The organism is Rhodoferax sp. GW821-FHT02C08, from assembly GCF_059421805.1.
Genome location: NZ_JBWKVR010000018.1, coordinates 57,187 through 113,123, shown reverse-complemented (window position 1 = coordinate 113,123; position 55,937 = coordinate 57,187). Strand labels below are relative to the sequence as shown.

60 protein-coding genes and 2 tRNA genes (2 of these 62 only partly in view) are annotated in these 55,937 nt (G+C 59.8%); 22 read left to right on the top strand and 40 right to left on the bottom strand.

Annotation, left to right across the window (positions count from 1 at the left end):
* From hisG to AC07VY_RS19775, 14 genes are all read right to left on the bottom strand, one after another.
* Window positions 1–454: the 5' portion of an ATP phosphoribosyltransferase gene (hisG, locus tag AC07VY_RS19840; RefSeq protein WP_495098883.1), read on the bottom strand. 197 nt of this gene lie to the left of the window's left edge; the window shows 454 of its 651 coding nt (coding positions 1–454); it begins with the start codon at window positions 452–454; its stop codon lies beyond the left edge, outside the window.
* The gene (gene murA, locus AC07VY_RS19835) at window positions 451–1,731 is read right to left on the bottom strand and encodes a UDP-N-acetylglucosamine 1-carboxyvinyltransferase (protein WP_495098884.1); all 1,281 of its coding nucleotides are present in this window, start codon (window positions 1,729–1,731) and stop codon (window positions 451–453) included. The genes hisG and murA overlap by 4 nt, the downstream gene beginning before the upstream one ends.
* A gap of 19 nt (window positions 1,732–1,750) precedes the next feature.
* A complete protein-coding gene (locus tag AC07VY_RS19830) occupies window positions 1,751–1,993 on the bottom strand; it encodes a BolA family protein (protein WP_116605720.1) in 243 nt (80 codons plus the stop codon).
* 16 nt (window positions 1,994–2,009) lie between these two features.
* The gene (locus AC07VY_RS19825) at window positions 2,010–2,765 is read right to left on the bottom strand and encodes an ABC transporter permease (protein WP_116605719.1); all 756 of its coding nucleotides are present in this window, start codon (window positions 2,763–2,765) and stop codon (window positions 2,010–2,012) included.
* On the bottom strand, window positions 2,762–3,700 hold the full coding sequence (locus tag AC07VY_RS19820) for an ABC transporter ATP-binding protein (RefSeq protein WP_495098885.1): 939 nt from the start codon (window positions 3,698–3,700) through the stop codon (window positions 2,762–2,764). Before AC07VY_RS19820 ends, AC07VY_RS19825 begins: the two co-directional genes overlap by 4 nt.
* An 80-nt stretch (window positions 3,701–3,780) precedes the next feature.
* Window positions 3,781–4,047 (bottom strand): STAS domain-containing protein, encoded by a 267-nt coding sequence (locus AC07VY_RS19815; protein WP_495075180.1) that lies wholly within the window; start codon window positions 4,045–4,047, stop codon window positions 3,781–3,783.
* 2 nt (window positions 4,048–4,049) lie between these two features.
* The gene (locus AC07VY_RS19810) at window positions 4,050–4,691 is read right to left on the bottom strand and encodes an MlaC/ttg2D family ABC transporter substrate-binding protein (RefSeq protein ID WP_495098886.1); all 642 of its coding nucleotides are present in this window, start codon (window positions 4,689–4,691) and stop codon (window positions 4,050–4,052) included.
* A gap of 125 nt (window positions 4,692–4,816) precedes the next feature.
* The gene (locus tag AC07VY_RS19805; RefSeq protein ID WP_495098887.1) at window positions 4,817–5,539 is read right to left on the bottom strand and encodes an MlaA family lipoprotein; all 723 of its coding nucleotides are present in this window, start codon (window positions 5,537–5,539) and stop codon (window positions 4,817–4,819) included.
* Between the two features lie 25 nt (window positions 5,540–5,564).
* Window positions 5,565–6,065, bottom strand: coding sequence for an outer membrane lipid asymmetry maintenance protein MlaD (mlaD, locus tag AC07VY_RS19800; protein WP_495075177.1), 501 nt, complete (start codon window positions 6,063–6,065; stop codon window positions 5,565–5,567).
* A 9-nt stretch (window positions 6,066–6,074) separates the two neighbouring features.
* A complete protein-coding gene (mlaE, locus tag AC07VY_RS19795) occupies window positions 6,075–6,857 on the bottom strand; it encodes a lipid asymmetry maintenance ABC transporter permease subunit MlaE (protein ID WP_495075176.1) in 783 nt (260 codons plus the stop codon).
* Entirely contained in the window at window positions 6,854–7,696 is an 843-nt protein-coding gene (locus AC07VY_RS19790; protein WP_495098888.1) for an ABC transporter ATP-binding protein, read from the bottom strand. Before AC07VY_RS19790 ends, mlaE begins: the two co-directional genes overlap by 4 nt.
* Window positions 7,697–7,865: 169 nt before the next feature.
* Window positions 7,866–9,344, bottom strand: coding sequence for a glutamate synthase subunit beta (locus AC07VY_RS19785; protein WP_495075174.1), 1,479 nt, complete (start codon window positions 9,342–9,344; stop codon window positions 7,866–7,868).
* A 17-nt stretch (window positions 9,345–9,361) separates the two neighbouring features.
* Entirely contained in the window at window positions 9,362–14,092 is a 4,731-nt protein-coding gene (locus AC07VY_RS19780; protein WP_495098889.1) for a glutamate synthase-related protein, read from the bottom strand.
* 181 nt (window positions 14,093–14,273) lie between these two features.
* Entirely contained in the window at window positions 14,274–14,972 is a 699-nt protein-coding gene (locus AC07VY_RS19775; RefSeq protein ID WP_495098890.1) for an REP-associated tyrosine transposase, read from the bottom strand.
* Window positions 14,973–15,131: 159 nt separating this feature from the next.
* On the opposite strand from AC07VY_RS19775, the gene AC07VY_RS19770 reads away from it, so the two are divergent.
* The gene (locus AC07VY_RS19770) at window positions 15,132–15,488 is read left to right on the top strand and encodes a hypothetical protein (protein ID WP_495098891.1); all 357 of its coding nucleotides are present in this window, start codon (window positions 15,132–15,134) and stop codon (window positions 15,486–15,488) included.
* Window positions 15,489–15,491: 3 nt separating this feature from the next.
* Here AC07VY_RS19770 and AC07VY_RS19765 read toward each other — a convergent pair whose 3' ends face one another.
* From AC07VY_RS19765 to AC07VY_RS19710, 12 genes are all read right to left on the bottom strand, one after another.
* The gene (locus AC07VY_RS19765) at window positions 15,492–16,379 is read right to left on the bottom strand and encodes a class I SAM-dependent methyltransferase (protein ID WP_495098892.1); all 888 of its coding nucleotides are present in this window, start codon (window positions 16,377–16,379) and stop codon (window positions 15,492–15,494) included.
* On the bottom strand, window positions 16,360–16,944 hold the full coding sequence (locus AC07VY_RS19760; RefSeq protein ID WP_495098893.1) for a DUF1415 domain-containing protein: 585 nt from the start codon (window positions 16,942–16,944) through the stop codon (window positions 16,360–16,362). Before AC07VY_RS19760 ends, AC07VY_RS19765 begins: the two co-directional genes overlap by 20 nt.
* Window positions 16,941–17,588, bottom strand: a complete 648-nt coding sequence (locus AC07VY_RS19755; protein WP_495098894.1) for a hypothetical protein — start codon at window positions 17,586–17,588, stop codon at window positions 16,941–16,943. Before AC07VY_RS19755 ends, AC07VY_RS19760 begins: the two co-directional genes overlap by 4 nt.
* Window positions 17,589–17,619: 31 nt before the next feature.
* Complete coding sequence (locus AC07VY_RS19750; RefSeq protein ID WP_495098895.1) at window positions 17,620–18,774, bottom strand: deoxyguanosinetriphosphate triphosphohydrolase; 1,155 nt, start codon at window positions 18,772–18,774, stop codon at window positions 17,620–17,622.
* Between the two features lie 74 nt (window positions 18,775–18,848).
* Entirely contained in the window at window positions 18,849–19,973 is a 1,125-nt protein-coding gene (aroB, locus tag AC07VY_RS19745; protein ID WP_495098896.1) for a 3-dehydroquinate synthase, read from the bottom strand.
* A 46-nt stretch (window positions 19,974–20,019) separates the two neighbouring features.
* Window positions 20,020–20,544, bottom strand: a complete 525-nt coding sequence (locus tag AC07VY_RS19740; protein ID WP_495075165.1) for a shikimate kinase — start codon at window positions 20,542–20,544, stop codon at window positions 20,020–20,022.
* A gap of 1 nt (window position 20,545) precedes the next feature.
* Complete coding sequence (locus AC07VY_RS19735) at window positions 20,546–22,339, bottom strand: hypothetical protein (protein WP_495098897.1); 1,794 nt, start codon at window positions 22,337–22,339, stop codon at window positions 20,546–20,548.
* A gap of 161 nt (window positions 22,340–22,500) precedes the next feature.
* A complete protein-coding gene (locus AC07VY_RS19730) occupies window positions 22,501–24,639 on the bottom strand; it encodes a type IV pilus secretin PilQ (RefSeq protein ID WP_495098898.1) in 2,139 nt (712 codons plus the stop codon).
* Entirely contained in the window at window positions 24,636–25,178 is a 543-nt protein-coding gene (locus tag AC07VY_RS19725) for a pilus assembly protein PilP (RefSeq protein WP_495098899.1), read from the bottom strand. The genes AC07VY_RS19730 and AC07VY_RS19725 overlap by 4 nt, the downstream gene beginning before the upstream one ends.
* Window positions 25,175–25,834: a type IV pilus inner membrane component PilO gene (locus AC07VY_RS19720; RefSeq protein ID WP_495075161.1), complete on the bottom strand. Its 660-nt coding sequence runs from the start codon at window positions 25,832–25,834 to the stop codon at window positions 25,175–25,177. The genes AC07VY_RS19725 and AC07VY_RS19720 overlap by 4 nt, the downstream gene beginning before the upstream one ends.
* Window positions 25,835–25,844: 10 nt before the next feature.
* Window positions 25,845–26,468 (bottom strand): PilN domain-containing protein, encoded by a 624-nt coding sequence (locus AC07VY_RS19715; protein ID WP_495075160.1) that lies wholly within the window; start codon window positions 26,466–26,468, stop codon window positions 25,845–25,847.
* Window positions 26,465–27,544 (bottom strand): pilus assembly protein PilM, encoded by a 1,080-nt coding sequence (locus AC07VY_RS19710; RefSeq protein WP_495075159.1) that lies wholly within the window; start codon window positions 27,542–27,544, stop codon window positions 26,465–26,467. The genes AC07VY_RS19715 and AC07VY_RS19710 overlap by 4 nt, the downstream gene beginning before the upstream one ends.
* Window positions 27,545–27,798: 254 nt before the next feature.
* Here AC07VY_RS19710 and AC07VY_RS19705 point away from each other — a divergent pair, with 254 nt between their 5' ends.
* Complete coding sequence (locus AC07VY_RS19705; protein ID WP_495098900.1) at window positions 27,799–30,189, top strand: penicillin-binding protein 1A; 2,391 nt, start codon at window positions 27,799–27,801, stop codon at window positions 30,187–30,189.
* Here the strand turns inward: AC07VY_RS19705 and cyaY are convergent, their stop codons facing one another.
* On the bottom strand, window positions 30,190–30,519 hold the full coding sequence (cyaY, locus tag AC07VY_RS19700; protein ID WP_495075157.1) for an iron donor protein CyaY: 330 nt from the start codon (window positions 30,517–30,519) through the stop codon (window positions 30,190–30,192). It lies immediately after the preceding gene.
* A gap of 11 nt (window positions 30,520–30,530) precedes the next feature.
* On the opposite strand from cyaY, the gene lptM reads away from it, so the two are divergent.
* Window positions 30,531–30,722 carry an LPS translocon maturation chaperone LptM gene (gene lptM, locus AC07VY_RS19695; RefSeq protein WP_495098901.1) on the top strand — a complete coding sequence of 64 codons (192 nt, stop codon included), beginning with the start codon at window positions 30,531–30,533 and terminating at the stop codon, window positions 30,720–30,722.
* A gap of 133 nt (window positions 30,723–30,855) precedes the next feature.
* Window positions 30,856–32,133 (top strand): diaminopimelate decarboxylase, encoded by a 1,278-nt coding sequence (gene lysA / locus AC07VY_RS19690; RefSeq protein ID WP_495098902.1) that lies wholly within the window; start codon window positions 30,856–30,858, stop codon window positions 32,131–32,133.
* Window positions 32,134–32,151: 18 nt separating this feature from the next.
* Here the strand turns inward: lysA and msrQ are convergent, their stop codons facing one another.
* From msrQ to AC07VY_RS19665, 5 genes are all read right to left on the bottom strand, one after another.
* Window positions 32,152–32,781, bottom strand: a complete 630-nt coding sequence (gene msrQ, locus AC07VY_RS19685; protein WP_495098903.1) for a protein-methionine-sulfoxide reductase heme-binding subunit MsrQ — start codon at window positions 32,779–32,781, stop codon at window positions 32,152–32,154.
* An 11-nt stretch (window positions 32,782–32,792) separates the two neighbouring features.
* A complete protein-coding gene (gene msrP, locus AC07VY_RS19680; protein ID WP_495098904.1) occupies window positions 32,793–33,794 on the bottom strand; it encodes a protein-methionine-sulfoxide reductase catalytic subunit MsrP in 1,002 nt (333 codons plus the stop codon).
* A 48-nt stretch (window positions 33,795–33,842) separates the two neighbouring features.
* Window positions 33,843–35,186 carry a c-type cytochrome biogenesis protein CcsB gene (gene ccsB / locus AC07VY_RS19675; protein ID WP_495098905.1) on the bottom strand — a complete coding sequence of 448 codons (1,344 nt, stop codon included), beginning with the start codon at window positions 35,184–35,186 and terminating at the stop codon, window positions 33,843–33,845.
* Window positions 35,183–37,300: a cytochrome c biogenesis protein ResB gene (locus AC07VY_RS19670; RefSeq protein ID WP_495098906.1), complete on the bottom strand. Its 2,118-nt coding sequence runs from the start codon at window positions 37,298–37,300 to the stop codon at window positions 35,183–35,185. Before AC07VY_RS19670 ends, ccsB begins: the two co-directional genes overlap by 4 nt.
* Before the next feature lie 120 nt (window positions 37,301–37,420).
* The gene (locus tag AC07VY_RS19665) at window positions 37,421–38,059 is read right to left on the bottom strand and encodes a c-type cytochrome (protein WP_495098907.1); all 639 of its coding nucleotides are present in this window, start codon (window positions 38,057–38,059) and stop codon (window positions 37,421–37,423) included.
* A gap of 215 nt (window positions 38,060–38,274) precedes the next feature.
* Between AC07VY_RS19665 and yihA the strand changes: the two genes are divergently transcribed.
* Complete coding sequence (gene yihA / locus AC07VY_RS19660) at window positions 38,275–38,916, top strand: ribosome biogenesis GTP-binding protein YihA/YsxC (RefSeq protein ID WP_495075480.1); 642 nt, start codon at window positions 38,275–38,277, stop codon at window positions 38,914–38,916.
* A 61-nt stretch (window positions 38,917–38,977) separates the two neighbouring features.
* Here the strand turns inward: yihA and AC07VY_RS19655 are convergent, their stop codons facing one another.
* Together AC07VY_RS19655 and AC07VY_RS19650 are read right to left on the bottom strand one after the other, a co-directional pair.
* Window positions 38,978–39,844 (bottom strand): lysophospholipid acyltransferase family protein, encoded by an 867-nt coding sequence (locus tag AC07VY_RS19655; protein WP_495075149.1) that lies wholly within the window; start codon window positions 39,842–39,844, stop codon window positions 38,978–38,980.
* 13 nt (window positions 39,845–39,857) lie between these two features.
* Window positions 39,858–40,712, bottom strand: coding sequence for a lysophospholipid acyltransferase family protein (locus tag AC07VY_RS19650; protein ID WP_495098908.1), 855 nt, complete (start codon window positions 40,710–40,712; stop codon window positions 39,858–39,860).
* 151 nt (window positions 40,713–40,863) lie between these two features.
* On the opposite strand from AC07VY_RS19650, the gene metK reads away from it, so the two are divergent.
* The 3 genes from metK to AC07VY_RS19635 are packed head-to-tail and all read left to right on the top strand — an operon-like array spanning window position 40,864 to window position 44,430.
* Window positions 40,864–42,045, top strand: a complete 1,182-nt coding sequence (gene metK, locus AC07VY_RS19645; RefSeq protein ID WP_076201660.1) for a methionine adenosyltransferase — start codon at window positions 40,864–40,866, stop codon at window positions 42,043–42,045.
* 8 nt (window positions 42,046–42,053) lie between these two features.
* Window positions 42,054–43,217 (top strand): glycosyltransferase family 9 protein, encoded by a 1,164-nt coding sequence (locus AC07VY_RS19640; protein ID WP_495098909.1) that lies wholly within the window; start codon window positions 42,054–42,056, stop codon window positions 43,215–43,217.
* A complete protein-coding gene (locus AC07VY_RS19635; protein WP_495098910.1) occupies window positions 43,207–44,430 on the top strand; it encodes a multidrug effflux MFS transporter in 1,224 nt (407 codons plus the stop codon). The genes AC07VY_RS19640 and AC07VY_RS19635 overlap by 11 nt, the downstream gene beginning before the upstream one ends.
* A 15-nt stretch (window positions 44,431–44,445) precedes the next feature.
* Here the strand turns inward: AC07VY_RS19635 and galE are convergent, their stop codons facing one another.
* Window positions 44,446–45,456, bottom strand: a complete 1,011-nt coding sequence (gene galE / locus AC07VY_RS19630) for a UDP-glucose 4-epimerase GalE (RefSeq protein ID WP_495098911.1) — start codon at window positions 45,454–45,456, stop codon at window positions 44,446–44,448.
* Between the two features lie 27 nt (window positions 45,457–45,483).
* Window positions 45,484–45,589, bottom strand: a tRNA-Met gene (locus AC07VY_RS19625).
* Between the two features lie 167 nt (window positions 45,590–45,756).
* Between AC07VY_RS19625 and AC07VY_RS19620 the strand changes: the two genes are divergently transcribed.
* From AC07VY_RS19620 to AC07VY_RS19565, 12 genes are all read left to right on the top strand, one after another.
* Window positions 45,757–46,008 carry a hypothetical protein gene (locus AC07VY_RS19620; protein WP_495098912.1) on the top strand — a complete coding sequence of 84 codons (252 nt, stop codon included), beginning with the start codon at window positions 45,757–45,759 and terminating at the stop codon, window positions 46,006–46,008.
* Window positions 46,001–46,426: a type II toxin-antitoxin system VapC family toxin gene (locus AC07VY_RS19615; RefSeq protein ID WP_495098913.1), complete on the top strand. Its 426-nt coding sequence runs from the start codon at window positions 46,001–46,003 to the stop codon at window positions 46,424–46,426. Before AC07VY_RS19620 ends, AC07VY_RS19615 begins: the two co-directional genes overlap by 8 nt.
* Window positions 46,423–47,064, top strand: coding sequence for a helix-turn-helix domain-containing protein (locus AC07VY_RS19610; RefSeq protein ID WP_495098914.1), 642 nt, complete (start codon window positions 46,423–46,425; stop codon window positions 47,062–47,064). Before AC07VY_RS19615 ends, AC07VY_RS19610 begins: the two co-directional genes overlap by 4 nt.
* Window positions 47,065–47,174: 110 nt before the next feature.
* Window positions 47,175–47,819: a helix-turn-helix domain-containing protein gene (locus AC07VY_RS19605; protein ID WP_495098915.1), complete on the top strand. Its 645-nt coding sequence runs from the start codon at window positions 47,175–47,177 to the stop codon at window positions 47,817–47,819.
* A complete protein-coding gene (locus AC07VY_RS19600; protein WP_495098916.1) occupies window positions 47,816–47,956 on the top strand; it encodes a hypothetical protein in 141 nt (46 codons plus the stop codon). Before AC07VY_RS19605 ends, AC07VY_RS19600 begins: the two co-directional genes overlap by 4 nt.
* A gap of 143 nt (window positions 47,957–48,099) precedes the next feature.
* Entirely contained in the window at window positions 48,100–48,414 is a 315-nt protein-coding gene (locus AC07VY_RS19595) for a hypothetical protein (protein WP_495098917.1), read from the top strand.
* Between the two features lie 10 nt (window positions 48,415–48,424).
* Window positions 48,425–48,604, top strand: a complete 180-nt coding sequence (locus AC07VY_RS19590) for a hypothetical protein (RefSeq protein ID WP_495098918.1) — start codon at window positions 48,425–48,427, stop codon at window positions 48,602–48,604.
* 3 nt (window positions 48,605–48,607) lie between these two features.
* Window positions 48,608–48,763 carry a hypothetical protein gene (locus AC07VY_RS19585; protein ID WP_495098919.1) on the top strand — a complete coding sequence of 52 codons (156 nt, stop codon included), beginning with the start codon at window positions 48,608–48,610 and terminating at the stop codon, window positions 48,761–48,763.
* Window positions 48,764–48,956: 193 nt separating this feature from the next.
* The gene (locus AC07VY_RS19580) at window positions 48,957–49,157 is read left to right on the top strand and encodes a hypothetical protein (RefSeq protein ID WP_495098920.1); all 201 of its coding nucleotides are present in this window, start codon (window positions 48,957–48,959) and stop codon (window positions 49,155–49,157) included.
* Entirely contained in the window at window positions 49,154–51,190 is a 2,037-nt protein-coding gene (locus AC07VY_RS19575) for a replication endonuclease (RefSeq protein ID WP_495098921.1), read from the top strand. Before AC07VY_RS19580 ends, AC07VY_RS19575 begins: the two co-directional genes overlap by 4 nt.
* A gap of 17 nt (window positions 51,191–51,207) precedes the next feature.
* On the top strand, window positions 51,208–51,423 hold the full coding sequence (locus AC07VY_RS19570) for a DUF4224 domain-containing protein (protein WP_495111366.1): 216 nt from the start codon (window positions 51,208–51,210) through the stop codon (window positions 51,421–51,423).
* Between the two features lie 59 nt (window positions 51,424–51,482).
* Entirely contained in the window at window positions 51,483–52,400 is a 918-nt protein-coding gene (locus tag AC07VY_RS19565) for a tyrosine-type recombinase/integrase (protein WP_495098923.1), read from the top strand.
* 8 nt (window positions 52,401–52,408) lie between these two features.
* On the opposite strand, the gene AC07VY_RS19560 is transcribed toward AC07VY_RS19565, so the two are convergent.
* The 4 genes from AC07VY_RS19560 to hrcA all read right to left on the bottom strand — a co-directional run bounded on the left by AC07VY_RS19560 (window position 52,409) and on the right by hrcA (window position 54,567).
* On the bottom strand, window positions 52,409–52,774 hold the full coding sequence (locus AC07VY_RS19560; protein WP_495098924.1) for a hypothetical protein: 366 nt from the start codon (window positions 52,772–52,774) through the stop codon (window positions 52,409–52,411).
* Between the two features lies 1 nt (window position 52,775).
* Window positions 52,776–53,279 carry a Panacea domain-containing protein gene (locus tag AC07VY_RS19555; RefSeq protein ID WP_495098925.1) on the bottom strand — a complete coding sequence of 168 codons (504 nt, stop codon included), beginning with the start codon at window positions 53,277–53,279 and terminating at the stop codon, window positions 52,776–52,778.
* A 174-nt stretch (window positions 53,280–53,453) separates the two neighbouring features.
* A tRNA-Ile gene (locus AC07VY_RS19550) sits at window positions 53,454–53,530 on the bottom strand.
* A 32-nt stretch (window positions 53,531–53,562) separates the two neighbouring features.
* Window positions 53,563–54,567, bottom strand: a complete 1,005-nt coding sequence (gene hrcA, locus AC07VY_RS19545) for a heat-inducible transcriptional repressor HrcA (RefSeq protein WP_495075144.1) — start codon at window positions 54,565–54,567, stop codon at window positions 53,563–53,565.
* 28 nt (window positions 54,568–54,595) lie between these two features.
* Here hrcA and AC07VY_RS19540 point away from each other — a divergent pair, with 28 nt between their 5' ends.
* Both AC07VY_RS19540 and recN read left to right on the top strand, forming a co-directional pair.
* Complete coding sequence (locus AC07VY_RS19540) at window positions 54,596–55,489, top strand: NAD kinase (RefSeq protein WP_495098926.1); 894 nt, start codon at window positions 54,596–54,598, stop codon at window positions 55,487–55,489.
* A gap of 3 nt (window positions 55,490–55,492) precedes the next feature.
* Window positions 55,493–55,937, top strand: the 5' portion of a protein-coding gene (gene recN, locus AC07VY_RS19535; protein ID WP_495098927.1) for a DNA repair protein RecN. 1,205 nt of this gene lie beyond the right edge of the window; only the first 445 of its 1,650 coding nucleotides appear in the window; the start codon lies at window positions 55,493–55,495; its stop codon lies off the right edge, out of view.

The following is a 55,937-nucleotide window of genomic DNA, read 5'->3' as shown; positions in this document are numbered from 1 at the left end:
CGGTCAGCGGCGCCAGCTCCATGCTGCCGTAGAGCTTGATCAGGTCCACGTGCACGCCCTTGGCGGCGAAGAATTCGCGTGCAATTGCTACATATTTGGTAGCTACGCGCAGCCGCGAACCCTGCTTCACAGCCCGTTCGTAGTCAAAATCGGCGCGCACCGCCACGCTGATGCGGCACTTGGCGATCTGCAGGTCCAGCGGCTGGTAGAGCCCAGAGCCGCCGTGCTCGATCAAGGTGTCCTTGCCGGTGATACCCAGGTCGGCGCCGCCGTTTTCCACATAGGTGGGCACGTCGGAGGCGCGCACCAGCACCACGCGCATGCCGGGCTGGTTGGTGTCCAGAATCAGCTTGCGCGAGGTTTCGGGGTTGTCCAGCACCTCGATATTCGCTGCGCGCAGCAGCGGCAGCGTGTCGTCAAAAATGCGGCCTTTGGAGAGGGCGAGGGTGATCATGCTTTCACTCTTTCAATGTCCGCGCCAATGCCGCGCAATTTGGCTTCCATCTGGTCGTAGCCGCGGTCCAGGTGGTAGATGCGGTCCACCATGGTCTCGCCCTCGGCCACCAGGCCGGCGATCACCAGGCTGGCGGAGGCGCGCAGGTCGGTCGCCATCACGGTGGCGCCCGACAGCTTGGCCACGCCCTCAGTCACGGCCACCTTGCCGTCGATCTGGATGTGCGCGCCCAAGCGCACCAGCTCGTTGACGTGCATGAAGCGGTTTTCAAAAATCGTCTCGGTGACCTTGCTCGGACCCTGGGCCACGCAGTTCAGCACCATGAACTGGGCCTGCATGTCGGTGGGAAAACCCGGGTATTCGGTGGTGCGGAAGCTCTGCGCCTTCAGGTGCGTATGCGCCGGACCGGCAGACTGCACGCGGATACCGTCAGTCTCGGGGGTCACGGTCACGCCGGCCGTGCGCAGCTTGTCGATCACCGCGTCCAGATGGTCGGCACGGCCATGCTGCAGCAGCACGTCGCCACCGGTAACAGCCACGGCACAGAGGAAGGTGCCGGTCTCGATGCGGTCCGCCACCACCTGGTGGCTGCAGCCGTGCAGCTTTTCCACGCCCTGGATACGGATGCGGTGCGTGCCATGGCCTTCGATCTTCGCACCCATCTTGATCAACATCTCGGCCAGGTCGGTGATTTCAGGCTCCTGGGCTGCGTTTTCCAGAATAGTCTCGCCCTCGGCCAGGGCCGCAGCCATCAGGAAGTTCTCGGTACCGGTGACGGTCACCATGTCGGTGGTGATATGGCAGCCCTTGAGGCGGGTCCAGCCCTTGGGCAGCTTGGCGATCATGTAGCCGTGTTCGACCACGATCTCGGCGCCCATGGCCTGCAAGCCCTTGATGTGCTGGTCCACCGGACGCGAGCCGATCGCACAGCCGCCGGGCAAGGACACCGTGGCCTCGCCAAAGCGCGCCAGCAGCGGGCCCAGCGCCAGCACCGAGGCGCGCATCGTCTTCACCAGCTCGTAGGGGGCTTCGGGTGACGACAGGGCGCCGGCATTGATGCTCACCGTGCCGTCTTCAGAGCGCTCGGCCGTCACGCCCATGTTGCGGATCAGGGTCAGCATGGTGGCCACGTCCTGCAGGCGCGGCACATTGGTCAGTGTGACGGGCTCGGCTGTCAGCAGCCCGGCGCACAGTTCGGGCAGGGCGGCGTTCTTGGCGCCGGAGATGCGGACCTGGCCTTGCAGGCTGCGGCCACCGCGGATGAGTAATTTGTCCATGGAATGCGATCAGTAGGGTTTAGCGGGGCAAGGCGGCCCACTCGGCAGGCGTATAGGTCTTCATCGACAGCGCATGCACTTCGTCGGTATGCATTTTGGCGCCCAGCGTGGCATAGACCCGCTGGTGGCGCTGGATGGCGCGGCGGCCCTCGAACTCGGCCGAGACGATGGTGGCGTACCAGTGACGGCCATCGCCTTCGAGTTCGATGTGCTCGCAGGGCAGGTGCGCGGCGATGAGGTTTTGCAGTTCTTCAGCAGTCATGGGAGTATTTTTTTAATTAGCCGCGGATCTTGTAGCCTATGCGCAGCAGGTTCACGGTGATGGCGCTGACCACAACCAGCGCAGTGCCGACGATGCCCAGGCTGATCCAGGGCGATACGTCGCTGACGCCAAAGAAGCCGTAGCGGAAGCCGTCGATCATGTAGAAGAACGGGTTCAGGTGGCTGACGGTCTGCCAGAACGGCGGCAGCGAATGGATGGAATAGAACACGCCGCTCAGAAAGGTCATGGGCATGATGACGAAGTTCTGGAACGCCGCCATCTGGTCGAATTTCTCGGCCCACAGGCCGGCGATGATGCCTAACGTACCCAGCAGGGCCGCGCCCAGCACCGCGAACACGATGATCCACAGCGGGGCCACAAAGCTGGCACCGGTGAAGATCGCAGTCACCGCAAACACCCCGGCGCCGACCAGCAGGCCGCGCGCCACGGCCGAGCCGGTATAGGCCCAGAACCAGCCCCAATGCGACAGCGGGGTCAGCAGCACGAACACCAGGCTGCCCATGATCTTGCTCTGGATCAGCGAGGACGAACTGTTGGCAAAAGCGTTTTGCAGCACGCTCATCATCACCAGGCCGGGCACCAGAAAGGCCGTGTAGTTGATCGTGCCGTAGACCAGGGCCTTGCCTTCCAGCACATGGCCGAAGATCAGCAGGTACAGCACGGCGGTCAGCACCGGCGCGCCGACGGTCTGGAAGCCGACCTTCCAGAAGCGCAGCGATTCTTTGTAAAGCAGGGTTTGCCAGCCGGTCATACCGCCACTCCGTTGGCCACATAGCCGTTGGTCATCACGTCGAGGAATACGTCTTCCAGATCGGCCTTGCGAATTTCGACATCTTCTGCTGTCAAACCTGCCTCACGGACAGCCGCCAAGTAGCGTTCGATCTCGGCCGCGTTGTGCGCAGGGAACTGCACGATGCGGCCGGTAATCCGGGCCTGCAGCGCCAGAGCACTGGGGAGTTCGCTATCGACTTTGAAGCGCAACACATTGCTGGAGGCGTTTTTCAGCAGCTCGCTGGTGCGGTCCAGCGCCACCACCCTGCCCTGCTTGAGCATGGCGATGCGCGAGCACAGGGCCTCGGCTTCTTCCAGGTAATGGGTGGTCAGCAGCACCGTGTGGCCCTGCTTGTTGAGTTTGGCGATGAACTGCCACAGGGTCTGGCGCAGCTCCACGTCAACGCCAGCCGTGGGCTCATCGAGCACGATCACCGGCGGCTTGTGCACCAGGGCCTGGGCCACCAGCACGCGGCGCTTCATGCCGCCAGAGAGCTGGCGCATATTCGAATTTGCCTTGTCGGCCAGGCCCAGGCTTTCCAGCAATTCATCGATCCAGGCGTCGTTGTTCTTCACGCCGAAGTAGCCCGACTGGATGCGCAGGGCCTCGCGCACATTGAAGAACGGGTCGAACACCAGCTCCTGCGGCACTACGCCCAGTTGGCGGCGCGCGTTGGCGTAGTCGCTCACCACGTCGTGGCCGTGCACCAGCACCTTGCCTCCGGTGGCACGATTTAGTCCGGCCAGGATGCTGATCAGCGTGGTCTTGCCCGCGCCATTCGGCCCGAGCAGGCCAAAAAATTCCCCCTGGGCGATATCGAAGCTGACGCTGTCGAGGGCGGTGAGGGGGGGATTTTTAGCGCCGCGGGGGCTGGCGTAGGTCTTGGAGACCTGCTGGAAGGAGATGGCTGGCATGGGCCGGTGATTTTAACGGCTAGGCCCGGCCGCCGTCGGAGCAGGGCTTTCCGCCCGGCGGGGCAGTTTAGGACGTGTTCTTAGGCCGCCGGCAACAAGCCCGCTACGCCGTATAGTCCCGCCAAGTCCGCCAGGCGTTGGGGCAACCCACGCACGGCGAAAGAACGGCCCAGACTGAAGCTCTCGCGGCGGCATTCCAGCAGCACGGCCAGGGCGGACGAATCGAAGCTGGTCAGTGCCGTGGCGTCCACGACCACCGCACCGGGTTGCGAACGCAGGCCCTGCAGCAGCATGTGCAGGGATGCGGTCGCCTGTGCGTGGGTCAACTCAACGGGCAAGACCAACACACTCAGCCCTTTTTGGCGTTGGTCTGGTTGCGCGTGGTCAGCGTGGTGATCAGACCGTCAATACCCTTGGCGTTGATCTCGGACGCGAACTGACTGCGGTAGGTTTCCACCAACCAGACGCCCAGCACGTTCAAGTTGAATATCTTCCAGCCTGCGCCGTCGCCAGGGGTCTTTTCCAGACGGTAGTCCAATTGAATAGGATCACCATGGCCTTTGACCTCGGTGCGCACGACGACTTCCTTGTCGTCCGCAGCCGCGCGGAAGGGTTTCAGGCTGATTTCCTGGTCATTGGTGACCTGGGCCAGGGCGCCGGAATAGGTACGCACCAGCAGAGTCTTGAACTCATCCTGCAAGCGCTTTTGCTGCTCGGGCGTGGCTTGACGCCAGCCGGGGCCGACGGCGGAGGCCGTCATGCGCTGGAAGTTCACGTTGGGCATGATCTTGGTATCGACCAGGCCCATGATCTTGTTCACATTGCCCTGCTGCAGGCTTTTGTCCGCCTTGATGGTGTCCAGCACATCGGTGGAGATGCGCTTCACCAGGGCGTCTGGCGCCTCATCGGCGGCAAACACCTGCATAGACGTGGCAGACGCCACAGCGAACACTACACCAACGGCCCAGTGGCCCAAAGAACGACGTTTCATACACTCTTTCTCTCAGCGGGAAAAGCCCGCACCTCAATAATGGAACGGCCTACCGATGGGTTGACCCAGACGGCGGCAGTGGCGTGCAATTTGCACAAGGCTTACATAGCAAGCCTTAAAAATACCTATTTGGGCGCATCCGCCGACGCATCTGGCGGATTGCCGTCATACACCTCATTGGTGCGCAGCTGCAGGTAGAAATCGCGGGTGAACGTATATTTGTCCAGCGCGGCATCTTCCAGCGCAGCGGTGGCACGCAACAGATTGGCCCGTGTGTCGATCAGGCTCAGGCCATACAAGCGATCACGGTCACCCGAGTGCGGCACGGCGTTCAGCATATTGCCCTGGGCATCCACCGGCAAGGCAGCGGCATCACGTATCGTGGATGGGCCCAGCAGCGGGACCACCAGATACGGGCCGGACGGCACGCCCCAGCTGCCCAGGGTCTGGCCGAAGTCTTCCTTATGGCGCTCCAGGCCCATATCGGTCGCCAGGTCAAAAACACCGCCTATGCCGAACACGGTGTTGATGCTGAAGCGCATCCAGCTCTCCACCGCGTTCTGGCCCTTGCCCTGCAAGGCGTTGTTGGCCGTATTCCAGACTTCGCCCAGGTTGGAGAAGAAATTACTCACCCCGGTGCGCACCAGTGGAGGCGTCACCTTGGTATAGGCCGTAGCCACCGGTTTGAACACCGCGTTGTCCACGACTTCATTGAAGCCATAGATCTTGCGGTTCATCGGCTCCAGTGGATCGCGTGGATTGGCCTGCGGGCCTGTGGCGCATGCAGACACCAGAGCCAAAAAGCCTCCAGCACAGGTATATCGTGCGTATCTAGCTATATTTTTCATAGTAAACAACCAAGCTTGTGTATTTTTATTTTTTGGGTGCGGACGCCGGAGCGGCTGCCGGCGTGGACGGGCCATCGGCTGCTTTGCTGTACAGGAACTGGCTGATCAGGTTTTCCAGCACCACGGCGGATTGCGTCGTGGAAATCGTGTCACCAGCCGCCAGCGTCTTTTCTTCGGCACCGGCTTCTATGCCAATGTACTGCTCACCCAGCAAGCCACTGGTCAGAATTTTCAGCGAGCTGTCTTTGGGAAAAGCGTAACGCGTATCCATGGACAAAGTGACCTTGGCCTGGAAAGATTTGTCATCAAAAGTAATGCTCTCGACCCGACCCACCACCACGCCAGCACTCTTCACCGCTGCCTTGGGCTTGAGGCCGCCGATATTGTCGAACTTGGCACTCACGGTATAGCCGGTCTGGAAATTCAGCGACAGCAGATTGGCCGACTGCAGGGCCAGAAACAACAAGGCCACCGCACCCAGCAGCACAAAAAAACCTACCCACACATCGTTTTTCGAGCGTTGCATAAAACTGCCTTAAATAGAAAACATGGTGGCGGTGAGCAGGAAGTCCAACGCAAGCACCGCCAACGAAGCCACCACCACCGTGCGCGTGGTCGCACGCGACACCCCTTCGGGCGTGGGCTGGGCCTCATAACCTTGCAGCAGCGCGACAAAGCTTACGGTGAAGCCAAAAACCACACTTTTGATCACGCCATTGCCGACATCCTTGAAGACGTCTACGCCCCCCTGCATCTGGCTCCAGAAAGCCCCGGCGTCTACCCCAATCATCAGCACGCCCACAATCCAGCCGCCAATAATGCCTACCGCACTGAACAAAGCCGCCAGCAAAGGCAGGGTGATCACACCCGCCCAAAAGCGCGGCGCAAGAATACGCTGCACGGGGTCCACGGCCATCAGCTCCATGGCGCTCAGCTGCTCACCCGCCTTCATCAGGCCGATGCCGGCCGTCAGCGAGGTACCGGCACGCCCGGCAAATAGCAAAGCCGTGATGACCGGCCCCAACTCACGCACCAGGCTCAGGGCCACCAACAGGCCCAGGGCCTCCGAAGAACCGTAGCGCTGCAGCGTGTAATAGCCCTGCAAGCCCAGAACAAAGCCGACGAACAGACCGGACACACCGATCAGCGCCAGCGAATAATTGCCCAGAAAGTGGATCTGGTCACGCACCAGGCCAAAGCGCTTGAGCGAGCCCCCCAGCGACGCCAGCAGGCGCAGAAACAAACGCGTGCCGTGGCCGATGTCGGCCAGTTTGGAACGCACCGCGAAACCGACATCCGATGGCTTGTACCAAGTCATGGCCGGCCTCCTGCGCGCGGCACCGTACGCAAGCCGGCGCCGAAATCCTGGTCCACGGTCGGGCCAGGGTAATGAAAGCGCACCGGGCCATCGGGCAAGGCATTGATGAATTGGTGTACCAGAGGGTCGGTACTGGTACGCACCTCATCCGGCGTGCCCTGGGCCACGATTTTCCCGTTGGCCAGCACCACCACCTTGTCGGCAATATGGAAGGTTTCGTCCAGATCGTGCGAGACGATGACGCTGGTCAGTCCCATGGTGTCATTGAGTTCACGGATCAAACGGGCCGAGGTGCCCAGAGAGATCGGGTCCAGACCGGCAAAGGGTTCGTCATACATCACCAGATCCGGGTCCAGCGCAATCGCGCGGGCCAGGGCAACGCGGCGGGCCATGCCACCCGACACCTCGCTGGGCATCAGGTCGCGCGCACCGCGCAGGCCCACCGCGTTAAGCTTCATCAGCACGATGTCGCGCACCAGCGCGTCGGACAAATCAGTGTGCTCGCGCAATGGGAAGGCCACGTTGTCGAACACCGTCATGTCGGTAAACAGCGCGCCGAACTGGAACAGCACACCCATGCGGCGCCGCGCCGCGTACCAACCCGCCTGGTCAAATGTGGCAACGTTCTGGCCGTCCAGCAACAGCTCGCCCGACTGGGCCTGAATCTGGCCGCCGATCAGGCGCAACACGGTGGTTTTACCGCCGCCGGAGGCCCCCATGAGTGCCGTCACCTTGCCGCGCGGAATGCTCAGCGTGATGCCGTCCAGTACCGGGCGCTCCCCATACCCGAAGGTGAGCTGGCGTATTTCAACGAGGTTGTCTGGTGTGGCTGTGGTCATAGAAAGGCAAAAGCCGGAACGCTTCCGGCTTTTGCATGATAAGGGATAGTCCTAGGGCTTGGCCTGTAGCGCCTAGCAAATCCATACATACTTGTATGTATGTATGTAAAGCCCAACACCCCGACATCCATAATGGAGTGCAGCCAATGGCTGCACTCCATCTGATTTTTTAGCGAGGCAGATCGCTAAAACCCATCAGGAACTCGTCAACGGCACGAGCCGCCTGACGCCCCTCGCGAATCGCCCACACCACCAGGCTCTGGCCGCGGCGGATGTCGCCGGCAGCAAACACCTTGGGCACATTAGTGGCATAGCCGCCGGTAAAGTCGGTATGCGCCTTGGCATTGCCACGGGCATCTTTCTCAATGCCAAAAGCGTCCAGCACGCTGGCGACGGGGCTTACAAAGCCCATGGCCAGCAGCACCAGGTCGGCCTTCATGGTGACTTCGGTGCCGGGGATTTCGACCAGCTTGCCGTCCTTGAACTCGACGCGCACCGTCTTCAGGCCGGTGACCTTGCCTTTTTCGCCGATGAATTCCTTGGTGGAGATGGCGAATTCGCGCTCGCAGCCTTCTTCATGGCTGGAACTGGTGCGCAGCTTGATCGGCCAGTAGGGCCAGGTCATGGGGCGATTTTCTTCTTCGGGCGGCTGGGGCATGACCTCGAACTGGGTCACGCTGACCGCGCCATGGCGGTTGCTGGTGCCCACGCAGTCGGAGCCGGTGTCGCCGCCGCCGATGACGATGACCTTCTTGCCATCGGCACGCAGCTGGCCTTTGACCTTGTCGCCGGCGTTGACCTTGTTCTGCTGGGGCAGGAATTCCATCGCGAAATGGATGCCGTCCAGATCGCGGCCGGGCACGGGCAGGTCGCGCGATTGCTCGGCGCCACCGGTCAGCACCACGGCGTCGAAGTCTTTTTGCAGCTGCTCAGGGGTAACGGTGTCCTTGGCCCAGTTGGTGACCTTGGAGCCCTTGCCCAGCGGGTCTTTGGCGGCGCCAACCATCACGCCGGTGCGGAAGGTCACGCCCTCGGCGGTCATCTGCTCGACCCGGCGGTCGATGTGGCTCTTCTCCATCTTGAAGTCGGGGATGCCGTAGCGCAGCAGGCCGCCGACGCGGTCGTTCTTCTCGAACAGGGTCACGTCGTGGCCGGCGCGCGCCAACTGCTGGGCCGCGGCCAGGCCGGCGGGGCCGGAGCCGACCACCGCCACCTTCTTGCCGGTCTTGTGCTTGGCGACACGCGGTTTCACCCAGCCCTCGTCCCAGGCGCGGTCGATGATGGCGTGCTCGATGGACTTGATGCCCACCGGCAGGTCGCTGACGTTCAGCGTGCAAGCCGCCTCGCAGGGCGCGGGGCAGATGCGGCCGGTGAACTCGGGGAAGTTGTTGGTGCTGTGCAGCACCTCGATGGCGTTTTGCCAGTCGCCGCGGTACACCAGATCATTGAAGTCGGGAATGATGTTGTTGACCGGGCAGCCGTTGTTGCAGAACGGAATACCGCAGTCCATGCAGCGCGCGCCCTGGATCTTGGCCTGCGATTCGTCGAGCCCGACGACGAATTCCTTGTAGTGTTTCAAACGCTCGGCTGGTGGCTTGTAGCCCTCTTCCAGCCGGCCGTATTCCATGAAGCCTGTGACTTTTCCCATGATTGAATCCTTGTTCTTTACTTAGCCGGCACTGCTTCATTTTTAATAGCTGCTTGCGCAGATGCCGCCTGCGCTAGAGCCACTTTTTTTGCATGCAATTCACCCAGGGCGCGCTGGTACTCCAGCGGGAACACCTTGATGAACTTGCCGCGGGCTTCGGTCCAGTTGTCCAGCAGATCGCGGGCGCGCTTGCTGCCGGTCCAGCGGTTGTGGTCTTCCAGCAGCTTCTTCAGCTGGGCTTCGTCGGTCTGGCCGTTGTGCCATTGGTCGGCCACGCCCAGGCCCTGCTGTTCGCCCGATGGCAGCACTTTTTCAAGCGACACCATGGACATATTGCAGCGCTTGGCGAACTGGCCGTCTTCGTCGTAGACATAGGCGACGCCGCCGCTCATGCCGGCAGCAAAGTTGCGGCCGGTCTTGCCCAGGATCAGCGCGGTGCCGCCAGTCATGTATTCGCAACCGTGGTCGCCCGTGCCTTCGACCACCGTGGTGGCACCCGACAGACGTACCGCGAAGCGTTCACCGGCGACGCCGCTGAAGAAGGATTCGCCGCTGGTCGCGCCGTACATCACGGTGTTGCCAACGATGGTGTTCTGGGTGGCTACGCCGCGGAAGTCGATGCTGGGTCGCACCACGATACGGCCGCCGCTCAGGCCCTTGCCGGTGTAGTCATTCGCGTCGCCGATCAGGTACAGCGTGATGCCGTTGGCCAGGAAGGCGCCGAAGGACTGGCCGCCCGTGCCTTCCAGCTGGATGCGGATGGTGTCGTCGGGCAGGCCTTCAGGCCGCACCTTGGTCAGCGCGCCGGACAGCATGGCACCCAGCGAACGGTTGACGTTGCGCGCCACTTCCATGAACTTGACCTTCTCGCCGCGCAGGATGGCGGGCTGCGATTTCTCGATCAGCACGTTGTCCAGCGACTTCTCCAGGCCGTGTTCCTGGTCTTGCACGTGGTAGCGCGGCACATCGGCCGGCACATTCGGCTGGGCGAACAGGCGGTTGAAGTCCAGGCCGCTGGCCTTCCAGTGGGCAATGCCTTTGCGGGTGTCCAGCAGGTCGGCACGGCCAATCAGGTCGTCGAACTTGCGGATACCCAGCTGGGCCATGATCTGGCGCACTTCTTCGGCGATGAAGAAGAAGAAGTTCACCACGTGCTCAGGCCGGCCCTGGAATTTCTTGCGCAACACCGGGTCTTGCGTGGCCACGCCCACCGGGCAGGTGTTCAGATGGCATTTGCGCATCATGATGCAGCCCTCGACCACCAGCGGTGCGGTGGCGAAGCCGAATTCATCGGCGCCCAGCAGCGCGCCGATGGCGACGTCGCGGCCGGTCTTCATCTGGCCGTCGGCCTGTACGCGGACGCGGCCGCGCAGGCGGTTCAGCACCAGGGTCTGCTGGGTTTCGGCCAGGCCGATTTCCCACGGACCGCCTGCATGCTTGATCGACGACCAGGGCGATGCACCGGTGCCGCCGTCGTGGCCGGCGATCACGATGTGGTCGCTCTTGCACTTGGTCACGCCCGCGGCGATGGTGCCGACGCCGACTTCCGACACCAGCTTGGTGCTGATGCTGGCGTGCGGGGCCACGTTCTTCAGATCATGGATCAGCTGGGCCAGATCTTCGATCGAATAGATGTCGTGGTGCGGCGGTGGCGAGATCAGGCCCACGCCCGGCACCGAGTGGCGCAGCTTGCCGATGTACTCGGACACCTTGCCGCCGGGCAGCTGGCCGCCCTCGCCCGGCTTGGCGCCCTGGGCCATCTTGATCTGGATCTGGTCGCTGGAGACCAGGTATTCGGCGGTCACACCGAAGCGGCCCGAAGCCACCTGCTTGATGCGCGAGCGCAGCGAATCGCCGTCTTGCAGCGGATAGTTGGTGGCTTCCACCACCTCAGGGCCGATGATCTCGCGCAGGGTCTGGCCTTGCTTGATCGGGATGCCCTTCAGCTCTTGCCGGTAACGGGCCGGGTCTTCGCCGCCTTCGCCGGTGTTGCTCTTGCCGCCGATGCGGTTCATGGCCACGGCCAGGGTGGTGTGGGCTTCGGTGGAGATCGAGCCCATGGACATGGCGCCGGTGGCGAAGCGCTTGACGATTTCCTTCGCCGGTTCGACTTCTTCCACCGGAATCGCCTTGGCCGGGTCGATCTTGAACTCGAACAGGCCGCGCAAGGTCATGTGGCGGCGGCTCTGGTCGTTGATCAGCTGGGCGTATTCCTTGTAGGTGTTCCAGTTGTTCGAACGCGCGCTGTGCTGCAGCTTGGCGATGGCGTCGGGCGTCCACATATGCTCTTCGCCGCGGGCGCGCCAGGCGTATTCACCACCGGCGTCCAGCATGCTGGCCAGCACCGGATCGTCGCCAAACGCCGCCTTGTGCATGCGCAGGGCTTCTTCAGCGATCTCGAACACGCCAATGCCTTCGACGCGGCTGGAGGTGCCGGTGAAGTACTTGGACACGGTGTCCTGGTTCAGGCCGATCACCTCGAACAGCTGCGCACCGCAGTAGCTCATATAGGTGGACACGCCCATCTTCGACATGATCTTCGACAAGCCTTTGCCGATGGCCTTGACGTAGTTGTAGATGGCTTTCTCGGGCGACAGGTCGCCGGGCAGGTCCTTGTGCAGGTCGGCCAGGGTTTCCATCGCCAGGTAGGGGTGGATGGCTTCGGCGCCATAGCCGGCCAGCACGCCGAAGTGGTGGACTTCGCGGGCGGTACCGGTTTCGACCACCAGGCCGGTGGTGGTGCGCAGGCCATTGGTCACCAGGTGCTGGTGGATGGCGCTGCTGGCCAGCAGGGCGGGAATGGCGATTTGCGTAGCGCTGACGGCGCGGTCGCTGACGATCAGGATGTTCTTGCCACCCTTGATCGCGTCCACGGCTTCGGCGCACAACGAGGCCAGCTTGGCTTCCACGCCCTCACGGCCCCAGGCAGCGGGGTAGGTGATGTCCAGCGTGGCGCTCTTGAACTTGCCATGGGTGTGGCGCTCGATGTCGCGCAGCTTGGCCATGTCCTCGAAGTCGAGGATGGGCTGGGCCACTTCCAGGCGCATCGGCGGGTTCACCTGGTTGATGTCCAGCAGGTTGGGCTTGGGGCCGATGAAGGACACCAGCGACATGACGATGGCTTCGCGGATCGGGTCGATCGGCGGGTTCGTCACCTGGGCGAACATCTGGCGGAAGTAGTTGTACAGCGGTTTGTTCTTGTCGCTGAGCACGGCCAGCGGGCTGTCGTTGCCCATGGAGCCAATGCCTTCTTCCCCGGCCTGGGCCATGGGAGACAGCAGAAACTTGACGTCTTCCTGGGTATAGCCAAACGCCTGCTGGCGGTCCAACAGAGCCGTATCGCTGCCTGGCGCGGGAGCCGCATCAGCAGGCACGCTGTCCAGCTTGATACGCAGGTTGTCGATCCACTGCTTGTAGGGCTTGGTGTTGACGATGTTGGCTTTCAGCTCGTCGTCGTCGATCATGCGACCTTGTTCCAGGTCGATCAGGAACATCTTGCCGGGCTGGAGCCGCCATTTGCGGACGATCTTGTTCTCGGGCACGGGCAGCACACCGGATTCCGAGGCCATGATGACCAGGTCGTCGTCGGTCACGCAGTAGCGCGAGGGGCGCAGGCCGTTACGGTCCAGCGTGGCGCCGATCTGGCGGCCATCGGTGAAGACGATAGAAGCCGGGCCGTCCCAGGGCTCCATCATCGCCGCGTGGTATTCATAGAAGGCGCGGCGGCGCTCGTCCATATTGGTGTGCTGCTCCCAGGGCTCGGGGATCATCATCATCACGGCCTGGCTGATGGGGTAGCCAGCCATGGTCAGCAGTTCCAGGCAGTTGTCGAAGGTGGCGGTGTCCGACTGGTTGGCGAAGCTGATGGGGTACAGCTTGGCCAGGTCGGCGGCCAGCACCGGCGAGGCCATCACGCCTTCGCGGGCCTTCATCCAGTTGTAGTTGCCTTTAACGGTGTTGATCTCACCGTTGTGCGCCACATAGCGGTATGGGTGGGCCAGAGGCCATTCGGGGAAGGTGTTGGTGGAAAAGCGCTGGTGCACCAAGCCGATAGCCGAGATACAGCGCTCGTCGGACAAATCCTTGTAGTACACGCCAACCTGGTCGGCCAGCAGCAGACCCTTGTAGATCACCGTGCGGCTGGACATGCTGGGCACGTAATACTCTTTGCTGTGTTTGAGCTTCAGATTCTGGATGTTGGCACTGGCGGTCTTGCGGATCACATACAGCTTGCGCTCCAACGCGTCCTGCACGATCACGTCGTCGCCGCGGCCAATAAACACCTGTTTGAGCAGCGGCTCGGTCTTGCGCACCGTGGGAGACATGGGCATATCCTTGTCCACCGGCACATCGCGCCAGCCCAGGAACACCTGGCCTTCGGCCTTGATGGCGCGTTCCATTTCTTGTTCGCAAGCCTGGCGCGAAGCGTGCTCCTTGGGCAGAAAGATCATGCCCACGCCATATTCACCAGCGGCTGGCAGGGTCACGCCCTGCTTGGCCATTTCTTCGCGGTATAGCGCGTCGGGTATCTGGATCAAGATACCCGCGCCGTCGCCCATCAGCTTGTCGGCACCGACAGCACCACGGTGGTCGATGTTCTCCAGGATCTTCAGCGCCTGGGTGACGATATCGTGGCGCTTCTCGCCCTTGATATGCGCCACAAAACCCAGACCGCAAGCGTCATGCTCGTTGCCGGAAGAATACAAACCGTGGTCGTTGAGATACTGGATCTCGGCAGCCGTTGTCATGGGCGCTCTCCTAAATGTTTTCGCGGGGATGGCAAGCATAAAGGACTGCAACAACAATGCCAAGCGCAATAATCGGGGTCAGATTCTAATTAAATTCTAAGTAAATTCATCAACAAATATTTAGGGACGCATCAAAATACATAGCAAATAATGTAGATTAAATAAGCGCAGGAAGCATTTTTCAAGCTCCATTTTTTCGCGACACTGGACGACCAGCGGCAGACTGGGTCAGCCTGCGATCGGTTCTCTTTTGTAAATTTGCAACAAAATCAACATCCCCCAACGCCCATCCCCGGAGCGCTGATTCAGTCAATTCGCGCTGCTGGGCCGCTGTAATGCCGACCTGCACCAAATTGGCGTAGGCCGCTTCGCGGGCAAAAGGCGTGTTGCCCAAGTTCCACCACAAGGGGTGGGGCGTCACCAGCTTGTCAGCACGCAGGCCGATCGCATGGCCGTAGCTGGACCACGGATAGTCGCGCGGGTCCTGTACCAGGCCGGCACGCACGGGATTCAGGTCGATATAGACCATGCAGGCCAACAGATAGCGCTCGGTCTGTACCAGTGTGGACCGGTAGCGCCCTTCCCACAGCGTGCCGCTGCGGCCCTGCTTATCATTGAAGTAACGCACATAGCGCCGCCCTACCGCCTGCATCATCTGGGGCAAGCCCTGCTCTGTTTCCGGCGTGGCCAGCAAATGGAAATGGTTGCCCATCAGGACGTAGGCATGCACCTGCACTTCAAAACGCTTGGCGTTCTCGGCCAACAGGTCCATAAAGAAGTCGTAGTCCGCAGCGTCCGCAAAGATGGCCTGGCGGTTGTTGCCGCGCTGGATCACGTGGTGAGGAACACCGGGCAAGGTCAGTCGGGGAAGGCGGGCCATACGGGGAAGGAAAGTTGGAACCAAGTTACGCCGATGGTAATTGGAATCTGACCCCTATTTTTCTTTACAAAAGATTACGGCAAAGGTTGTAGATGCCTGACGGCCATCAATTGTTATAGAAGGGTCGGCAACATGTGGCTTGCCGTGGAGAAACACACAATGCGTATTCGACTAGCGGCTCCGGTTCTGGTGGGTTTATTGGGCGCAGTGGCGCTGTCTGGCTGCGTAGTGGCGCCACCCAGGCAACAGATCGTCTACACCACGCCGGCACAGCCCGCCGGCCCGGTGGTGTACACCGAAGTAGCGCCTCCACCACCCCAGACCGAGGTGATTGGCGTAGCACCTGCTCCTGGCTACTTCTGGCTGTCAGGCGTGTGGGTTTGGGAGGGCGGCCGCCATGTGTGGCACCCCGGTCATTGGGAGGCTCATCGCCCAGGCTATACCTGGACGCCACACCGCTGGGTGCAGACCGGCCACGGCTGGCAACTGCACGGTGGTTTCTGGGCGCGTGGCTAGAAGCTAAACACTGGTACTGGCTTCGGGCAGCTTGAAACGTGTGTCCGCCAGGCCAGCCAAGCCAAACTCAGCCAGCAGACTCGCCAAGCGCTCGGCAGCGGCACGCTTTTTCTGGCCGGTATATTTGGCGATGATGAGCTCGTTCTTCATGCTGTGCTCCCAGCCCACCAGCTCGGTCACGGTGACCTGATAGCCCCAGGCCTCCAGGTACAGGCAGCGCAACACATTGGTGATCTGGCTGCCCAGTTCCCTGGTGTGCAGCGGGTGGCGCCACAACTCCGCCAGCGGAGTTTTGGTGCCGTTCAAGGCCTTGTTCTGGCGCAGGCAGGCGGCCACCTCGGCCTGACAGCAGGGCACCAGCACCATGGCCCTCGCCTTCTTTTGCAGGCCGAAGGCGATGGCGTCATCGGTCGCCGTGTCGCAAGCATGCAGCGCGGTGACCACATCGATGCGCGATGGCAGCAGGTCTGAGTCGGTGGACTCGGCAACACTCAGGTTCAAAAACGACATGCGGCCGAAACCCAGGCGCGCCGCCAACTCCTGCGACTTCGCGACCAGCTCGGCACGTGTTTCTATGCCGTAGATATGGCCTGCACCCAGTGCCTTGAAGAACAGGTCGTAGACGATAAAACCCAGGTAAGACTTGCCCGCCCCGTGGTCGGCCAGGGTCAAGCCGCCCTCGCCCGCAGGCATCTCTTTCAGCAGCTTTTCGATGAACTGGAACAGGTGGTAGACCTGCTTGAGTTTGCGGCGCGAGTCCTGGTTGAGTTTGCCGTCGCGGGTAAGGATGTGCAGCTCTTTGAGCAGCTCAACGGACTGGGCAGGATCGATTTCAGGCGGCAGCGCCGGGACTTTGGGTTCAGCCGCCGGCCTATTTTTGGGGGTCTTCATGCGGGGATTTTCCCACGCCAAGCGCATCCCAGCCGGCTTGCCCCAATGCTTCAAGAGTTTCCATATTGCGCTCGAAGATGGCTTCGGCCTCGGGGAAGGCAGCTACGGCACGGTCGATGCTAGCCTCGCGCAGCAAATGCAGGCAGGGGTAAGGAGCCCGGTTGGTGCAGTTGGTGATGTCGCCAGGCTCGGTTCCGCCAAACTGGAAGTCGGGGTGGAAGCTGGCGATCTGTACTATCCCTTCGAGTCCCATGCGGCGTAGCACGCGGTCGGCCTCGCCCAGGAAAGCATTGAAGTCCAGAAAGTCGTGCAGCACCCTCGGCGCTATCAAAAGAGTAGTATCTCGTGCAGACGGCTCCTGCGCCAGCAGCCCATTAAGCTCTTCAATCAATTGCTCGCGCAAAGCCTCGGCGTCAAGCGCCGAACTGACGACATAGTGGATCTGTCCCTTGGTATGCACTGCCTTGGCGAAGGGGCACAGGTTCAGGCCAATCACGGCACGCACCAACCAGCGGCGCATGTCATCCACCACGGTGGCGTCGCTGGCGACCATGGCTGTAGTCATAGAAACCGGTTCGGCTGGGCCAGCAGCAGGCGCGCCAGCTCGTCCATCAGACCCTGGTTGATGTCTGCGGCGGGCCGCTCGGCGTTCAATACATCAAAGCAATTGGCGTTGCTGATGCGGAATGCCAGCAGGGCCTGATCATGGTCAGGCGTGATGCGCACGCTACCCATCAGCTCGGTCATATATTCAAAACGAATGGACAAAAGTTTGCGCGACTCGGGGTGGCGTATCTCTTGCCGGTCGTGCTTCAGCCGGCCCAAGGTCAAGCGTGACTCGACACGCTCCAGATCGGGTGGAAAGTTGACGCTGACAGCCCCCTTTACCGGAGGCCCCTCCAGCGGCACCACACGCCAGCCCATGCCGATGTAATCCACCACATCGACACCACGCAGCCGCTTCTGGCGTACATCGCATCGGAAATCCACCAGGCGCATGGCGGGCCAGGGGGTCTTGCCGTCAAGCGAGAACGCTGGCGCGGGGGGCGTGATCACATTCAGCTGCTGGGCCAAGTCCACCAAGTAGCTGGCAATCGTCTTGCAGGCTGCCTCGGTTTGGGCCACACGGGTCTCGGCCGTGTGCTGCTGCGCACTGTGCTGATCGCGCAACGCATGGGCCTGGTTTTTGAGTTGGTTCAGAAAACTCATCGTGGCTCCAAATCACATAGGCATGGGGTCATCATCCCCACAATTTCTGGCCCGTCAGGCGTTCGTGCTCGCGGGCAGCGTAGCGGTCCGTCATGCCAGCAATGTAGTCGGCCACGTTGCGCGGCACAGCTTCGGCCTGGCGCGTGGTAAAGCGCGCCGGCATCTCCTGTGGAGCCGCCAGATAGGCTTCAAACAGCTGGCGCACCATGGTCTTGGCCAACGCCATGGTGTCCACCACCTGGGGGTGGCGGTACAGGTTTTTCATCAAAAAGCGCTTCAGTTCCAACGATTGGACACGCATCTGCGGGCTGAACGACAACAGAGGTGGGCACAGCCGCGCGGCATCCGCATCGGCGGGAGCCGCCGCCTGCACAGCGACTTGGGTAGCAGCAATCACGTCATACACCTGGGCGCTGAGCATGCGGCGGATGGACTCGTACAGCAGGCGGCGGGCCGGCAGCTGTGGATATTCCGCCAAGGTTTGGTCATGAAAATGGGCTACCAGCGGCACCTCTTGCAGTTGCTCCAGCGTGATCAGGCCAGAACGCACGCCGTCATCAATGTCGTGTGCGTTGTAGGCGATTTCGTCCGCCAGATTGCACAGCTGCGCCTCCAGGCTGGGCTGGGTATGGGCCAGAAAGCGCTGGCCCACGTCCCCACGTCCGTCGGGGTGCGCGGGCGCCAAGGCCTCCAGCTTTTCAGCATTGCTGCGGGAGCAATGCTTCAAAATACCTTCACGGGTCTCAAAAGTGAGGTTCAAGCCGTCGAACTGGGGGTAGCGCTCTTCCAGTGCATCGACCACGCGCAAGCTTTGCAAGTTGTGCTCGAAGCCGCCGTAGTCGGCCATGCAGGCGTTCAACGCGTCCTGGCCCGCGTGACCAAACGGGGTGTGGCCCAGGTCGTGCGCCAGAGCAATTGCCTCCACCAGGTCTTCGTTCAGCGCCAGCGCCCTGGCGATGGAACGGCCCAGTTGCGCCACCTCGATGGAGTGGGTCAGACGGGTGCGGAACAGGTCACCTTCGTGGTTCAAAAACACCTGGGTTTTGTAAACCAGACGCCGGAAGGCTGTGGAATGAACGATGCGATCGCGATCGCGCTGGTATTCGGTGCGCGTGGGTGCCGCTACTTCCGGGAAGCGGCGGCCCCGCGTAAGGGCCGGGTTGCAGGCGTAAGGGGCTAATTGCATCTTTCCAATCCAACAGGCCGCCAGCGCTTATATTTCCTGCGCAAGCAGCTACCAATTAAATAGCAAGCAGACTCCTAGGCACAGCAGAAGTCCACCACTTCACGCACCAGCGCATCGGGTGCACCGCGCATCACAGCGTTGCCTGGCGGCTGTATGAGTACAAACTTGATTTCACCGGCTTCGGACTTTTTGTCCACCCGCATCAGCTGCAGGTAGCGGCCCGCGTTATCGGCAGCATCCAGCACGGCGCCGCGCGTGGGCAAACCCGCCTGCTGCACCAGGCGGGTCAGCCGCTCAACAAACGGCATGTCCACGCCACCCAGGCGCTGAGACAAATGCGCAGCCATCACCATGCCGCTACCCACGCCCTCGCCGTGCAGCCAGGCGCCGTAGCCCATGCCCGCCTCGATAGCGTGACCAAAGGTGTGGCCAAAATTCAGAATCGCCCGCAGACCGGACTCGCGTTCATCCTGGCCCACCACATGGGCCTTGATCTCACAACTGCGCTTGACGGCGTAGGCCAGAGCAGCTGGATCGCCCGCCCGCAAAGCATCGATATTCACCTCCAGCCAATCCAGCAGCGCCATGTCGGCAATGGGGCCGTATTTGATGACCTCAGCCAAGCCGGCACTTAGCTCACGCGCAGGCAAGGTCGCCAAGGTATCCAGATCGCACACCACTTTGCAGGGCTGGTAGAAAGCGCCCACCATGTTCTTGCCCAGCGGATGGTTAATGGCCGTTTTACCGCCTACCGAAGAGTCCACCTGGGCCAGCAGCGTAGTGGGTACTTGCACAAAAGGCACGCCGCGCATGTAGCTGGCGGCGGCAAATCCGGTCATATCCCCCACCACACCGCCACCCAGCGCAAACAACACCGTCTTGCGGTCACAACCGTGGCCCAGCAGGGCATCGAAAATCAGATTCAGGGTTTCCCAGGTCTTGTAAGCCTCGCCATCGGGCAGCACCACGGTATGGATAGCCGCGTAGCGCCCCTGCAATGCAGCCTGCAAACGCTGGGCGTACAACGGACCTACGGTGGTGTTCGTCACGATCAAGGCCGCAGCAGCGCGCGGCAGATCTGCCCAGGTAGCAGGGTTGTCCAGCAACTGGGTGCCGATCACGATGGGATAGCTGCGGTCACCCAGGCTGATGGAAACGGTTTGGGGGGTGATGGCGGAAGTAGCGGAAATGGCATGCATAGCCGCACAGTTTAAGGCGGAACGCCGGGCCTGCCTGCGGTACAACTCACTCAGTTGGAGGACGCGGCGTACCCAGCTCCAACTGCATCACGATCATGTTCACGAGACTGGCGACCGAGGGTCGACCGGTTTCAATCACGAAATGCGCCGTCTCCCGGTACAAGGGGTCGCGCACCGCAAACAGATCACGCAAACGGGTCAAAGGATCGTTCACCTGCAGCAAAGGGCGATTCACGTCATTGCGCACGCGGCGAAATACTTCTTCAGGCGTGGAACGTAGGTAGACCACCTGGCAACGCTCCTGCAAATGCAGGCGATTGGCCGGCCGCAAGGTTGCGCCACCACCAGTCGCCAGCACACCATGTGGCTGCAACGTCAACTCATCCAACACAGCCTCTTCCACATCGCGGAAACGCGCTTCCCCCTCACGTTCAAAAAACTCACGTATCGAGCAGCCTATGCGCTGTTCGATAACGTGGTCTGAGTCAGTGAAGGGGACTTGCAGCCGCCGGGCGAGTTGGCGGCCTACGGTGGATTTACCGGAGCCGGGGAGGCCGACGAGAGAGATCAAATTAGAATGTCGTCCTGGATACTGTGCCTTTAGGAGTCGTAACGGTCACCGTCACCGTCACCGTAGTGCAGTCTGCTGCGCTATCCAAAGCGATTACATGCGACGTCGTTCTTGTAGATCCTGCCGCTACCGTACTGGGGGTCACCGATTTAACTGTACAAGTCGGACTCGATGAAGTAATAGCGGCTGCCACCGTTGATCCACTAGGCATCGCATTGCCATTCCCACTGGAATCTTGAATGAGTACCGTAAACCCTGATGCAGCCCGAGCCCCACTGAGCGTCATTATCGCATTTGCACCGGCCGCCCAAGTGATAGTCGTTTGCTTACGCACCTTAATGGCACTGCTCCAAACACCGTCGCAAGTATCTATAACCGAAGGGTACGTAGTAGCATCATAGGCACAGGTAGACGTACCCGTGGCACCACCAGGAACTAACTCATCCCCGGTGGTAAATGTCAGACTACCATCCACGTCCTTGTAAACTTTCCCGGTGTCAGAAAAGGTTTCACCGGAGTCATACACGCCGTTACCGTTGGCATCCGAGAAGCTTTCTTCTCCATCCAGGTAAGCCAAAATGATATCTCGCCCATTGCTCGGCGCCGTTCCAGTAGCGGTATACGTCACGGTACAGGCAGAACTGGACAACGTGCAACTCCCAGTCACATTACCGGAAGCTGCCACAAAGGTGACGGCCGTACCATCCGGCACATCATTGCCAGAACGGTCACTGACAGAAAACGTCATCGTCGTAGTCAATCGGTCATATGTCAAAGCCTCAAGACTATGGACAGCCGGTTCAAACTTAGCCTTCACCTGAGACGGCGTACCGGATGTCACATTCAAACTATTGGAAGATGCAGTAATCGTACTATCCGAATCCAGCGTGGCCACCACCACTACCGGCACGGGAATGGTGCCCGACGCCACGGTGATGGACACATAACCGCTGCTGTCTGTTGTAACTCCAGTGGTTGTACTACTGGCAAAGGTGACCCCAGCCGCAGAAACGGTACTCGGTAGGGTAAAACTCACCGCTTGAGACGCCAAGCCTGTGGTACCACTACTGTCCACAACTCTAAATCTAATCGTTGCATTTTTCACCCCAGTCGCTGCGGATGACACATAAATTTTCCCTGTGGTTGGCGAAGTGACCGAATCAAAAAGAATATTTGTCGCCCTAGCTGCTGCAACCGCAATCGTCTTGGTCAGATCCGTTGCCCCGGATGCGGAAGCCGTGAGCGTTACCGTAGTACCGCCACATCCCGACAGAGACTGGTAGGTCGAACTCGCTACACCGCTGCTAGGCGTCGTCACACTACTGGGGCTGAAGCTACCACAACTGGCTGTAAAGCCCACCACTACGCCTGATGCGGCCACACCATCCACCATGCCCACCGCCGATACAGCAGAAGTACCTAGTGCCGCAATACTGGTGGGCGAAGTCGTCATACTTGCCAAAGTAACGTTCGCCGCCGTAGTACTGAAATTCAAACTCGACGCCACAGATGTGCTACTAATAGTGGTAGTAGCAGTTAAAGTCGCCGCTCCGGTAGTCGTCAAACTCAAGGGACTAATCAACACCTTGGCAACACCACTGCTATCTGTAAGCGCGGTGGCGTCTGCAGCGCTACCCGCCAAGGTCGCAATAGTGTAAGTCGTAGAAAAAGTCACCAACTGATTGGGCAACACTGTGCCACTAGAGTTCGTTACTACGGCCTTGGCATAGTAGTTCGCATTCTTGCTAATTGCGTTCGTCGTCAGGGTGGTCCCCGACGCATTTACCAGAGACAAGGAAATTACTGGCGAAGACGTTGTTGTTGTAGTAGTACTCGAAGAACTGCCGCCAACATCGCCACCTCCTCCACACGCAGCAAGCATGGCCGTTACCACCAACCATACCCAATACTTTAAATAACGCATAACTCTATTCCCTGCTTCTAATTAAATACTTATTAACGTGCGGCCGAGCGTTCAATAATCATCTTAGGCGTAATGAATACCAGCATTTCCTTCTTGGTACTCGCCTGGGTTTTAGTTTTGAACAAATTTCCCAAATAGGGTATATCACCCAAGACGGGCACCTTGGTAACGCTATCCGTCTCATCGAGAGTAAAGATACCGCCAATAACCACCGTACCGCCGTTTTCCACCAAAACCTGGGTTTTGATATGTTTAGTATCGATCGCGATACCCGCAGAGGTGGTTTCACCACGGCTATCTTTATTGATATCCAGGTCCAGAATGATATTGCCTTCAGGGGTGATCTGTGGAGTGACCTCAAGCTTCAGATTGGCCTTGCGGAAAGCAACAGATGTTGCGCCACTAGACGTTGCCTGTTGGTAAGGGAATTCGGTGCCTTGCTCGATCAGCGCCTTGGTCTGGTCGGCCGTCACAATGCGCGGGCTCGATACCAGCTTACCCTTCCCATCGTTTTCCAAAGCCGATATCTCCAAGTTCAAGAAGCGATTCGCTGCACTGCTAAAAATGGACAACGCAAAAGACGCTGCGTCATACCCCCCTTGCCCTACAGCCCCTAAATTCACAAAATTGCTACTGGTATCCACGGCCGCACCGCTTGAGCCGTTGCTGGCCGTCACATTGCTGTAACTTGTGCCAACCGTAAAACGGGTATTGCCAGAGAGCCCGTAGCTGCCAGCAGCCGTACCTGAAGTAGTTGAACTACCGGCGGTAGAACCCAACTTCACACCCAGAGATTTACCGAATGTATCCGAGGCCTCGACAATTCGCGCCTCAATCAAAACCTGACGCACCGCAATATCCAGCTTTTTGATAAGTTCCTGAACAGCCACCAAGCGGCTCGGGATATCCGTTACGAACAACTGGTTAGTGCGCGGCTCAGAAATCGCTGTACCACGCGCGCTGAGGAAGCGAGGGCCGGTACTGACCGCTCCATTTGCAGAACCGCCCAACTGCGTCACGATGTCCGACGCCTTGGCATAGTTCATCTGGAACGACTGGGTCTGCAAAGGCTCCAAAGCCTGCATCGACGCGATGGATTCCAAATCCTTCTTGGTACGCGCATCAATTTCATCCTTGGGTGCAATCCACAAGACAGAACCCGACTTGCGCATACCCAAGCCCTTGGAGTCCATGATGATTTGTAGCGCTTGATCCCACGGTACGTCTTTCAGGCGCAGGGTAACCGAACCCGTCACAGAGTCAGAGGTCACCACATTGAAGTTGGTGAAGTCGGCTATGACCTGTAACAGCGCCCGCACTTCAATGCTCTGGAAATTCAGCGACAGCTTTTCACCAGCGAACCCAGGTGTTTGAACGAGCTTGGTGGTGTCCACTTTTTGTTGACGAATCTCGACCACAAACTGACCATCGCTTTGGTAGGCGCTGTGATCCCAAGCCCCTTTAGGCTCAATAACCATGCGCACACGGTCCCCCTGTTGGGTGGTGGTAATAGTTTGAACAGGGGTACCAAAATCAGCAACATCCAAGCGACGGCGCAACCCCTCGGGCAAGGTGGAACTCAAGAACTCCACCACCAAACTCTGTCCTTGCTGGCGTACATCCACACCGACCTGGCTGTTTTGCAAAGACACGATCACACGCCCAGCATTGTCATCCGCGCGGCGGAAATCAATATCCTTCAGTGGAGCCTTATCTCGACTACCGTTATCCGCAAAAGTAGGCGCCGCAGCCATAACCGGAGCCGAAGCCACAGGGTCAAGCACTACCAGCAATGAGTTGCCCTTGATTTCCGCCTTGTAGGAAGTAGCCTGCTTCAGATTGAGCACCACGCGCGAACGCTCGCCCACTTGAACCACATTGACTGAACGCAAATTACCCTGGTTGACATCGATAGACGAACGGCCAATGCCGTTAGACACGCCAGGAAAATCCAATGCGATACGGGCAGGAGACTGAATAGACACTCCGGATGGCAAAGCTACCAGTGGTGCAGAAAGATCAATACGAATGACCTCTGAGCCCCCTTGCAGGGAACCAGTCACAGATTCGATCGCAGTTTGGGCATGGGCTGCGACCGAGGCCACAGCCACTACCAACGCGATTGCCAAACGGTCTAGCATGTGCCACCCCTTCAGATTTTGCTTTTTCATTTCGCTCCCTCTTGTAGCACCAAACTAGCCGGCCGCTCGACCCAATCACCTGTGGCGTCTTGCACGATTTCCCGCAAACTCATTTCAGATTCGTCAATCTTGGTTACCAAGCCGTAGTTCAAACCCAAGTGATTGCCTACACGAACCTGGTACAACAAGTTGTCGATGCGAACCAATGCCACAGGCTGTCCTGCTTTACGCAAGCTCCCCACCATGACCATGGCGTCCACAGGATAGGCCTCAAGCGGCTCCTTGCGTCGGGCCAATTCTGGTGCGATCAATGCTGTGTTGGCCACACCTTGGGTGGAGTCGCGCTTCAATGCCTGGGTCAACTTCTGCAAGTTGAAAGGATCTACAGCACCTTCTTGAGTATAGGCTTGGGGGATGAATTTTTTAGGCTCGACCAATGGTATGACCCGGGGATGAACGGTGCTGCGCTGCTCACTCATCCATTGACGCAACTCATCTTCGCCGGATACGCCACACCCAGCCAGCACCGCAATCGAACACCCAACAAACGCATATGAAAGGAGCCTCATTTTTTGGCTCCTGGTTTCTGCGCGGCAATTTCATCGGCATCGAGATAACGGAAAGTGCGCGCGGTCACATCCATCGCCAAATTGCCGTCAGCCAAAGGTTGAATGGAAAGATTATTTAACGTCACGATGCGCGAAAGATTTGCCACGTCGGAAGCGAAAGAGCCCATATCGTGATAGTGCCCTGTAACTTTCACGGCAATAGGAAGCTCGGCGTAATAGTCTTTGACAACCACCTGCCCGGGGCGAAAAACTTCAAACTGCAAACTACGCCCCAAGCCAGCCTGATTGATATCTGACAACAATGCCGCCATTTCTGCCTTGCTGGGCAATTGCTTTTCTAGCTGCGTCACGTACTGCTGCACCTGTTCACGCTGCTTCTTCAGTGCATCCAGGTTCACAGCCTTGGCAAATTTTTTCTGGTACGTATCGCGCAGCTCCACCTCTTTAGCACGCTCAGCATTGAGGTCATCCTCGTAACTGTTAAGCCAGGCAAACCAAAGCGCAAAGACTACTGCCAAAATCACCGCCAAAAACAATAGCGCACGAGGAACGACTGGCCATTGCGATGGATCACTTGGGTGCAAATTGCGGAACTGCTTTTGCACACTCTCCTGCACCGCAGGAAAGTCAATATTGAATGAAAGTTTTTTAGCCATGACAGTCTTGCTATGGGCGAGCGGGAGCAGAAGCGGGAGCTGCACCGGAACCATCCGCCGCCTTTTGCACTTCACTGGATCGCATCAAGCGCACGCGCAAATTGAATTTGGCAACACGCCGTTGATCTCGCGGCGTCAAAGCCACACTGCCGGCCACGATTTCCGTCAACTCGGGGCGGGACAACCAAGGGGTGTTGTTTGCCAGATTCCGCAATAGCTCGGAGATACGCTCGTTCGATTGCGCGACTCCTTGTATCGTGACGCTTTGATTCTCCTGTTTGAGGCTGGTGATATAGGTGCCGTCCGGCAGCTGTTTCACCAACTCATTCAGCAGGTACACTGGCAGATTTCTATCCGACTGCAAGTCTTCCACCGCCTTTTGACGTTCTGTCAAAGCCTTAATTTCCGCCTCGATATTGGCGATTTCCTTGATCTGCTCATCCAGCACGGCAACTTCTTTGGTCAAAAAAGCATTGCGTTCTTGCTGATCAGATATCTGGTTTTCATACCAGAGGAATCCCACGCCTATCAGCAAAGCGCCAAACACAGCGGACAGCGCCAAGGTAGCGTTAAAAGTCTCGCGCCGGCGCTTCCTGGCCGCCTCACGGTGCGGCAATAAATTGATAAGAATCACTGCAGAAACCTCCGCATGGCCAGACCACAAGAGGTCAGATACGAAGGCGCTTCGCGCATCACCTTATTCAGACGCACATCACTACCCATTTCCATACCATCGAATGGATTGACCAAAGTACAGGCAAAAGAAGAAACCTGGGTCACTGCCTCGACAAGGCCTGGCAAGGAGGCAGAGCCCCCAGCCAGAAACACCATGTCCACCGAGTTATACGGCGTACTGGTAAAGAAGAACTGCAGCGCCCGCCCTACTTCCTGGGCCAGGCTATCCACAAAGGGCTGCAGTACGACACTGGCGTAGTCCTCCGGCAGTTCACCACTGCGCTTTTTGGACTCCGCTTCCTCGGGGGAAAATCCATACTGCCGCACGATCAGCTGTGTCAGCTGAGCACCACCAAACGCCTGGTCACGCTCATACAAGACCTCATCGTTGCAGATAATCTGCATACTGGTGGTCAAAGCCCCAACCTCAAACAGCGCCACCTTGAGATTGACACCTTGGTTAGGCATGCGCTCAATCAGCCGCGAAGTAGCCAAGCGGGACGAGTACGACTCGATATCCAGAACCACTGGATTCAGGCCCGCGGCTTCCGCCAATCCTTGTCGATCTTGAACTTTTTCTTTGCGTGACGCGGCAATCAATACATCCACGTCGCCAGCGGAACTTGCACTCGGCCCAACCACACAAAAGTCCAGACTTACCTCTTCCAGAGAAAACGGTATGTATTGGTTGGCCTCTGACTCGACCTGGACTTCCAACTCCATGTCCGACATGCCGCCTGGCAACACGATTCGCTTGGTTATCACGGCCGATGGGGGCAAAGCCATGGCTACATTTTTTGTGCGGGTACCGCTTTTCTTCACTAGCCGACGCACAGCTTCCGCTACTTCGTCGAATTTTTCGATATTTCCGTCGGTGATCCAGCCGCGCTCAAGCGGCTCAATCGCGCACCGCTTCAAAACCAAATTACCGGCAGCATCATGATCCAGCTCGACCAGCTTCAGACTGGATGAGCTAACGTCAATACCCAATAGCGGCAAAGGTTTACGGCTGAATAACGATCCCAATGAGATCAAATCCTTCTCCTGGTAGTGAGCAAGACGCTACAAAATCTAACAAATTTTGGGGATGCTATCAGCAAGATCGGGGCCGGCAAAGCATATTTCTCAATACGCTCACCCCATCCGTGGCTGAAAAACACCGCTGCTGCCGCATGGTATCCGGTCAATGTGCCAAGTCTACTGCGTGAGTCATACCGAGCGTAAAGGCAAAATGAGGGCAATTTACGTAGCTTTCATTCCTATCGGCCCTATTTGGCACTCTGTTTGTTATGCCCACAAAACCCACGTCCAGTGCCCCACCTCCCGCTCCCAAGTCCCGCTCCACTCTGGCCGTCTGGTCTTTACGCTTGCTGCTCTGGGGTGTAGGCACCGTTGCGGCAAGCGTGCTGGCTATTGCATTGGTTATCGGCATTGCGCTAGCAGTGGCGTACCCCAATTTGCCCGATATTTCGGATCTTTCCGACTATCGACCCAAGCTTCCCTTGCGGGTGTTCTCGTCCGAAGGCATCTTATTGGGCGAATACGGTGAAGAACGCCGCTCCTTGACGCCCATCAAAGAAATCCCGCAAATAATGAAAGATGCGGTCTTGGCCATCGAAGATGCGCGCTTTTACCAGCACGGCGGCGTAGATTACAAAGGTATGGTGCGAGCCACGCTAGCAAATCTGGGGCACGTAAAGAGCCAGGGTGCCTCGACCATCACCATGCAGGTGGCACGTAACGTCTATCTGACCGCTGAAAAAAGCTATACCCGCAAGATCTACGAAATCCTGCTGACTTTCAAGCTGGAACACGCCTTCAGCAAGGACCAGATTCTGGAAATCTATATGAACCAGATTTTCCTGGGCAACCGTGCATATGGCTTTGCGGCAGCAGCAGAAACCTATTTCGGTAAACCACTGAAAAATATCTCGATTGCCGAGGCCGCCATGCTGGCAGGCCTGCCCAAGGCGCCCTCTGCCTACAACCCGATCACCAACCCGTCCCGCGCCAAGGTGCGCCAGCAGTACATCATCAGCCGGATGGAAGAAAACGGCTTCATCACCGAGGAACAGGCCAATGCGGCACGCAAAGAAGAGCTGAAAGTCCGCTCCGGCGCCAGCAATGACCGCGTCCACGCCGAATACGTGACCGAAACAGTGCGCCAGTTGATGTTCAACCAATATGGCGATGAAACCTACACCCGGGGCCTGAATGTGTACACCACGCTCAAGGCCGACGACCAGGACGCGGCCTATAAATCCCTACGCAAGGGCTTGATGGACTTCGAACGGCGGCAGATCTACCGCGGCCCGGAAAAATTTGTCACCCTGCCTACCAAGGCCGACGAGCTGGACGATGCGATTGACGACGCTCTAACCGACCACCCGGATAACGGCGACGTGATGTCGGCCATCGTGTTGGACGCCAACCCAAAGAAAATTACGGCCGTGCGCCAAAACGGTGACGCAGTGGAAATCACAGGCGACGGGCTCAAGCCGGCCCAATCCGGCCTGTCCGACAAAGCCCCGCCTAATATCAAAATCCGTCGCGGGGCCGTCATCCGCGTCACCAAGACACCGAAGAACACCTGGGAAATCACCCAGCTGCCCGAGGTCGAAGGCGCTTTCGTGGCCCTGGACCCACGCGACGGAGCCATCAAGGCACTGGTTGGCGGCTTCGACTTCCAGAAAAACAAGTTCAACCACGTCACCCAGGCCTGGCGCCAACCCGGCTCCAGCTTCAAGCCTTTTATTTACTCCGCGGCGTTGGAAAAAGGCTTCACGCCTGCTACGGTGGTCAACGATGCACCGCTGTTCTTTGATGCCGGCGTGACTGGCGGCCAGCCCTGGGAACCCAAGAACTACGACGGCAAATTTGAAGGCCCGATGCCTTTGCGCACCGCATTGGCCAAGTCGAAAAACATGGTATCCATCCGCATCCTGCAGGCAGTAGGAACACAAACCGCCCAGGAATGGATCACACATTTCGGCTTCGAGGCAGAAAAGCACCCGGCCTACCTGACCATGGCACTGGGCGCGGGCTCGGTCACGCCCATGCAGATGGCCACGGCTTATTCGGTATTTGCCAACGGCGGCTACCGTATCAACCCCTGGCTGATTACCAAGGTCACTGACCAACGCGGCAAAGTGCTAGTAGAAACAAAGGCCCCTGGGCTGAACGAGGCCATGCGCGCCATCAGCCCGCGCAATGCATTCATGATGTCCAGCCTGCTCAATGAAGTCACGCTGCGCGGCACTGCCGCCTCGGCCCAGCGCATCTTGAAGCGCCCCGACGTATACGGGAAAACCGGCACCACCAACGACTCCATCGATGCCTGGTTCGCAGGCTACCAGCCCACACTCACCGCCATCACCTGGATTGGCTACGACACACCGCGCAACCTGGGCGCTCGCGAAACCGGCGGCGGGCTGAGCTTGCCTGTGTGGATCAGCTTCATGGAAAAAGCCCTTAGCGGCGTGCCTGTGGCCGAACTCGTGCCGCCCGAAGGCGTGACCAACGTGGGTGGGGAATGGTTCTACACCGAGTACAACCGCACCAGCGGGGTCTCCAGCCTGGGCCTGGACGACAAGGGAGCCGCTACCAATGGAGGCACGGCGCCCCCGGCACCGCCTGCGGCCGAGGAGCGCAACCGCATCCTCAATCTGTTCAAGAACTGATCAGGCGGAGAACACCAGCGGCAGGCCAGCCTGCACGCTGGCATCACGCGACAGGCTGGCAAAAAATTCGCCCTGGCCTTTGGTATCTCTCCACTGATCGCTATCAAACTTGTAGTGATAGCCGCCCGACTTGGCGGCCATCCAGACCTCTTGCAGCGGTTTTTGCAGATTGATGATGATCTGGCTGCGGTTGGGGAAGGTCAGTGTCACCATGCCGCCGGTGCGCTGGTTGTCGATATCGGCGTCGGTACTGTCGTTGATGCGGTCGCAGCTAGCCTCCACTGCCTGGAGCAAAATTTCTGCGCGGTCCATGAACTCGGGGTCGGTCATACAATTTCGCCATGTTGAAGTTAAGCCAAATTCTAGTCAGACCCGTTGTTGCTACCGCCTGTATGGTGATTCTGGGCGCCTGCGGCCAGAAAGGTGACCTCTACCACCCAACCGAACCAGCTGCAGCCAAGCGCGCCACGCTGCCGCAAACACTGACGCCGGATGTCCTTAAACCGGCGGAAAAACCAGCTTCCGCCCCCTGAAAACCGCAACTTAAAGTGTTTTGCCAGACAAGCTTGGATCTGCAGGCCTGACCGCCAAAACACCTTGTATTTGCCATAGCCTTTGCCCTGCTGGCGCAACTAACATGGCACAAACTTTTTGCCTGACCATCCTATGACCTCCACGCCTCTGCCCGGCCAGCCCCATATTGCCTACCAAGACAACGTCCTCTGCGTGGAGGGCCAGTCGCTGGCGGCGCTGGCGCATACCCACGGCACGCCCTTGTACGTGTACTCCAAAGCGGCGATGCTGGATGCACTAGCCGCCTACCAGCGCGGCTTTGCAGGGCGCAACGCGCAGATCTGCTATGCCATGAAGGCCAACTCATCCCTGGGCGTGCTGCAGGTCTTTGCCGAAGCGGGCTGCGGTTTTGACATCGTCTCCCAAGGTGAGCTGGAGCGCGTGTTGGCCGCAGGTGCTGTGCCGTCCAAGGTGATTTTCTCGGGCGTGGGCAAGACTCGGGCCGAAATGCGCCACGCCCTGCAAGCGGGTATAGGCTGCTTCAACGTGGAAAGCACGGCTGAACTGGAAGTGCTGAACGAGGTTGCCCTGTCCCAGGGGCTGCGCGCCCCCATCAGCATCCGCGTGAACCCGAACGTGGACCCCAAGACCCACCCCTACATCTCCACCGGGCTCAAAGGCAACAAGTTTGGTATTGCACACGAAGACACCCTCGCCACCTACCGGCGCGCCGCCAGCCTGCCCGGTCTGGAGGTGAAGGGCATTGACTGCCATATCGGCTCGCAGATCACCGAAGAAACGCCCTACCTGGACGCCATGGACCGCGTGCTGGATCTGGTGGACGCCATCGAAGCCGCTGGCATCCCCCTGCACCACATCGACTTTGGCGGTGGCCTCGGCATCAACTACCAGGGCGACACGCCACCCGAAGCCGACGCGCTGTGGCACAAGCTACTGGCCAAATTGGACGCCCGTGGTTACGGCCAGCGCCAGTTGATGATCGAGCCGGGCCGCTCCCTGGTGGGCAATGCCGGTGTCTGCCTGACCGAGGTGCTCTACCTCAAGCCCGGCGAGCAGAAAAACTTCTGCATCATCGACGCGGCCATGAACGACTTGCCCCGCCCGGCGATGTACCAAGCCTACCACCACATAGCACCGGTCACGCCACGCACAGAAGCCAACACAACCTACGACGTGGTCGGCCCGGTGTGTGAAAGCGGCGACTGGATAGGCCGCGACCGCGATCTGGCAGTGCAACCCGGCGACATGCTGGCGGTACTGTCGGCCGGCGCCTACTGCATGAGCATGGCCAGCAACTACAACAGCCGGGGCCGTGCGGCCGAAATCCTGGTGGACGGCAACCAAGCCCACGTCATCCGCGCGCGGGAGACGATTGAAGACCAGCTACGCCTGGAAAAGCGCGTCGGTTAGTTGCTACATATTTAATAGCTACGCCCGCTGAGTGGATGTGCGGCGCAGCCCGATTTTCTTTATAAACTGCTGCACCCGCCAACCCAGCAATACCCCGATGATGGCGGCATAGACCGCCACTTCGGCAAAGTTGTGCTTGCCGGCTCGCATCCAGAAAAAGTGCAGCAGCCCCAGGCCGGCAATCAGATAGACCAGCTTGTGCAGCAACTGCCAGCGCTTGGCGCCCATGACCTTGATGGCGCGGTTGAAGGATGTGGCAGCCAGCGGCGTCAGCAACACGAAGGCCAAGAAACCCACCAGGATGAAAGGCCGCTTGGCGATGTCATGCGCGATGTCGCCCACGTCAAAACCCATATCAAAGCCGCTGTAGCTCAGCAGGTGGAGCACGACGTAGAAATAGGCAAACAGCCCCAGCATGCGCCGAAACCTGGCTAAAGCAGGCCAATTGGCCATGGTGCGCAAGGGAGTTACTGCCAGCACGATGCAGATGAAACGCAGCGTCCAGTCGCCGGTGGAGCGGATCAGGTACTCGGCCGGATTCGCACCCAGGCCGTTGGTGAAAGCGCCGTAGAGCAGCCAGGCAAACGGTAGCAAACACAGAACGAACACCAACGGCTTGGCCGCCGGATGCAACAGCAACTTTTTCATGGCTGTGCCGCTCAGTAAAACTTCTTCAGGTCCATGCCGGCGTACAGCTGGCCGACCTGGGCCTCGTAGCCGTTGAACATCAGCGTCTTGCGCTTCTTGGCAAACAGGCCGTCTTCACCAATGCGCCGCTCGGTCGCCTGGCTCCAGCGCGGGTGGTCCACATCGGGATTCACGTTGGAATAGAAGCCGTATTCGTTGGAAGCCGCCTTGTTCCAGGCGGTTGCCGGCTGTTTGTCGGTGAAGCGGATCTTGACGATGCTCTTACCGCTCTTGAAGCCGTATTTCCATGGCACGACCATGCGCACTGGTGCGCCGCTTTGATTGGGCAGCACCTCGCCGTACATGCCAAACGTCAGCAAGGCCAACGGATGCATGGCCTCGTCCAGGCGCAGGCCTTCTACGTAGGGCCACGACAACACGCGTGAACCCACGAAAGGCATGGTCTTGGGGTCAGCCAGGGTGACGAATTCCACATACTTGGCGCTGCCCAAGGGCTCCACGGCCTTGATCAACGCACTGAGCGAATACCCCACCCAGGGGATCACCATGGACCAGCCCTCCACGCAGCGCAGACGGTAGATACGCTCTTCCATGGGGCTAAGTTTGAGCAGGTCTTCCAGGGTGTACTTGGCCGGCTTTTTGACCATGCCCTCGATCTCGACCGTCCAGGGCTTGGTTTGCAGCGTGCCGGCGTTCTTGGCCGGGTCGGCCTTATCGGTGCCGAACTCGTAGAAGTTGTTGTAGCTGCTGGCGTCTTTGTAGTCGGTGACCTTCTCCATCACCACCGCGCCCGCCACGGACGACTTGGCGCCCACCAGCGGCGGCAGCTTGCCCCCACCTTGTCCAGCCCCCTGGGCCATCGCCTCACGCCCGGCCCAACCGGCCAAAGTGGCACCGGCGACGCCAGATGCCATCAGCTTGACCATGTCACGCCGGCCCTCGTAGATGCGCTGCGGCGTGATGTCGCTGGGGGTGGAATGGATGAAACCGTTGGCGCGGGACTTGATCAACATGGGGACTCCTTGGATACGTGAGTATCAGTCGTCCGAGATGAAAAAACCTTACAAGGTTCCGTAGCTGTGCAATCCACTCAGGAACATATTCACGCCCAAAAAGGCAAAACTGGTCACGCCCAGACCGGCCAGCGCCCACCAGGCAGCGACCGTGCCGCGCAGCCCCTTCATCAGCCGCATATGCAGCCAGGCGGCGTAGTTAAGCCAGACGATCAAGGCCCAGGTTTCCTTCGGGTCCCAGCTCCAGTAGCCGCCCCAGGCCTCGGCCGCCCACAAAGCCCCCAGCACAGTGGCAATGGTGAAGAAGGCAAAACCGACAGCGATGGACTTGTACATCACGTCGTCCAGAATTTCCAAAGCGGGCAAGCGCGAAGCGATGCGCTTACGCCCAGCCAGGATGCCGCCCATGATGGCTGCCGAAATCGCGAAATACACCGCCCAGTAGCTGCCGCCTGCCTCCGCCGTGGTCTTGCGGAACACCAGCGGCATGAAGCACAGCACAATGCCCAACAGCCACAGCGGCGTGAGCTTGTGCCAGCGGGTTTCCAGCGCCTGCTGCTTGACCAGATAAGCAAACGCCACCATGGCCGCCAACGAGAACGTGCCGTAACCGATGAAATTGGCCGGCACATGCAGCTTCATCCACCAGCTTTTCAGGGCGGGCACCAGGGGCTGGATTTCATGCGCTTCACGCACCACGGTGTACCAGAGCAGAAAGCCCACCGCCGCGCTGACCACCAGCATCACCATCGCCCCCAGGGCACGGGTCTGGTACTGGGCCTCAAAGTACAGGTAGAAGGTGGTCGTGAGCCAGCAGAACAACACGAACACCTCGTACAAATTACTGACCGGGATATGGCCCACATCGGCACCGATCAGGTAACTTTCATACCAGCGCACCATGGTGCCCACCAGGGCCATGGTCACGGCAGCCCAGGCGATGCGCGAGCCTATGGACTCCATGCTGGCGCTATTGCTACCCGAAGCCACCACGCCCAGCCAATAAAAAATGGTGGACATGAAAACCAGCACGCTCATCCACAGAATGGCCGACTGGCTGGACAAGAAATACTTCAACCAGAACACCGACTCCGAGCGCGGCAAACTGCCCAGCCCGTCCACCTGGTAGGACCAAATCGCCAGCAGGGACAAGGCGGCCACGGCCAGCATCAACACCCGCAAGGGGCGCCAAAACCAGCCCACCCAGATGGCGGCAGGCATGGCTGCCAGCAAGATACCTTTTTCATAGACATCCATAAAGCCCATATAGCGGCTGAACGCAAACAGACCACCTGCCAGCACCAGGGCGGCAAAAATCCAGTCCACAGGGTTACGGCGCGAGAAATATCCCTCGTTCAACTGGATGGTGGTGGGTGCGGTTGCTGTATTCATATTGATTCCTTGGCCCCAAGCAACTTGCTCTTGAGGTGGTCAAATTCGCGGTCACCGTCCATCGTCTTGCGGTTGGTGGACAACGCCATGGAAGCCTGCGTCTGGCCATCGCGGCTGCCGAGCCAGACCCATACGCGGCGTTCACGCACGTACAGCATGGCGAACACGCCCAGTATCAGGAAGGCGCAGCCAAGATACACGACTTTTTTACCGGGCGCGCGGGCCACCTGGAAGACACTGGCCTGTACTTGATGAAAGTCAAGCAATTCAAACACCATGGGCACGGGGTAGAGCTGCACATCGCTCAAAGCCAGCACCGCCTGCGTCATGAAGCCCTGGTTTTTGGCGTCGGGCTCCAGGGGCGGCAGACCGGCCTTTTCCTGGCTGATCTGTGCCAGCTCGAACAGCACGCCGTTCAGAATGCGCACCAGCACCTCGCCGGCCCGCGCTCGCTCGTCCTGCGGCACATTGGCTTCGATGAAGTCCGAGATGGCCTGCAAGCCACCGTTCGGCGTGCCCGCAGCCGTCGGCGCCTGGCTACCGGCGAACAAGGCCATGGCTCGGCCGGCAGAAACCATCAGCTGCTGTGCCAGTTCGGGCCGGCTGCGGTCTACCGCCTTGGCAGCGTAGCGCTGCACCGCCCGCTCGCGCAGCACCGGGTCGGCCAACGCCGCACGCAAGCGCGTGAAGCCCTCCATGCTGTCTTGTGCGTCGGCAGGAATGCGCAGGTAGCGGAAGGCATCAGCCGGATTCTCGCGCACGCCCAACAGAAAAGCCGGTACGCCGTCACCCGTGTCCACCGGCAGCATGTAATTGTGGAACTCGCGGGCCTGGCCCGCCGCATCCCGCAGTTTGTAGCTGATGCTGGGGCCTACATTGCGCAGCACCTTCTGGGTCTGCGTCTTGTTCGCCGCGCCCAGGCGCGAGTCGATGGAATGGCGCAGATCCACCTTGCGCACATCGGCACCAGAAGCGGCAGCGTCACCGAAATTCTCCACATTGATGACACGCAGTGCGGTGTATTCCAGCGTCAGCTTATCGTCGCCCCCCCCCAGGGATACTGGCGCGCTACCACCAATCACACCGTCGATTTCAAAGGGCTTGACCCCGGCCACCATGGGCAGAGCCCGCAGCTTGACCGAGGAACCACCATCGTCAAAGCTGGACTGGTAAATCTCCACGCCCTTGTAACTGGCCGGGTGGTTCACCTCGACCCGCGCCGGAATCGCCGCACCGCTTTCCTTGTCGTGGATCACAATGTCGCTGGCAAACAGCTTGGGCATGCCGGTGGAGTAGTACTCGACGAAGAACTTCTTCAGCTCGATGGCAAACGGCAGGTCTTGCAGCACCACACCATCCGACTGGTTCAAGATGGCCACGCTGGCCTGCGAGCCCTCGGCCACCAGCAGGTTGCCACGGAAGGTCGGGTTGTTCGGGCCCAGGCGGTAGTCTTGCGGTACATCGGCAATCAGTCCGCCGCCCTTGTAGACCGACTTGCCGTTGAGCAACATCTGCGCCTTCACCACCAGGTCGCCGTCAGACAAGCCCCCCAGGCAGATCAGCACGATGGCACTGTGCGCGGCGATATAGCCCAGCTTGTTGGCCGCACCGGCTTTGGCGGCAACCATCCAACCGTTGTCACGTTGCTGCAGCTTGACCTTCCAGCCGCCGCTGACCAGGGTTTGCCCAATGCGACGGGCAGCAACTTCGGGCGCCTCGTCCAATGCCGCCTCGGCGCGGTGGGCAAATGCCTTCAGGCTCTGCTCGCGGATGTTTTCCTTGTAGACGCGCAGCTCGGCCAGGATCTTGGGCGTGCTGCGCGCAATGCACAGCGAGGTACTGAGCACCAAAAACGCCAGGATCAACATGAACCACCAGGCACTGTAAATAGTGGTCAGGCTGGCCGCCGCAAATACCTGCGCCCAAAACGGGCCAAACTGGTTCACGTAGTTCACCAGCGGCTCCTGCTGCTTGAGCACCGTGCCGATGATGGAGGCAATGCAAATCACAGTCAGCAGCGAGATCGAGAAACGCATCGACGACAGCAACTCCACCGCGGAGCGCAGGGCCTGGGAGCCGGTTTTGACGCGAACGCCGTGGGTGGTAACGGTCATGGAAGGAAAAAAGATCTGCAATAGCAAGAATCAAAAAGGGCGGGCCATCAAGAATGGACCGCCCTTTAGTGTGTGAATATGGCGCTTGGTTCCATCACAGAACCCGCACCCTGGCCCCCCTCAATGAAGGCCGGCCACGTAGTCGGATACAGCCTTGATTTCGCGGTCATTCAGTTTGGCGGCCACTTGCGTCATTTGCGGACTATTCTTGCGCGAGCCATCACGGAAAGTGGTCAGTTGCGCAGCCACATAGTCGGCATGCTGGCCACCCAGGCGCGGATACTGGGCTGGAATGCCGGCACCGTTCGGGCTGTGGCATCCGGCGCAGGCGGCGATCTGGCGATCGGCAATGCCGCCGCGGTAAATACGCTCACCCAAAGCAACCAGCTCCTTGTCCTTGGCGAATCCAGGCTTCGCCTTCTTGGAGGTAACCCAGTAGGCAATATTGCGCATGTCCTCGTCGCTGAGCGTGCTGGCAAAGCCCTTCATGATGGCGTTGTTGCGTTTGCCGGACTTAAATTCCTGCAGCTGCTTCACCAGGTATTGGGGATGTTGCTGGGCCAGCTTGGGGTTGGCCGGAACGCCTGAATTGCCGTCGGCGCCGTGGCAGGCTGCGCACACAGCTGTGAAGCTTGCCTCGCCTTTAACCAAATCCGGCTTCGCTGCCGCCGATGCAGGAGCGGCCTCTTCGGCAGCCGTAGCTGAGAACATGGGTGCGGCCAGAGCGACGGCGGTAAGCAAGGAGACAAGAAGCTTCATATCGTGGTTCTTATTAATGTCTGTTCGTGTGCATACAACCCGATGATTCTACAATGCGGGTCCGGTTCTCTCCATGAGAACCTCTTGAAGATCGCATGATTCCTACCTCTACACCGCCCTCCGACGGCTCCGCGGCGAGCCCGTCCGGCGCGCCCCGCAGCCCTGCTGCACCTGCAATTCCCACCAAAAGCCAGGCCGTCATCGCCTCGGGCTGGATGCACACGGCCAAGTTCCTGACCACCGCACCACAGCTGCACCACCTACCGCCGCTGACCGTGCCCGAGATCGCTTTCGTGGGCCGCTCCAATGCGGGCAAGTCCACCTGCATCAACACACTGACACAGCAAAAACAGCTGGCCTACGCCTCAAAAAAACCCGGCCGCACCCAGCACATCAATCTATTCAGCCTGGGCAAACAAGGCGTGATGGATGCCGTGCTGGCCGACCTCCCCGGCTATGGCTACGCCGCCGTGCCCAAGGCCGACAAGATCCGTTGGCAACAAGTGATGGCCAACTACCTGGTCACCCGCGAAAACCTGGTGGGTATCGTGATGATGTGCGACCCGCGCCACGGCCTGACCGAGCTGGACGAAATCCTGCTGGACATCGTGCGCCCGCGCGTGGTGGAGGGTTTGAAGTTCCTGATCCTGCTGACCAAGGCCGACAAGCTGAACCGCGAAGAGTCCACCAAGGCCCTGTCCATCGCGCGCCTGCAGGCCGGTGGCGGCGAGGTGAAGCTGTTCTCGGCGCTGAAGAAACGCGGCATAGACGAAGCCAGCCAACTGCTCTGGGACTGGGCCCACCCAGCCACACCGCAGGCATCCACGCTGCCGCAAGAGTCGGCCAACGAAGAATAGTCTTTTAGGCCCCTGGCGCAGGCAGTACCTGCGCCAGCAGCTCCTAAAAACAGAGCGAACCTCAATACACCTCGGCCTGACCTTCCGGCCGGGTCTTGAAGCGTTTGTGCACCCAGAAGTACTGCTCGGGCATGCGGAGGATGTAGTCCTGCAGGCGCTGGTTCATCAGTGCCGTATCGGCCTCCACATCGTTCGTGGGGTAGTCCGTCCAGGCGGGCAGTATCTGCACCTCGTAGCCCTGCGGCGTCATGCGCGTCAACACCGGCACCACCTTGGCCCGGCCCAAGCGTGCAAAGCGCGGCAGCGAGGGCACGGTGGCGGCCGGCACGCCAAAGAAGGGGACGAAGAACGCATCCTTGGCACCAAAGTCCATGTCCGGCAGCAGGTACAAAGGATTGCCGGCCTTTACCAGGGCCACAATCGGCTTCATGGGCCCGCCCCGGTCGAATAGCTCCGCATTGCCGAAGCGCTGACGGCCCTCGGCGATCCATGCGTCCATCACCACATTCGACTGCGGCGCAAACAAGGTACTGAATTGGCGTGGCACCTGCTGCGACAACGCAGTAGCGCCCGCGTCCAGCCCCACGAAATGCGGCACGAACAAAACCGTGGGCGCATCGCCCTGCAGTTGGGCCACATCACCGGTCAACTTCAAGCGCTGCAAGGTCCGTGCGGGCGGGCCACTCCATAGCCAACCACGGTCCAGCCACGCCTGGGTAAAGTGCACGAATATTTTGCGCACCAGCGCACGCCGTTCCTGCACAGAGCGCTCTGGAAAGCATAGCGCCAAATTAGTCATCGCCACTGCGCGCCGGCCGGCCAGCAGCCCGTACAAAAGCATGCCCAAAGCCCAACCTGTGGCGCGCAGCCAGGACAAGGGCAGGCGCGCCAGCAGGCGCATCACAACAATCACAGCATGGGACAACATCAACGCTCCAGAATCAAGCCGAGGGCGGGGTTTCTTTGCGCGGCTGTTTGTAGCGCGCGTAACTCCAGAGGTACATGCCGGGACGTTGGCGAATCAGCGCTTCCATCGCCTGGTTCAGCGCGGTGGCAGCCACTTCGTCACCCTGGTCCAACGGCAGTTGCAGGGAATGCACATGGATGACATAGCCACGCCCCCAGGGCAAACGATCGCCCAAGGCTACCAGGATTGGTGCCCCGGTTTGGCGTGCCAAACGTAAAGCCAGGGTCATGGTGTAGGCCGGACGGCCAAAGAACGGAGCCCATACGCCCTGCCCAACGCCTGGCACCTGGTCGGGCAGCATCCCGACCACGCGGCCCTGCTTCAGCGACTTGAGAATCATGCGCACGCCAGCAGTGGTGGTGGGTGCAGCTTCCAGACCCGGCGCCGAACGCGCCTCTTTCAACAGGCCGTCAAGCCATGCAAATTTGGACGGCTTGTACAAGATCGTCATGTCGCCGTACTGCGCGGAAAAGCGCGCAGCATGCGCCTGCGGGACGACTTCGAAGCTGCCCACATGCGGCGTCATGAAGACCAGACCTTTGCCTTGGGCCAGTGCGGCCTCCAGCAATTCCACGCCCTGCCAGGTGATCTTGGGTAGCTTTTGCGCCCGCGGACGCAGCCACAACCAGGGCAACTCGGTCACCAACTTACCAGCTTCGGCAATCGCGCGGCGTGCCTGGCGCGGGGCAATGCCGGCCTGGGCCACGTTCTCGCGAAAGCGCCTGCGGTAGGTGGGTGACGCCAGGTACGCCACCCAGCCCAGCAGTGCGCCTACCATGTGCAACACCGCCAGAGGCAGATAGGCAGACCATCGGAATATCAGGGACATAAAACTAGGCGGTAAAATAAAAGCTGTCGCTGAGTTAATTGAACTACTTGCAGGGCGACTTAAAACACATCTGCTAAAGCGTTCGCCGAGGCCCAAAGCTAGAAGCAACGCATCCCGTGTATTGTCTTCAAAACGAAGGAGCTTAATCAAAATGGCGAACGACTTCCTCTTTACCTCCGAATCGGTCTCTGAAGGCCACCCCGACAAGGTCGCCGACCAAATCTCCGACGCGATTCTGGACGCTATCTTCAAACAAGACCCGCTGAGCCGTGTAGCCGCAGAAACGCTGACCAACACCGGTCTGGTCGTGCTGGCCGGCGAGATCACCACCAACGCACATGTGGACTACATCCAAGTGGCGCGTGACACCATCAAGCGCATCGGCTACGACAACACCGAATACGGCATCGACTACAAAGGCTGCGCCGTGCTCGTCGCCTATGACAAGCAGAGCAACGACATCGCCCAGGGCGTGGACCACGCGAGTGACGACCACCTGAATACCGGCGCCGGCGACCAGGGCCTGATGTTTGGCTACGCCTGCGATGAAACTCCAGAGTTGATGCCTGCCCCGATCTACTACGCCCACCGTCTGGTGGAGCGCCAGGCCCAGTTGCGCAAGGACGGCCGCCTGCCCTTCCTGCGCCCCGACGCCAAGAGCCAGGTGACGATGCGCTATGTGGACGGCAAGCCGCACTCGATCGACACCGTGGTGCTGTCCACCCAACACAGCCCGGACCAGAGTGAAACCTCGACCAAGATGAAGGCCTCGTTCACCGAAGCCATCATTGAGGAGATCATCAAGCCGGTGCTGCCCAAGGAATGGCTGCAGAACACGCGCTACCTGATCAACCCGACCGGCCGTTTCGTCATCGGCGGCCCGCAAGGCGACTGCGGCCTGACCGGCCGCAAGATCATCGTCGACACCTACGGCGGCGCCTGCCCGCACGGTGGCGGCGCGTTCTCGGGCAAGGACCCGAGCAAGGTCGACCGCTCGGCCGCCTACGCCGCACGCTATGTGGCGAAGAACATCGTGGCCGCCGGCCTCGCGCGCCAGTGCCAGATCCAGGTGGCCTACGCCATCGGCGTGGCCAAGCCCATGAACATCACGGTCTACACCGAAGGCACGGGCGTGATCTCCGACGACAAGCTGTCAGCCCTGGTCGCCGAACACTTCGACCTGCGCCCCAAGGGCATCATCCAGATGCTGGACCTGCTACGCCCGATCTACGAAAAGACCGCCGCCTATGGCCACTTCGGCCGCGAAGAACCCGAGTTCACCTGGGAACGCACCGACAAAGCAGCAGCACTACGGGCGGCGGCAGGCCTGTAAAGACCTCTGTGGCAAGCACAGCAGCACGCCGCTGGGGCGCGCTGGGTCCATGGGATGCCTTGCGGCAGCCCCTGCCCCTGCCGCGCAAATTGCTGATCCTGGGTCCGCAAGGCCTGGGTGATGTGATTGCCGTGCTGCCCGCGCTGCGTCTGCTGCAACGCAACGTCAAGGTAGACATCAGTTGGATGGGCAACCGCACCCACCAGCCTCTGGTGGCCATGATGGGCGTCAGCGATTTCATCCCATTGGATGCAGACCAGACCCTGGCCGGTTTTGACGCACTGCTTGCGTACAACGATATCCATCCAGCCAAGACCCCGGGGCGTTTGGACCTGGCTACCATCCCGGTCCGCATAGGCTCGGCCAGTGGCGCCGAATTGCCCCACTGGTGCAACCACATTGTGTTCACCAAACGCTACGGCTGGCCCCGCCACGAGGCGCAGCGCAATCTGCGCATGCTCATCCCGTTTGGCATCACCGCCAACGACACGCTGCCAGCCGTAGAAAAGTGGATGAACCTGCTGGCACCCGCAGTACGCATGCCAGTCGATCTGCCGCAGGACAGCTATGTCGTGCTGCACCCCTTCTCCGCCGGTTCGGCGCGCGAATGGCCCATCGCGCACTGGGTTGAACTTGCGACGCGGCTGGCCCACCAAGGCCGCTCCGTGGTGCTGACGGGATCACCAGCCGAAAGCCAACGCCTGGCACAACAGTGGCCAGCCATCAGCCGTCCAGCCGGGGTGTTCGATGCATTTGGTCGTCTGGACTTGCAGCAGCTCAGCCATTTGCTGCAACGTGCCGACGCCGTCGTGGCAGCCAGCACCGGCCCGCTCCACGTCGCAGCAGCATTGGGCACGCCGACCTTGGGTTTGTTCGTCCCGCGCAAGGGCCTGATGCTGGACCGTTGGGCACCTCTGGGTGCCCAGGCCGTAGGTATGCAAGCCCACCGCAGTTGCCCCGGACGCCGCCGCTGCGACGCCCCGTCCTGCGCCTGCATGTACGACCTGTCGCCAGCACTGATTGCATCAGCGCTGCCGGCGACATCGGGTGACAGCATCCAGCTGCAGGCCATTCCACCCACCTGCCTGCTGAGCAAAACCCAGCTTAACGGTATTGCCAGCGACACCTCAGGCTACACGGGCAGCACCATCCCATCGCACCATGAACCCTAACGCCGCCCAATTGTGGGTCGCACCCCGTTGGGCCCTGGCCATCTTGCTGGCGGTGCTGGGCATGCTGGGGCCGTTTTCCATTGACACATTCATTCCCGCGTTCGACGGCATAGCCAGCTCATTGGGGGCCACGCCGGCACAGATGCAGCAAACGCTGTCGGCCTATCTGTTCGGCTTTGCGTTCATGAATCTGTTCCACGGAGCGCTGTCCGACAGCTTTGGCCGGCGTCCAGTCGTACTGACCGGGCTTGCCGTCTTTACGGTGGCCAGCATGGGCTGTGCGCTGTCGCAAAGCATTGGGCAACTGGTGTTCTTCCGCGCCCTGCAAGGCCTGTCCACCGGTGCTGGCATCGTGGTGTCCCGCGCCGTGGTGCGCGATATGTTTCCACCGGCACAGGCACAAAAGGTCATGAGCCAGGTCACCATCTACTTTGGCGTGGCGCCCGCCATCGCGCCCATCATCGGGGGGTGGCTATTTGTCCACCTGGGTTGGCACAGCATCTTCTGGTTTCTGGCGGGCATTGGCTTGCTGCTGTGGATCTCCAACTTCCGCTATCTACCGGAAACGCTGGACCCTGCCCAGCGCCAACCCTTCAATGCGCGGCACCTACTGCAAGGCTACGGCGAGCTGTGCTCCAACCCGCGCTTTCTGTTGCTGGCGCTGGCCAGCGGCATTCCGTTCAACGGCATGTTTTTGTACGTGCTGTCCGCGCCGGCCTTCCTGGGGCAAATCCTGGCGCTACAGCCCACAGAGTTCTTCTGGTTTTTTGTGCTGACCATCAGCGGCATCATGACGGGCGCCTGGATCAGCGGACGCATGGCGGGCAAGGTGGCACCCAAGACACAAATCCGCCATGGCTTTGCCATCATGGTGCTGGTGTCTGTAGCCAACGTGGTCGCCAACTGGCTGTTCAAGGCCCATGTGGCTTGGGCCTTGATTCCGGTGGCGATCTTCGCCCTGGGCTGGGCCATGATGGTGCCAGCCGTCACCCTGCTGGTGCTGGACCTTTACCCCGCCCGGCGCGGCATGGCCTCGTCCCTGCAGGCCTGCCTGGGCTCCATTGCCAATGGCCTGGTGGCAGGCATACTCGCGCCACTGGTCATGCATTCTGCGCAGGCCCTGGCATTGGCATCTCTGACCATGATGGGCATTGGGCTAGTCGCCTGGGTATGGCTACACCGGCGCTGGCCGGAAATCGGCCGCGCGGCCTGACGTGAAAAAGCAGCTTTAGGCGGCAAACCCGCGCGGGTTGGCACTTTGCCAACGCCAGGCGTCGGCGCACATGGCATCCAGGCCACGCTCGGCGCGCCAGCCCAACAGCTCCGCGGCAGCATGCGGTTCGGCATAGCAAGCCGCCACATCGCCCGGGCGACGAGCCGCCACTTGATAAGGCACAGGCTTGCCGCTAGCGAGCTCAAAGGCTTTCACCATGTCCAGCACGCTATAGCCGATGCCGGTGCCCAGATTCACCGTGAGGAAATCAGGCACAGACTGCAAACGCTCCAGCGCCTTCAGATGACCCACGGCCAGATCCACCACGTGGATGTAGTCACGCACACCGGTGCCATCGGGTGTGTCGTAGTCATTGCCCCAGACGTTCAAAAACTCACGCTGCCCCACAGCCACCTGGGCCACGAACGGCATCAGGTTGTTGGGAATGCCGCGAGGATCTTCACCAATTAGGCCGCTGATATGCGCGCCCACCGGGTTGAAATAACGCAAGATGCCAATACGCCAGGACGTGTCGCTGCGATGCAAATCACGCAGCAGATCCTCCACCATCAGCTTGCTACGACCGTAAGGGTTGGTAGCGGAAAGTGGGTGGTCCTCGGTCAGAGGCAGACGCTGCGGATCGCCATACACCGTCGCCGACGAACTGAACACCAGCGTCTTCACGCCGCACTCGCCCATGGCCTCCAGCAGGCGCAAAGTGCCCACCACATTGTTGTCGTAATAACGCAAGGGCTGCTGCACCGATTCGCCCACGGCCTTCAAACCCGCACAATGGATGACGGCAGTGGCGCCGCTGCTGCGCAATGCAGCAAGCAGTGCCGCACGGTCCCGGATATCGCCCTCAATCACGTGAGGCTTCTTACCGGTGATGCGCTCCACGCGCGCCAGGGACTCGGGCTGGCTGTTGCAAAAGTTGTCGAATACCGTGACGTCTTGCCCTGCATTCAGCAGTTCAACGCAGGTATGCGTTCCGATATAACCAGCGCCACCCGTCACGAGAATCATGGGAACCTTTTCATGCAAAAGATGAAATGGTAGGGCGTGAGTGACTTGAACACTCGACCAAAGGATTATGAGTCTAGAAAAAAACTCAACCCCACCAACATGTTAGCGCCTGCAACCATCTACAAACGCACCTCTATTCTATGGCTGGAACACCGCATGTTTGCTGGGCCATTTTGCGTTTTGTAGAAGCTATTGGGGGTGTCTTTCTGTTGTGCGAATTGGTCTGCTGATCACCGTTTACACCGGCTGCTTTCCATCTCTTCAAAGGCCTGAAATTGCCCTGTGCGGTAAACTCCACCCATGAAAAACGCACAGTCATTGCATGCAAAACCCGTCACAGCTGGATATTTCCACGTGCCCGGCGCTGCGCATTCGCTGGGCAAGGGCCGTACGCAGGCGACTTCGATCATTTTGAAAACCGCTACCAATGCCAAGCGGCAGCATTCCGCCATCGGCAAGCTGGTGAAAATGTGCAAGGAATCTCCGGTGGCAACCACCGCAAGAGGCATTACGGCGGAAGTGCGTAGAGACCGCGACCGCGGCCATGACTGAACTGGTTGTAATTGACGCCAGCGTCCTGCTGGCTATCGCCCTACCCGACCCGCAAGCCAACAAAGATTACGCCATGGCGTTGCTGTTCGCCATCGACAAAGGCGACGTAACCCCGGTCATGACGCAACTGTGTCAGCACGAGGTGGCTGCAAAGCTGGTGCGCAAAGTCAGAGGCCTGACCATTACTGCCTCAAAGGCCCGCGAGTTTTTCGACCTGTTGACCGATGTCAGCTTTCAACACATCGTCGATATCCGGGATGCCGAGTCCCTCTTTTCTGATGCGATGGACTTGGGCTGTGGCAGCTATGACGCGGCCTACGTCCGGGCCGCACTTGATAACGGCGCACAACTGGCTACCTTGGATAAAAAGCTGATACCGCACCTCGTTACAAACGATGTGCAGCGATGGACCCCATGACAACTACTGACATCGATAAACCGGAAGCGCCAAGTGCCCCGGAAGATCAAATCGGCGAGCGAATTGCCCAAAAACGCATTGCAAAAGGGCTGAACCATGACGGCCTTTCTAAGCTCACCAAATTGCTAGATAGCCCATCAAATTCAGGGATTAGTCGAACAACTATTCGAGGCTATGAAGTGGGCCTCTACAAACCTGGTGCTCGTGAGCTTCGCATGCTCTCTGAGGCGTTAGAGGTTACGCCGACCTGGCTTATTTTCGGAGGCGAAGAAAGCAGCAACTCCGAATCACCGGCAAGAGGTGAGCCGGAGATGCTGCCAAAAACTGACCTTGAAAAGGGCCTATTCGCCCTATTTATGCTTTGGAAACTGGATGCACCAGAGCGGGAAGTGATTTACGGCGTACTTCATTCAATGTCTCGGCTGAAGCATGGCGAAAACGCGTACCGCGCTAGCACGATGGCAGTCGCGGACATGATGGCTCTTTTCAATGACTTCCTGTCTGACATGCGAGAAGGTAAAACCATAGAGTCGGATAACGTACAAGCGCTTGCCCTCGGACACATTCCTAAGCTGCAAAAAAAGCTGGAAGAAGAGTTCGGTTTGACATTTGCAGACCTCTGGAAAAAAACAATCTGACAGTTTTCGAACAAATTCTGTCGAGTTTCGATTGACCACCACATCATCGCTACCTAGAATGTGCGCAAACAAACGGCTTTCGTTTGTTTGCAAACACGAAAGGTTTCGACATGAGCACCCAACGCAAGGGAATTTCCCCTGAGCAAATCCGACAAGCATCCAAAGACCTCAACCTAACGGTTGCGTCCATCGCAGAGGGCACCGGTCTTTCCAAAGCCTATATCAGCGAGTTTCGCAACGAAACGCGCAACCTGTCTCCATCCCAGCAAAGCCAAGTCCGCGCCTACCTCGAAGCCCAATACGAGGAACAAGGTAGCCAGTTCCCCGAAGACCAAGACACCAGCACGCAAGACCTGCTGCAAGGGCTGGGCGGCATCGTTCAGCGGGTCAGTCGGCCCGCCATCCTGCTATCGGATGAGGTGCCGAAGGCGCAAGCAGATCAGCTGCTGCACCTGATCGACTCGAACCGCGTCAAAGCGACCGACATCCTGTCTCAGGAATTCAAATCTGGCGGCGTGTTCGGTGGTCAGTTTTCTGACGCCACCGAAAACGCTATCCGTGAACTGTTCGCGGTCCTGGCCCTTAACTACGTAGCAATCCTGATGCTGCAGGGCCGCAACATTGCACGGAAGGTGCCCGACGACCACCAGCCCAAAACTGTAGGTGATTGGCTGTCGTCCCACCTTTCCAAATCGCCGCTGGCACATCACCTGCCCGACGATGCCGACGCACAACAAGAGCCGGAGGCAGCATGAGCAACTTCACCATTCCGGTTTCAATGCTGTCAAGCAAAGGCACGGGCGGCGCAGTTGCAGCGGGTGTAATCGGCCTGCTCATCGTCCTCATGCTTGCGTCCCAGCGCGATCCAACTGTACGCAATCGCACCGTTTGACGGGGATTTTGATGCGGTTAAAACCATCAAAACCTAGTTCTGATGCGGGTTTGCGGCCTGTAGCCTCTGCAACGGGGTTGCAGGTAGTGAGCGGCGATTCGGCCCCCTCCTTTTGCCAAGCAATGGGCAGTCGGGCAACCCCAATGTGTCCTGACTGGGCGCCGCTGGGCGCCGACCAGGGGACCCACGCAGTGGGGTGGGGAGGGAACCCTGTCACGCCGGGTGCATACGTCGCCCCGGTGCTGCCCGCATCGGCCCCGCATTTCCGCGTGCTGGATACCGGCGTTGCATTCGTCGTGGCCTACGCAAGCACCAGCAGGGGCGAAGCCGTGGCGGTATCTGAACACGGCCAGGCCACCAGCGCCGCACAAGAGGCCCGCCGCCTCAATCGACAACGGGGAGCCAAGCCCCGCGCACGCCGCCCCGTGCGCTGCTTCGATGCTGACGCGTTCGCCTGAAAGGTTGCACATGAAAACCATTTACTCCACCTCCCGCGAGTCAGCGGGGAACGGCTTCGCCTCGTGGTGGCGCAGCGATATCGACCCGCGTTTTTTCTACGTGTCGATTTACGACGTGTTCTTCGGCACTGCCAGTGATGGTCGCGCCGTGGTTGACGACTTCGGAAACCTCGTTGCACTCAAAGGCTGAACCATGCCCAAGCTTGATTTGCTGATTGCCAAATTGGATTTCTACGTTGTCGGCCCCGGCTGCAAGTCGCTGTTCTCGTTTGAAGTGTGCGACGAAGGCATTTTTCTGTTCATCACGCCAATTCAGTTTGCGCTGCTCTGGCCCTGGGTGAAAGTCTGATGCACACCCCCACGCCCCGCCCGTTCGCCTGGTGGGCCACGCCCACCCAGCGCGTCCACTGCGCACAGGCACCGCAGGCCATCCCAGCGCCTGCACGCCGGCCCTTTTCAAAGCCGAATGCCGGGATGCCACCCGCCCCGGGTTCGGCCCTGAAAACGGCCCAAATCTTCCAGTTCCCTCAGCGAAAGCACGTATGAGCGACCAGCGCACCTACGCCCCTGGGCTGATCTCATGGCCCGAACCCCGCATGAGCGATGCCGCATACCGTCTGCGCAACTTGCGAGCCCATTACGAACGCACCCTGGAAGCACGGCCCTTCGACGATGCCGACGCCTACAACGCAGCATGCCGCTTGCGCGAGCAAGGCGCCTACCTGATCGGGTATTTCGCATGATGGCCGCTGCAGCATTGCCAGACGCCACCGCTTTCGACCTGAGCGACTGCGATCTGAACGACGCCGCACGCCGGGCCTCCGCGTCATGTCAGCGCACTTGCGCACGCTGGAAAAACGACGAAACACCCGAGCCCACCATACGCCGCATCCTGCGCAACATTGCCAAGCAGCACAGCATCCAGTTGCCCAACAAGGCCGGCCTGCTGGAGGTCACCAACCGGCTATGCGATACCGCATGGTGGCGCCGCGCACTGCGCAAACGCTTCCGCTCCGTGGAGCATGCCGCCATCCTGGCCGGGCGTGTCCACCGCCACGCCGGGCGGTATGTATCGGACCACGCCATGAAGCGGGCTGTACGCAACCAACAGCGGGTTTCTGAACTGCTGGCCTCCCTGGTGGCGATCAACCAGGCCACGGGCGAAATGCTGCCTCTGGATGAACTGGCAAAGGGAAGCCTTGCCAACCCGGCCAACCGCCGCAGCGCCCTGATGGCACGCATCAAGGGCATAGAGACACACGCCAAGGCCAAAGGGTACGAGGCGCTATTCCTCACCCTCACCTGCCCCAGCCGGTTCCATGCCCGGCACAGCAGCGGCCAGCGCAACGACCGCCACGACCGCACTGCGCCCCGCCAGGCGCAGGCCCACCTAAACGGGGTATGGCGGCTGGCCTTGCGCAAGCTGGAACACGGCGGCGTGCCACTGTGCGGGCTGCGCGTGGTGGAGCCACACCACGACGGGTGCCCGCATTGGCACGTTCTGGTGTTCACCCCACCCGAGCACTGCGAACAGGTGATTTCCACATTCAGCGCCTATGCCCTGAGCGAGTCGCCCGACGAACCAGGCGCGGCAGAACACCGCTTTGTGGTGGAGCGCATCGACCCGGCCAAGGGCAGCGCCGTGGGCTACGTCGCCAAGTACGTGTCCAAGAGCATCGACGGCGAAGGCGTGGGCACCGACCACGAAACCGGCGAGGCTGCGGCGTCGTCGGCCTCCCGCATCGTGGCGTGGGCGCGGCTGTGGGGCATCCGGCAATTCCAGTTCTTCGGCGTGCCGCCCATCACCCCCACGCGGGAACTGTTCCGCCTGGGCAGCGTGGGCGACGAAAGCCCCGGCCTGCTGGCCGCGTTCGCCGCCACCAAGGCAAACGACTACGGCGCCTGGCTGATGGCCTGCGAGGTCTTCAAGCTGGATTTCAAGGTGGTCTATGCAGAGCGCCCCAGCACCCGTTACCGCGACGAAGTGGCCCGCTGCATCAAGGGGGTGAAGGCCAAGGCCTGCGACCTGCTGAGCGCCCTGCTGTTCACCACCCGCACCGAGGAATGGCGCATCGAAACCAAGGCCAAGCCGCGGGAACTGGAGGTTTTGACCCCGCACCCCGCCCCTCCTTGGACTCGATTCAATAACTGCGCACCTGTTGATTTACAAGGCTTTTTTACAGACCCGATAGGAATAGAGGCCCCGAAACCAGGCCACAAAAAACAGGACTGTTACGCACACCAGGCAGCGCGGCCAGAGGACGCATTTTTATCGGCCCATGGACCCTACAGACCCGGCCAATCCCGCATTTTTTTACGAGACACCAGCACCATGATCAGCGCACCAAAAGAGATTTGGGGAGTAAACGTGTTCGCCGCATTTGTGGATGAACTGGGCATGCCGCGAACCTGCGACATCCTGGGCGTACCAGAGGCCAAGGTGCGCCGCTGGCTGCGCAATACAGGGATGCGCGATCTGGACCCCGTGCCCCGCATGGCGGTGCTGGCGCTGTACTGGGAAACCAAATACGGGCGCTCCATGATCGACACATCCCAGGTGAACGAAATCCGAATGCTGTACCAACGCATCCACCTGCTGGAAGACCAGTTCGCCAAAGCCCGGGACATTGTCATAGGCCTTCGCAAGCTGCACACCGGCACCGCCAACGAAGCCTATTTCGACGATCTGCAAGAGATAGAGCGCTTCAAGCTGGACACCTATGGCGTGTCGCGCAGCGTGGCGGAAGAACAGCAACTCCGGGCGCATGCGGGGTGATCATCACTATGGACACAATGATTTTCCTCACCTCGGATGAGGTCACCGAATTGACCGGGTTCAAGACACCGGCCCGCCAGGTCGAATGGCTGAGCAAAAAGGGCTGGCGGTTTGAAATCAACGGCAACCGCAGGCCCATCGTGGCGCGCAAGTACACCGAGAAGATGCTCGGCTGCGGCGCCCCCGAAGAAGCCGCGCACCGGCCGAATTTCGCAGCATTGCGGGGTGCCTGATGGGGCGCAGACGACAAGGGAATTTTGACGACCCGCCGCGCTTCCACCAAAAGGGCCGCGTGTGGTACCACGTCAGCGGCACCCTGCCGCGTGTGTGGACCAAGCTGTCCAACGACCGGGCCGAAGCCTTGCGCCTATGGGCGCAGCGCGAAGGCGTCCGAGAGGACGATTCAACCCGCCTCTTTTCCGTTGTGGCCAAGCGCTACGTGCGGGAGGTCTTGCCCACCAAAGGGGTGCAGACCCGTTGGGACAACGAGAAAGAACTGGCGAACCTGCTCAAGGTGTTCGCGCATATGCCCATCGACGCCATCGAGCCGATGCACATACGCGAATATCTCGACGTCCGGGGCCAGGTGGCAAAGGTCCGCGCCAACCGCGAAAAGGCCCTGTTCTCCCACATCTTCAACAAGGCACGGGAGTGGGGGTTTACGGCCATGCCGAACCCCTGCCAGGGCGTGAAAGGGTTCAGGGAAACGGGGCGCTCGCGCTACGTCACAGACGCCGAATTTGCCCAGGTGAAGGCACACGCACACCCCACGGTGATCGACGCTATGGACCTGGCCTTGCTCACCGGCCAACGCCCGGCCGACGTGCTCAAACTCAAACGGGCAGACGTGCGCGACGGGGCGCTGTGGATCGTGCAGAACAAAACCAGCGCCCGCCTGGGGATCGAAGTGACCGGGGAACTGGAGGAGGTCATCACCAGGATCACCGCCCGCTCCAACAAGGTCACCAGCCTATTCCTGATCCAAGACGACAACGGCCAGCCGCTCAGCAAGGATGCGCTGCGCTCACGCTTCGACAAGGCCCGCACGCTGGCCGGTGTGAGTTTTCAATTCCGAGATATCCGGGCCAAGGCGGCAACCGATACGGGCGACCTGGCGCACTCGCAGAAGCTGCTTGCGCACAAGAATCGAGGGATGACCGAGCACTACGTTAAGGCGCGGATGGGGGAGCGGGTCAAACCTCTTCGCTGATGGAGTCTTTACTTTCGCGATGACGCACCAAAAATAAAACTTAGGGCGGAAAGGATGACACTACCCAAAAATTTGCGCGTATCTGCAAGCTCTGGGTTTGCTGTGAAAAAAAGACTGATGAGCAACAGCAACAACGAGCATACGATTACAAAGCCAGCAATGTTCGTTGGAGCGGTTGAGTTCGATCCAAAAAACTTTCCCAGCCAGCCCAAGTTTTGCCCGTTGTGTTGCAGCCGATAAAGCTCGCCAGAATCAGCGTAAAACTTCTCCTCCGCTTGAGCGGACAAATTAGCCTGCCCATTGGTATGCGCCTCAACATCAGGATTGATCGCCACCTCACCAATATCACCGCGAGGTGTTGGCCCAGTCGCCATATTACGCAGCAGCCTGTTGCTTAGACTTGTCCACCATTTCTTTGAAATGTGCAGCTATACGTTCGAACGGGATATCGGCACCCTTCACACCAGCTTTTTCCGCCCAAGTGATCTCCCACGGACTGCCTTTCGCATGAGTCATTTCAGATAGCGTAAGCCCCGTGAACTTCCCGTAGCTAGCCCAGACATTTCGCAGAAATTTCTTAACGGATTCATCCTGCGGTGGTGGCACCTCGGCGAGACCCAACGAAAAGTCAAAATCTGTCGCTTTCGCGGAAATTGGATTCGACCCGAAGCATTTGAACTCATGATAAAGCGATGAAATAACCGGGCCATACTGCCAAGCCTCTACCGTCTCGTCTATGAGTGGGGTTCCTGTATATCCGGCATACCAGCCATGCGCGTAGTAAACCAGTTTCTGCAGCTTCATGGGGCGAATCGTCTCCCCATGCTCCTTAGCAAGATCAATGAAATAGTTTGCTATTGCTTTTGGACTGTAGATCATAGAAATTGTCCTTTCACCAAGCTGTATTTAAATACAGCACTAGCTAAACATTAGACCACTACCGCAAATTTCAAGCCATCGCAACTATCGAGCGACGCATGGAAATTGTAGAAAAACATCCACAAATGTAGAAAGGCCCCAGCACCTTGATCGGGCGCTAGGGCGCATGAATAATGGTAGGGCGTGAGTGACTTGAACACTCGACCAAAGGATTATGAGTCCTCTGCTCTAACCAACTGAGCTAACGCCCCACACAACCCAGCATTCTAACTGGCGCCGGGGCCTATTTTTGGTGGCTGAGGGCGTTGCTGACCAGCTTGGACGTAATGTCCACAATCTGGATCATGCGGTCATAGGCCATGCGGGTGGGACCGATGACGCCCAAGGTGCCTACGATCTGGCCATCGACCTCATAGGGTGCACTGACGATGGACAGCTCTTCGAAGGGCACGACCTGGCTTTCACCACCGATATAAATACGAACGCCCTCAGCCCGGCTGGAGACATCCAACAGGCGCATCAGCTGGGTCTTTTGCTCGAACAGATCAAACGCCCGGCGCAGATGGCCCATGTCGCTGGAAAAGTCGCTGACGGACAGCAGGTTGCGCTCTCCGGAAATGACGACCTCGTCTTGCTCGCGCGCCAGAGCTTCGGAGCCGGCATTCACCGCCGCCTGCATCAGGCTGGCGATTTCGCCGCGCAAAGATTCAACCTCATTCTTCAAGCGTTCGCGCACCTGCTCGATGGACAAGCCGGCGTAATTGCCGTTCAGGTAATTGGCCGCCTCGACCAGTTGCGAGGACGAGTAATCTACCTCGGTGAAGATCACGCGGTTCTGCACATCGCCCTCGGGCGAGACGATGATGACCAAAAAACGCCGCTCGGACAGGCGCAAAAATTCGATATGGCGAAACACCGAGGTGCGCCGCGGCGCCATTACCACGCCAACAAACTGCGACAGGTTGGACAGCAGGTTGGCGGCGTTGACGATGACTTTTTGCGGCTGCTCGGCCACCAGCTTGGGCGGTGCCAGCGGGCCGGGCTGGGCGGTGAGCATGGTGTCCACAAACAGGCGGTAGCCACGCGCGGTGGGGATGCGGCCGGCCGAGGTGTGCGGGCTGACGATCAGACCCAGCTCTTCCAGGTCGGACATCACGTTGCGGATGGTGGCTGGCGACAGGTCCAGGCCCGAGGCTTTGGACAGCGTGCGCGAGCCAATTGGCTGGCCATCGGCGATATAGCGCTCGACCAGCGCTTTCATTAACAACTTGGCACGGTCATCGAGCATGTCACCATTTTAATGATGTAATTTGTAGATGAAATCACAATTCCGCCACGTGGCGCTATTTGGGAAATATGCTGCACCGGGCACCCATGTCGCCAACGCCTCATCATGCAAGGTGCTGGAGGACATTGCACTTTTTTTAAGCAGCCAAGGATGCTCCGTGGTAGTGGACCTGGACACGGTGGCCAACACCGGCCTGCAGGGCTATCCGGCACTGGATGTAGACGCGATTGGCAAGCAATGCGACCTGGGCCTGGTGGTCGGCGGCGACGGCACCATGCTCGGCATAGGCCGGCAGATGGCCCAGTACGGCGTGCCGTTGATCGGTATCAACCAAGGGCGCCTGGGCTTTATTACCGACATCCCGCTCAACAATTACCAGGCCACGCTGACGCCGATGCTGCTGGGCGCTTTCGAGGAAGACCACCGCAGCCTGATGCACGCCCGGGTCATGCGGGCGGGTGAATGCGTATTCAGCGCACTGGCCATGAACGACGTGGTGGTGAACCGCGGCGCTACCTCTGGCATGGTGGAGCTGCGGGTGGAGGTGGACGGCCACCTGGTGTCCAACCAGCGGGCCGACGGCCTGATCATCGCCACGCCTACCGGCTCCACCGCCTATGCGCTGTCGGCCGGCGGGCCGCTGATGCACCCATCCATCCCCGGCTGGCTGATGGTGCCCATTGCCCCCCACACATTGACAAACAGGCCCATCGTGCTTGCAGATGCTGCGGAGGTAGCTATAGAACTCATAGCAGGCCGAGATGCCAGCGCAAACTTCGACATGCAGTCGCTGGCCACCCTGCAGCACGGTGACCGCATCGTCGTGCGCCGCTCCGAGCACCGCGTGCGCTTTCTGCACCCCCAGGGCTGGAGCTACTTCGACACCCTGCGCAAAAAACTCCACTGGAACGAGGGCGCCTGAGCCATGGCATTGAAACGCATCACCCTGCGCGACTTCGTGATCGTGCGCGAGCTGGAACTGGACCTGCACACCGGCTTCAGCGTGCTCACAGGCGAAACCGGTGCGGGCAAATCCATATTGATAGACGCCCTACAACTGGCCCTGGGCAGCCGGGCCGACGCAGGCACCGTGCGCGAGGGCGCGACCCGGGCCGACATCAGTGCCGAATTCGACACCGCCCCCGCCACCACCGCCTGGCTGGAAGACGCTGGCTTTGACCTGGGCGACAGCCTGCTGCTGCGCCGTACCGTGGACACGCAGGGCAAAAGCCGCTCCTGGATCAACGGCAGCCCGGCCACTGCCACGCAGCTGCGTGAAATCGGCGACCTGCTGCTGGACATCCACGGCCAGCACGCCTGGCAAAGCCTGACCCGGCCCGACACCGTGCGCGGCCTGCTGGATGCCTACG

Coding starts and splice junctions, on each gene's coding strand:
- murA (WP_495098884.1), bottom strand. CDS start 1,731: ATGGACAAATTACTCATCCGCGGTGGCCGCAGCCTGCAAGGCCAGGTC.
- AC07VY_RS19830 (WP_116605720.1), bottom strand. CDS start 1,993: ATGACTGCTGAAGAACTGCAAAACCTCATCGCCGCGCACCTGCCCTGC.
- AC07VY_RS19825 (WP_116605719.1), bottom strand. CDS start 2,765: ATGACCGGCTGGCAAACCCTGCTTTACAAAGAATCGCTGCGCTTCTGG.
- AC07VY_RS19820 (WP_495098885.1), bottom strand. CDS start 3,700: ATGCCAGCCATCTCCTTCCAGCAGGTCTCCAAGACCTACGCCAGCCCC.
- AC07VY_RS19810 (WP_495098886.1), bottom strand. CDS start 4,691: ATGAAACGTCGTTCTTTGGGCCACTGGGCCGTTGGTGTAGTGTTCGCT.
- AC07VY_RS19805 (WP_495098887.1), bottom strand. CDS start 5,539: ATGAAAAATATAGCTAGATACGCACGATATACCTGTGCTGGAGGCTTT.
- mlaD (WP_495075177.1), bottom strand. CDS start 6,065: ATGCAACGCTCGAAAAACGATGTGTGGGTAGGTTTTTTTGTGCTGCTG.
- mlaE (WP_495075176.1), bottom strand. CDS start 6,857: ATGACTTGGTACAAGCCATCGGATGTCGGTTTCGCGGTGCGTTCCAAA.
- AC07VY_RS19790 (WP_495098888.1), bottom strand. CDS start 7,696: ATGACCACAGCCACACCAGACAACCTCGTTGAAATACGCCAGCTCACC.
- AC07VY_RS19785 (WP_495075174.1), bottom strand. CDS start 9,344: ATGGGAAAAGTCACAGGCTTCATGGAATACGGCCGGCTGGAAGAGGGC.
- AC07VY_RS19780 (WP_495098889.1), bottom strand. CDS start 14,092: ATGACAACGGCTGCCGAGATCCAGTATCTCAACGACCACGGTTTGTAT.
- AC07VY_RS19775 (WP_495098890.1), bottom strand. CDS start 14,972: ATGGCCCGCCTTCCCCGACTGACCTTGCCCGGTGTTCCTCACCACGTG.
- AC07VY_RS19770 (WP_495098891.1), top strand. CDS start 15,132: ATGCGTATTCGACTAGCGGCTCCGGTTCTGGTGGGTTTATTGGGCGCA.
- AC07VY_RS19765 (WP_495098892.1), bottom strand. CDS start 16,379: ATGAAGACCCCCAAAAATAGGCCGGCGGCTGAACCCAAAGTCCCGGCG.
- AC07VY_RS19760 (WP_495098893.1), bottom strand. CDS start 16,944: ATGACTACAGCCATGGTCGCCAGCGACGCCACCGTGGTGGATGACATG.
- AC07VY_RS19755 (WP_495098894.1), bottom strand. CDS start 17,588: ATGAGTTTTCTGAACCAACTCAAAAACCAGGCCCATGCGTTGCGCGAT.
- AC07VY_RS19750 (WP_495098895.1), bottom strand. CDS start 18,774: ATGCAATTAGCCCCTTACGCCTGCAACCCGGCCCTTACGCGGGGCCGC.
- aroB (WP_495098896.1), bottom strand. CDS start 19,973: ATGCATGCCATTTCCGCTACTTCCGCCATCACCCCCCAAACCGTTTCC.
- AC07VY_RS19730 (WP_495098898.1), bottom strand. CDS start 24,639: ATGAAAAAGCAAAATCTGAAGGGGTGGCACATGCTAGACCGTTTGGCA.
- AC07VY_RS19725 (WP_495098899.1), bottom strand. CDS start 25,178: ATGAGGCTCCTTTCATATGCGTTTGTTGGGTGTTCGATTGCGGTGCTG.
- AC07VY_RS19720 (WP_495075161.1), bottom strand. CDS start 25,834: ATGGCTAAAAAACTTTCATTCAATATTGACTTTCCTGCGGTGCAGGAG.
- AC07VY_RS19705 (WP_495098900.1), top strand. CDS start 27,799: ATGCCCACAAAACCCACGTCCAGTGCCCCACCTCCCGCTCCCAAGTCC.
- cyaY (WP_495075157.1), bottom strand. CDS start 30,519: ATGACCGACCCCGAGTTCATGGACCGCGCAGAAATTTTGCTCCAGGCA.
- lptM (WP_495098901.1), top strand. CDS start 30,531: ATGTTGAAGTTAAGCCAAATTCTAGTCAGACCCGTTGTTGCTACCGCC.
- lysA (WP_495098902.1), top strand. CDS start 30,856: ATGACCTCCACGCCTCTGCCCGGCCAGCCCCATATTGCCTACCAAGAC.
- msrQ (WP_495098903.1), bottom strand. CDS start 32,781: ATGAAAAAGTTGCTGTTGCATCCGGCGGCCAAGCCGTTGGTGTTCGTT.
- msrP (WP_495098904.1), bottom strand. CDS start 33,794: ATGTTGATCAAGTCCCGCGCCAACGGTTTCATCCATTCCACCCCCAGC.
- ccsB (WP_495098905.1), bottom strand. CDS start 35,186: ATGAATACAGCAACCGCACCCACCACCATCCAGTTGAACGAGGGATAT.
- AC07VY_RS19670 (WP_495098906.1), bottom strand. CDS start 37,300: ATGACCGTTACCACCCACGGCGTTCGCGTCAAAACCGGCTCCCAGGCC.
- AC07VY_RS19665 (WP_495098907.1), bottom strand. CDS start 38,059: ATGAAGCTTCTTGTCTCCTTGCTTACCGCCGTCGCTCTGGCCGCACCC.
- yihA (WP_495075480.1), top strand. CDS start 38,275: ATGCACACGGCCAAGTTCCTGACCACCGCACCACAGCTGCACCACCTA.
- AC07VY_RS19655 (WP_495075149.1), bottom strand. CDS start 39,844: ATGTTGTCCCATGCTGTGATTGTTGTGATGCGCCTGCTGGCGCGCCTG.
- AC07VY_RS19650 (WP_495098908.1), bottom strand. CDS start 40,712: ATGTCCCTGATATTCCGATGGTCTGCCTATCTGCCTCTGGCGGTGTTG.
- metK (WP_076201660.1), top strand. CDS start 40,864: ATGGCGAACGACTTCCTCTTTACCTCCGAATCGGTCTCTGAAGGCCAC.
- AC07VY_RS19635 (WP_495098910.1), top strand. CDS start 43,207: ATGAACCCTAACGCCGCCCAATTGTGGGTCGCACCCCGTTGGGCCCTG.
- galE (WP_495098911.1), bottom strand. CDS start 45,456: ATGATTCTCGTGACGGGTGGCGCTGGTTATATCGGAACGCATACCTGC.
- AC07VY_RS19620 (WP_495098912.1), top strand. CDS start 45,757: ATGAAAAACGCACAGTCATTGCATGCAAAACCCGTCACAGCTGGATAT.
- AC07VY_RS19615 (WP_495098913.1), top strand. CDS start 46,001: ATGACTGAACTGGTTGTAATTGACGCCAGCGTCCTGCTGGCTATCGCC.
- AC07VY_RS19610 (WP_495098914.1), top strand. CDS start 46,423: ATGACAACTACTGACATCGATAAACCGGAAGCGCCAAGTGCCCCGGAA.
- AC07VY_RS19605 (WP_495098915.1), top strand. CDS start 47,175: ATGAGCACCCAACGCAAGGGAATTTCCCCTGAGCAAATCCGACAAGCA.
- AC07VY_RS19600 (WP_495098916.1), top strand. CDS start 47,816: ATGAGCAACTTCACCATTCCGGTTTCAATGCTGTCAAGCAAAGGCACG.
- AC07VY_RS19595 (WP_495098917.1), top strand. CDS start 48,100: ATGTGTCCTGACTGGGCGCCGCTGGGCGCCGACCAGGGGACCCACGCA.
- AC07VY_RS19590 (WP_495098918.1), top strand. CDS start 48,425: ATGAAAACCATTTACTCCACCTCCCGCGAGTCAGCGGGGAACGGCTTC.
- AC07VY_RS19585 (WP_495098919.1), top strand. CDS start 48,608: ATGCCCAAGCTTGATTTGCTGATTGCCAAATTGGATTTCTACGTTGTC.
- AC07VY_RS19580 (WP_495098920.1), top strand. CDS start 48,957: ATGAGCGACCAGCGCACCTACGCCCCTGGGCTGATCTCATGGCCCGAA.
- AC07VY_RS19575 (WP_495098921.1), top strand. CDS start 49,154: ATGATGGCCGCTGCAGCATTGCCAGACGCCACCGCTTTCGACCTGAGC.
- AC07VY_RS19570 (WP_495111366.1), top strand. CDS start 51,208: ATGATTTTCCTCACCTCGGATGAGGTCACCGAATTGACCGGGTTCAAG.
- AC07VY_RS19560 (WP_495098924.1), bottom strand. CDS start 52,774: ATGGCGACTGGGCCAACACCTCGCGGTGATATTGGTGAGGTGGCGATC.
- AC07VY_RS19555 (WP_495098925.1), bottom strand. CDS start 53,279: ATGATCTACAGTCCAAAAGCAATAGCAAACTATTTCATTGATCTTGCT.
- hrcA (WP_495075144.1), bottom strand. CDS start 54,567: ATGCTCGATGACCGTGCCAAGTTGTTAATGAAAGCGCTGGTCGAGCGC.
- AC07VY_RS19540 (WP_495098926.1), top strand. CDS start 54,596: ATGAAATCACAATTCCGCCACGTGGCGCTATTTGGGAAATATGCTGCA.